Genomic DNA, 56491 nt, shown 5'->3' on the forward strand with positions numbered 1-56491 from the left:
GCCGTACGGTGGGCATCTTCATCCACCCGCCCCGCCTCGTACGGCGGGCGCCCCGTCACGGGCTCCGCGCCGCCCGGCTCTCCCCTGTTGGAGTCAGTCATGCGTGCCCTCCGCCGTCTCCTCGGCCGCCGTCACCGCCTCATCGCCACCGCCGTCGCCGCCCTGGCGATGGCGTGCGCCCTCATCGGGCTGAAGCCGGACACCGCGTCGGTGACCGTTCTCGCCGCGGCCAGGGACCTTCCGAGCGGGGCACTGGAGGCCGCCGACCTGAAGACGGTGGCCCTGCGGCCCGACACCGTCCCCGACGGCGCCGTGAAGCCCGGTACGGCGATCGCGGGGAGAGTCCTGGCCGGTCCCATGCGACGCGGAGAACCCCTGACGGACGCCCGCATCCTCGGCCCGAGCCTGCTGGCCGCCCACGGCCCGGGGACGGTCGCCACCCCTGTCCGCGTCGCCGACCCCGAGACCGCGCGCCTGCTGTCCCCCGGCGACGTCGTGGACGTCCTGGCCGCGTCCTCCACCTGGGAGGGTGCGGCTCCGGCCAGGACCGTGGCCGAAGACGTCACGGTCCTCACCACCCCGGAGGGCGAGGCGGACCGGGGGGCGCTCATCGTGCTGGCCACCACCTCGGACCAGGCCATCGAACTGGCCTCGGCCCAGGCCGGCGGCCGTCTGTCGATCACGATCAACCCGCACGGAAGGTAAGCGCTTCATTCCTCAGGGCGATAAGATCCCAGTCGCGTCGGACGCGTCGGCCCGCAGCGCCGTGAGGGCTGCTAGAGCAGAGAGCCCAGCTCCGGGTCATACTCCCAGTGCCAGGGCTCGAACGGGCTGACATAGGCCCACTTCGGGTGGAACCAGCCGAACTTCTTGCCGTTGGCCTCCAGCCAGTTGAACTGGGGCGACCGGAAACGCTCCACGCCCCCGCACAGGTCGACGGCGAGTCCCAGACCGTGGTTGCTACGGCCCGGAATGGCGGCGAAGCCGGGGCGCCGGTAGTAGACCGACTGCTGCTCGGCCAGGTTCCGGTAGCTGTCGGTCAGGCACATGGGCCTGCCGAACTGCCTCTTGTAGGCCTCGTTGAGGCTGATGAACGCCAGCGCCGCGTCCCCGCGCAGCTCGTTGCCCCGCTGCTGGAGCGGGCACAGATACGCCTTGGGGATCAGCCCGTTGGCGAACTCGTTCGCCGACAACGCCTTGGTCGGAGCGCAGCCCGCCGCGGGCTGTCCGCCCTTGTCGACCTTCACGCCCAGTTTCACCAGAGCCTGGGTCAGCGATTTCACGATCTTGTCCGAACGGGCCCTGAGCGTCTCGATCTCGGCGCCCATCTGCGCCTCCGACAGCAGGTTGCTCGCCCGCAGCTCCTGCGCCTCGGTGGCCAGTCGCTCGCGCTCGGCCTGCAGGCGCCCGCCCTCCTGAAGGATATGATCCCGCTCGGCCACGAGCTGGGAGACATCTGCCATGGCCCGCAAGGCCGACGCGTTGGACGTGCCGGACAGGAAGGGGGCCACGTCGCTGCCCGCGGACTGCTGATAGAGCTGCCCGACGATGTCCGACAGCGGCTGCCGTACCTGGGCGAAGGCCTTCTCCGCGGCCTGCAGCTCGCGCAGCTTGGCGGTGAGCTCCTTCTGCGACGCCTGGATCTTGGCCCGCCGCTGCTCCAGGGCCTTCGTCGCGCCTTCCAGGTCCTTGGACGCCTTCTCCGCCTCACGACGCAGCTCGGTGAGGTTCACGGGCTCACGAGGCAGCCCGCTGGAACTCGCGGACTCACGCCCCGCCCCGGCCAGGCTCGCGGACCCGATGGGCGCCCCGGCCGGATTCGCGGACTCGTGACGCGACCCGGCGAGACGCACGGACCCATTACGCAGGGCAGCAGGAGTCACGGACTCACTACGTAGCGTGGCAAGGCTCGCGGACTCATCGCGCAGCACGGGAAGACTCGCGGACCCATTACCCAGCTCCGCAGGGCTCGCGGACTCACGGGTGGCGACGGGCTGGACCTCCGCCGACGCCCGCTGCGTGGCAGCGGCCCCCGGCAAAAGGGAAGTCATGGTCGCGACAACGGCGATCAGACCCGCTGATCGACGAGGTGGCACGTTCGACCCCTCCGTTTGCGAACTCGTGACCTGGGTCAGGCACGCACGCTACTACAGCTCGCTGAGTGTCCGGGCCAGACTCCCCGCAGCCGATATGCGTCGAACACCCCATTTTGTGATCCCCGCCCTCATGCCTCTCGCCGGGCTTGCTCCTTACAGACCTCCCACAGCCAGGTCTCCCGCCACTCCCCCGGGCAACCGAACCCGGTCTCCGTCCGCGGCGCCGGCTGCGGCGACGCCCGCCTCACCGGAGGCGGCTCGGATCGCCGGGGCACCACCTTCACCACAACCTCGGGGACGTCCACGGGAGCGACATCGGCCGCCGAACGGCGCACATCCGCCATGGCCGGAGGCGCCCAGCCCCCATACGTCCGCTCGGAGCCGGAAGGACGCCCGGAGCCCGGAGAACGCTCGGAGCCGGGAGGCAAGGAGGGAGGAGGCAGCAACCTCGGCTCGAATACCGCGTCCCGGGCAGGCGCCATCGCCGCGGGCGCTCCAGTCCCCCTGCCCTCCAGAGATCCCAGCCCGGCGACAACCCCCCGGAGGCCCCCGTCATACCCGGTAAGCTCAGCCACGAGGAGACCGCCCGCCAGAAGCGCGGGCGCCAGCATCGCCCCGCACAGCACCAACGGCCGCAGCGCGCGATGCCCTCGGATCCGCTTCCGTCGCCGTTCGATCACGGAGCGTGAGACTAGCCACGCCAAACCCGTGATCCTCAGCCGCTTGCCACCCTTTTACCGCAGCTCAGCGAAGCGATAACCCGCCCGCCAGCCATCACCCACCCTCCGACCGCACACGCACTCGCCATTTTCGCTACTCTTACATGTAGCCCCTGCCTCCGTAGCTCAGGGGATAGAGCACCGCTCTCCTAAAGCGGGTGTCGCATGTTCGAATCATGCCGGGGGCACTCTCTTGACCTCGTGGTTTGCCGTCCGACCTGGGAGTTCTTCCCTGAAGCGGCATGCGCCTCTGTGCAGCCGTAGGCCACCTTGAGCGGCCCTGAGTCGTCGTTCACGGAATATGCGCGGGATGATCTTTGGAGCGTTTCGCCAGGCCAAGGCCCCATCCACGGCCCCCTTCGCCCTCACCTCGTGATGCAGAAACTCGGCGCCCATCACCTTCTGCGCCAGAACGGCTTTCCGAGCAGCGGCTGACCGAAGGACCTACCGGACGTCACCTGAAGGCCTCAATCTTGTTCCCCTTCCTTGATTAACCTTCTAGATTCCTTATCTTGAAAACATGACCACTTCCAAGCTCCCCAGGCTCATCCCCACCGGCACGTGCTGGTGTGGCTGTGGCGAAGAGACCGGCATCGGTTCTTTCTTCGCCCGCGGGCACGACAAGATCGCCGAGGCTGCACTTTTGGCCGCTGAGTACGGCGGCTCCGTGCCGCAACTACTGCACAAGCATGGCTACGGGCCAGGCCGACCCGTGACCAATGAGGCTGTCCAGAGCGGCGCCTGGTCCAGGTGCGGATACGGGGGCTGCAACTACGCCGGAACACCAGAGAGCCTCCGCAATCACCAGGGGAAAACCGGCCACCGATAATCCAAGTAGCCCATAGTCAGAAACACGAGAGGCCCCGGGTTCGCCGGGGCCTCTGCTGCAGCGCTGTCTGTCAGTCTTCGAGAGCTTTGGTGATCTGACCGTTGGCGCGATCTCGCTGTCCTTCGAGGCACTTCGCGTAGACGCGGAGAAGCACGTCCACCCCGTGGCCGGCACGCTGGGCTACCTCGGTCGGCGGGACACCCGCGTTGAGCCACAGAGAGACCGCCGCGTGCCTCAGGTCGTACGGCCGGGCCGCCAACGGGGAGACGACCTGTTCGGGAGTGAGGGCGAGCCGTCGAGCCCCCTGCCAGACGGCGGAGTACGCCGACGAGGAGAACGGGCGGCCCTTGCTCGTGCGGAAGATCCTGCCGTCCTTCGCCGCGCCGTAGGTCTCGATGTGCTCGCGAAGGGTCGCGACGAGGACCGGAGGGATGGGGATCTCCCGGGTGTCATCTGCGGCCCGGTGCTTGAGGCCGCGCTCGTCGTGGGTCTCCCCCGAGTTCGTCCACCGCTTGTTCGCCTGCGGACGGGCCTTCTCAAGCGTGATCAAGCCCCACCCCTCAGCGGGAAGGTCACAGTTCTGGCGGCGTAGCCCCGAAGCCTCCTCAGGACGAAGTGCCGCATAGTACATGCAGGCGAACATGGCCACCATGCGGGGACCACGCGTCCGACCCACCTGTCTCACAGCATCGAGCAGCGCTCGTACTTGGACCGGGTTGACCACCGTCCGAGGGTCGACGGTCCCAGCTGCTTTCGGCGGCTTTCACTTGACCGCGTGCAGCGGGTTGGCGGGCAGCTGCTTGAGCTCAACTGCGGATTCCATCATGTGGTGGAGCACCGCCCGCTTGCGCCGTACCGTGTTGGCCGCCGCCGGCTCCCCATCGAAGCGAAGGGCGATCGCGTCGAGAGCCGAACGGATGACGACCGGTTCCAGTAGATCGGTGAGCGGCAGGGACGCCGCTTCCAACCAGCCAAACACCGCCTTGTACTCCGGCCGCAGTTCCCCGCGCCTCTTATCCGGGAGGAAGGCGTAGTCACGCAGCACCGCGCGGAGTTCTTCGTCATCCGGCCTGCCGGGGAGATCCTTGGTCAGCGCGGGGATCAAGGACAGCAGGGCATACGTCATCGTCTCGCGGGTCCGAGCAGCCGAGTGCACCCAGCGAGCCGCCATGTACGACCGGGCAAAACCAAAGAAGGTCGGCCCAGTATCAGCGACAGGCTTGGCCATCGACGAGGGAAGACCGGTAGCCAGGTCGAAGGCTTCCCCTTTCCTGGTCGCCTGCCGTAGGTCAGAGACGAAATTCTCGGCGAGCGCCTTTGTCCGGAAAGTCTTGGACCGCTCCTTGGCGCAGACCTTCCAGCGGACGACATACGAAGGCGTTTTGCTGGAGGCGTTTCGACGGATGTCCCAGATCCGCACGTCATACGAGGTGTTCACGCCGCCTCCCGGAGGGTGTCCAGCCAGGCCGCGAAGTCGCTCCGCCAGACGCGGATCTCTCCGTTGGGCAGCTTGATGCACTTGGGCGCGTGGCCGAGTTCGCGCCAGCGGTAAAACGTCCGGCGCGAGAGCCCGCCCAGTTCGTCGAGCACCTGGGGAACGGTCAGCAGCTCGTCACGCCGACTCATCGGCATCACCTCCGAAGTCCGGAGGTGATGCAATAGGAATTCTGGTAAGAGCGCTTACCAGAAGCGCGTCACCGACTGAGAAACCCTTGCCCGCGTACTCCCAGTTGGCGATCACGAGGACGGTGTCCTCGGCGAAGAGGGGCAGCCGGCCGATGGTGATCTCTTCGGTGCGGGCGAAGTCGCGACGCTCGTCGCGGATAGAGCCCATGGTCGTGGAGTAGTGCCGGGAGCGGGTGGAGAAGTGGCCGCGGAAGCCGAGCATGTGGGCCCACTGGGAGAGGCGAAGGTCGGCCAGCTCGTCGAGTTCTCCCAGGCGCAGGCATTCGGCGATGAGGCGGCGGGGGTGGTCGCGGAGGTTGAAGGCTTGTAGGTCGTCGAGGGGGTTGATGCGCCGGTCCAGGGTGCCGACGCATTCGGCGGCCTTGGTGGCGTACTTGGCGATGTAGCCAGCCACGGCCTGGTCGGACAGCTCGCCGTCCATGGTGATCTCGCGGATGTCGAGCTGTGGTCCCCAGCGCAGGACGCGGGCGGGGTCGTCACCGGCGGCGGGGACGGTAGCGGTTACCGCTTTGACGGCGTGCTGTACGGCGTGCGTCAGCATCTCGGCCGTGGCCCATGCCGGGGGCGGCGAGGTGGGACCGTCGGGGCCGTCGAGGCGGATGACGGCGTGGAAGTGCACAACGCCGCGCTTTTGGTATTCGGCGACCTTGGCGAAGGAGATCGTCAGGTGCTGGCGGATCTCCCGCAGGGTCAAGCCCACGGTTTTGGCGACGCGGCGCCGGAGGGCGTCGGTGACGTACTTCCACAGCTGGGGAGCGAGCGCATTGAACAGCACGCTGCCGGTGTAGTCATAGCAGTCCGGGCACAGCGGCTCCCCGAGACAGGACTCGTCGGCGCCGTGCCGGGCGGTGCAGGACATGACCCGTCCGTGCGGGCAGGTCTCGGCATCGCGGCGGGCGTGGCACGGCAGGGTCTTGCCGTTCTTCTCCCGCCAGGTGTGGACGGCTCCGAAGGACGGCGCGGTGAGGGTGACGAACAGGCAGGGGTGGGCGGTGACCGAGGCGGGGACGCCCTTGCCACCGACCAGGCCCGCGCGGATGAGCTGGTAGGTGTCGGCGCGGTAGACCTCGGCACAGGCCGGGCAGCGCGACGCCCGTCGGGTCTTGCACGGTAGGCGAAGCACGCCGTCGGGTTCGGCGGTGGTGGTGTAGCTGTGCAGGAGCCGGCCGGTGGCGCGGTCGACGTGCAGGACGCGGCCCCGCATGTGGATCGGTTGGCGGCAGCCGCCGGTGGCGCGGAGCTGGGCGGCCCACCGGGAGTAGTGGGGATCGTTGAGGCGGGTGATCATGCCGGCGATCGCGTGCGGATTGGGGCGGGTTGTGGGCAAGATGGTCTCCTCCTTTCACTCGTACGGGTGAGGGGGGATGGCCCCCGACCTGGCAGGCGTCTTGGCGGATGTACGGCCAGGCCGGGGGCGCCGACGTCTCAGCAGAAGCCGAGGCCGTCGCAGTGTTCGCAGGTGTCGCCGTAGCTGCCGACTCCGGTGCCGCCGCAGTGGCAGCACCGCCACCGCTTGGGCGAGATCGTGACCGAGGTCACCTGCTCATCGGGCGGGTCAGAAACCATGGGGTGGTTCGCCGGCGGCGCCGTCCCGGGCTGCGGCGAGGATCGCCGTCACCTCGAAGTGGATCGGCCCGAAGCATCGGGCGGCGGTGTAGAGCCCGTGTGGCAACAGCCGGGGGTCGACCTTCGTGCCGAACAGCGCGGCGATCCGGTCGACCTCGGCGCGCAGGCCGGTGTCGGTGCTCTGCTCGGGGTAGTAGGTGATGATCGTCGGGTCGGTCGGGACGGGGACAGCGGGAGTGGTCTCCATGAAGGCGGCCAGATCCCGAAGGCCGTGGATGAAGGCGGTACGGCGCTCGGTGTCGGTGGACATGGGTGGTTCTCCTTTCACAGGGCGTCCGACGCGATGCGCAGGTGGCGCAGCAGGTCGGAGGCCAGTTGGTGGGACACGCCCAGACGGGCGCGCAGGGTGTCGCGGCTGATCGGCCTGCCCTGCGCGGTCTGGTATTCCTCGGCCACACGTCGGGCGTAGTCGAGGAGCTCTGAGGACGGCCCGTCCTGTTCAACGGGGACAGGCGTGGGAACCGGTTCGGCGGCGACCTCCGGGACGGAGGGCGGTGCTGGGGACGGCTTGGGGCGGGGAGCCGAGGCGCGGCGTTCCAGCATGGAGACCGCGACGAGGAAGGCGCCGGCCGGGGTCGCGGCGGTGATCCACCCCCACGGGGACGGATCAGCTTGGTTGAGGTTGGCGGCCAGGGACAGGACGATCCCGGCGACCAGGACGAGGGTCGGCCAGGAGATCCGGCCGTCCCGGAGGCGTCCGGTCTGCTTGTCACGCTGACGCTCGCGGGCGGCCATGACACAGGTCAGGTCGACGCATACGGCGACCGCCCAGGCCATCCAGCCGGACTGGCCGTGCTCGGTGGCGGTGTCGCGGATGTGGGTGAACGATCCGGCACCCGCGATAGCGGCCAGAACCAGGATCGGCCCAGAGTCGAGCAGCCTGCGGGCAAGGCGTCGCATCGTGTCCCCCTTTCAGCAGCTCAGGCGTTGAGCAGTTCGGTCAGGTCGGATTCGGTGACCTCGCAGGCGTGCACGCCTGCGGTGATCTCGGTCCAGGGCGGGGTGAGGTCGGCGTACATCCGGGCGGCGTGTTCCGCGGCCTGCTCGGAGACGTGGAAGGAGCGGGCCCGATACCACTGGCCGTCCTGAGAGGTGACGATCGCGACGCCGGGCGTCTCGGCGGCGATCGCGCGGGCGGAGACCAGGGCGGCCGGGTCGAGGTCGCCAAGGGTCATGGTCGCGGTCTCGGGATCGTTGACCCGATGGCAGATCCGCCCCGAACACTGGGCACGCAGCGCGGTGACCCCGGGTCCGAGGTCGGAGCCGATCCGCTGGCCGCAGCAGAACAGATAGATCCCGAACGCCCGCCCGAGCTGGGCCACCCGCAGGAGAGCGGTGGAGGTTTTAGCGATCTCGTCTTTCTCGGACTTGTCAGCCATCAGGTAGAGCTCGGCCAGCTCGTCGACCAGGACCACGACGGGAACCGGCTGCACCGCCGGGGGAAGCTGCCAGAGGTTGCGGGCGCCCGCCGTACGGCACAGGCTCATTCGATCGAGCATGAGCGCCACCAGGCCGTCGAGCAGGTCGACCGATTCAGCGCGGGTGGTGGCCAGCGCCGACAGGCGGCAGCCGTACGGGGTGAACTCCACCCCGCCCTTGAGGTCGAAGCCGACCAGCGCGACTGGTTGCGGAGCCAGCCCGACGAGCAGGGCGTTGGCGAGGTTGGACTTGCCGGACTGTGTGGCCCCGGCGTTGAGCCAGTGCGGGACGATTCGAAAGTCGATCACCCAGGGTTTGCCTGTCTCCAGACGGCCTACGGTGACCTTGAGCAGCTCGTCGGACGGCGGCAGCCTGTCGACCCGGACGAGTGGATCTCGGATGGTGGCGGCCAGGACGACCCGTCCGGGACGTGGGGACGAGACCCGGACGGCGTGCACGCTCCAGGAGTGCGCGAGGCGTTCAGCGGCTTGGCTGTAGTCGTCGGGGATCTGCCCCTCCAGCAGGTGGAGGGTGACGCGCCAGCCGTGCCGGGTCGGCAGGGGCAGCCACATCCAGGGTGTGGTGTCGACGGCGACCCGGCGGAAGCGTCGTCGTACCTTCACGGTGCCGGTGGAGATCAGCGCGCCGGGGGTGAGGGTGAAGGCCCAGCGCGCCCGTTTCTTGGTCAGGCCGCAGCCGAGGGCGACTTTGCGCCAGGAGGCTCGGACGCTGAGCGCGGTGAGCGGGTAGCCGGCCACCGGCCAGAAGGAGCGGTGATGGAAGCGCTGCCAGGTCCAGAGCACGACCAGCGTGCAGGCCAGGGTGAGAAGCAGCAGCCGCAGGGACTCAGGCATCCCCGCCTCCTCCTGGCTTTCCGGAGACGGGGACGATCGAGGCCGCCTTGTAGCTGATGCCCCAGCGGGAGGTGCCGTTCTGCGGGATCTCCCAGACGTAGCCGACCATGCCGGTCGGTACGACGTCCTGACCGGGCGCTATCGGTGGTTCTCCGGAGGTTCCGACCTTCACCAGTTCGATCCGGCCGAACTCGTCCTCGGCGAGCAGGACGGACTCGTAGACCTTGTTGCCGTCCTTGTCGGTCTTGATCTTGCCGGTGTCCTGGTCGACGACGCGGGGACGGGCGGCTTTGACGCAGGTGAAGCGGAGCCGGTGGGTGTCGACGGGGATCGGGATGGTGCGCATGAGTAGACCTCCTTGTTCGTCTCGGTCAACATAGTCAACCTAGTTAGCCTGGTTGTCAACGTTCTCGTAGTTGGCTTGGTCGCGTCTTTGTGCTGAACTAGGGAGCACGCGCGACGGAAGATGGGGCGGATGGTCAAGAACACCGGGCGGCCCGGCTACCTGCAGATCGCCGATGACCTGCGCGAGCAGATCCGGCGCGGTTCCCTCGCCCCTGGTGACCCGCTGCCCTCCACGACCCAGCTCGCGACGACGTATGACGCCTCGCTGAGCGTGGTGAAGCTGGCTGTTGGGGTCCTACGGGCCGAAGGGCTGGTCATCGGCCAGCAAGGCAAGGGCGTCTATGTCCGTGAGAACGCCGCCCCGGCCCCGCCAGCCTCCGATGAGCTCACCGAGATCCGCGCCACGCTGCAGGATCTGTCTGCGCGATTGGAACGGGTGGAATCCAGGCTCGCCGAGCGCGAGTAGCGCGCTCATCCCCGTACGTGGCAGCCGGTGACCCGCCGGGCCAGACCCGCCGCCCTGCTCGGCGGGATGTCGCCCAGGCGCATCCGCCGGTCCTCCTGGCGCATCCCGACCAGGACGAGCACGTAGCCGACGGCTACGGTCACACTGAGCACGAGGCCGATGATCAACGGGATCGCGGTCACGTCCAGATCACCCCCGCCTCGACGATGCCGCGCGGACGGTTGGCCGGACGCCGGGTCTGCCCGCTCCTCTTGCCGACCGTCCTGCGCTTGGCCGCCTGACGCCTCACCCACCGGTCCCGGGCCTGGCACTTGAGGCAGCGGAATCGCCCCCGCTCCAGGGCCGCGCCGCACTCGCAGATGGGGGTCTCGTCGATCGGCTTGATGTAATTGATCACTGTCGACTCTCCTCTCGGTCGCTGCCGGTGGTGCCTTGCGATACCGAGAGTGCGACAAAGAGTCAGGACGTGATCACTACAGGATGGGACATGTTCAGGACGTCCGGTCTACGATTGCCAGGTCCCCGGACGTCCCCTCTACGGGCAGGTGAGATGGCGAACGAGCGGCTACGGGTAGCCCTTCTCGAACACGGCACCACCGTCGACGCGCTGGCTGAAGCCGTCCGGGTCGATGCCAAGACCGTGGAGCGGTGGATCACCCAAGGTCGCATACCGTACCGAAAGCACAGATTCGCGGTCGCCAAACTCCTCGGCGTGGAAGAGGCCTACCTGTGGCCGGACGCGCTGACCCCCAAACAGGCCGCCGCCGTCTCCGGCAGCGAACTCGTCACCGTCTACCCGCACCGCTGGGCCGTACCCAAGGACACCTGGGGACGTCTGTTCTCTGCAGCCCAGGAGGAGATCGGCGTACTGGTCTACAGCGGCATCTTCATCGCCCAGGACACCGGCATCATGCGCACCTTCGCCGAGAAGGCCAAGGCCGGTGTGCGGGTCCGTATCCTGCTCGGCAACCCGGACGCGCTCGAAGTCGCCCAGCGCGGCGCGGACGAAGGCGTCGGCGACGGCATGGCCGCGCAGACCCGGATGGCCCTGATGCTCTACCGGCCGCTACAGCAGGTCGAGGGCATCGAGATCCGGTTGCACCACACCATCCTGTACAACTCCATCTACCGCGGAGACGACCAACTTCTCGTCAACACCCACATCTACGGCAAGTTCGCCGCCGACGCCCCGGTCATGCACCTGCGCAAGATAGTGGGCGGGGACATGGTCTCGACCTACACCGACAGCTTCGAAGCCGTCTGGGCCGGCGCCACCCCCGTAGAGTCCTGAGTCATGGCCCGCCGCATCGACTTCTACGACGACCCTGAGGCGCCCGCGCCCAACAGTCTCGTCCCCTCGGTGAACGTCGTGGTCACCAACGACGCCGGGGACATCCTCATGATCTGCCGCACGGACAACGGCAACTGGGCCGTTCCAGGTGGAGCCATCGACCTCGGCGAGTCCCTGCCGCAGGCGGCCATCCGGGAGACGCTGGAGGAGACCGGCATCACGTGTGAAATCACCGGCCTGGTCGGCACCTACACCGACCCCCGTCATGTGATCCTCTACACCTCAAACGGCGAGGCCCGCCAGGAGTTCTCCATCGTGCTCACCGGCCGAGCCATCGACGGAGAGCCGACGCCGAGCGACGAGTCCCGCGAAGTGCGATGGGTGCCCCGTGATGAGGTCGACTCGTTGCTGATGGACCGCTCGATGCGACTGCGGATCGGGCATTTCCTGGCCGAGGCCGCCGGGCCGCACATCGGCTAGCTAGGCCGGCGTCAGTTCCGCCATCTGCGACCAGCCCTCGCCAGGCACCTCCACGTTGATGATCTCCGGCGTCTTCGCGATCACCTCGGGCATCCACGCCATGGCGGTCTTGAAGTGCTCGGAGCCCACGTGAGCCTCGCCCGCCGCAGATGAGGCGAACGCCTCAAGCAGGACGAACTGGTTGGGCGTCTCGACACTCCTGGACCACTCGAAGAAGACGTTACCCGGCTCCTGCCGAGTGGCCCGGGTGAAGTCGTCAACGAGCGAGAGCCATTCCTCGCTCCGCTCGGGACGGACAGTGAACTTGACGGCAATGAAGATCATGAGTTGGTTTCTTTCGCTGTGCTGAAGGGTGCGTACTCTCCGCGTACGGGTGCCGCGCGGGACAGGCACGCGGCGCCATGACCACGATAAGCGAGAGCCCAGCTGGCCAGCCGTCAGGGCGTCCTGGGCCCGGCCTGCCGTCAGCGGCCGTCCCAGCCATCTGACAGAGCGCCGTCAGCCAGCGCGGCCTGCACCGCCCGCACGGCCGAGGTGATGCACGGAGTCGCGTTGGCGATCGACCGGCTGACCAGATGTTCGGGGCCGTAGCGGGAGTGGATCTCCGCGAGCCGTACGTCGACGTCCAGAGGGATCCCGTCCGGGCTGGTGGTCATATCGCAGTAGGTCAGCGCCTCCACCAACTCGGGCCGTTCCTGGTCGAACTCGGCGTTGAGTGCCTCCAGCAGGCCGCGCTCGGTCGCCTCATAGATTGCACACGAGTGATGCGCGACCAGCCGGACGAGTTTGTCGTCGGCCTGGTGGACGTCGCGTAGGTAGCGGGCGCCATCAAGCGGGTGGAAGCCGGTGTCGACCAGCTCGGGCGCATACCCGATGTCGTGCAGCCAGGCCGCGGCGGTCAGCAGGTCGGACTCCTCCCCGAGGATCGGCGCCAGCGATTCGGCGCGTGCGGCCACCCCTTGCGTGTGCGCCCACCGGCGCGGCAGTGGCTCGGCAAGGAGGTGGCGGGCCAGGTCACGCGCCCACTCAGCTTGTCCCATGCGGTTCACCATAGATGCCGGTCCCTGAAGTGAATCCAGAGTTGCGGACGAGACGTCTCAAGACGTCTCAGTCTGGCGCGAATCGAACAAATCGGCCCTTGCCGTGCGCTACCACGATCAGCCCCTCGTGTCTCAGCTCGTCGAGAGCTTGGCGGACCGTGTTACGCGAGGCTCCGTGGTGTCTGCGCAAGGCCATCTCGCTCGGCAGCCTGGCGCCGGCTACGAGGGCCCCGGTACGGATCTGCTCCCGCAGGTCATTCGCGATCACCTGATACCGGTAGGCCGGACCCGTCTCCTGGTCGGGGTCGTTGACCACGCGCCCCCTGCCGGGCAGCGCGGTGATCAGCCCCTCGCCCTCCAATAGCGCTAGGCCGCGCCGGACGGTACTGCGGGCTACGCGGAAGCGCTCGGCCAGGACTGGTTCTGAGGGCAGGGTGCTTCCTCGGGGATACTCGCCAGCGGTGATCTGGGCGCGGATGCGGTCGGCGAGCTGGCGGTAGACCAGCCCGCCGGTCAGCCATCGACTCGTGGCGGCTCTCATCGGATCAGCCGCGGTACGCGTCTGCGATCTTGCCCACGTTGACGCTGAGTACTCCCTGTTCGCCCTCGCGCCAGCCTTCGCGCGCGGCAGCGGCGATCCGCTCGGCGGCCTTCAGCAGATGCAGGGACGAGGTCCGCTCGTCGTGCTGATCACCCCAGTAGAACCAGTGGAACGCCATCTGCACGTACACGCGCCGGGTCCGGAAGTGACGGTCGACGACCTCCAGGCAGGGCTGCCCGCCGCCGTCCACGATCAGGACCGTGGTGGTCTCATGCGGCCGGAGTTCGATCTCCAGAGCGGTGAGAAGGTCTTGCTGGTAGGCGCGCTGTCGCTCCCGTGCAGTCGTCATGCGGTGAACTCCCGTCGGCGTGGAGGGCAAGGTCCGGATGCTGGACCCCGTGCCGACGAGCTTCGTCCGCGCGGTCTTTTCCTAACACCACAACTAGGGGACGTCTAGGGACGTTTTATGTTAGCGTCGCAGGCAGTGCCCCTGCCACGGAAGGCGCCCCCATGAACGAGAACCTTCGCCACGCCCTCATCCGAGCACGGATACAACCCCTCGACGTCGCCACCCATCTGGCCGTCGACCCCAAAACCGTGAGCCGCTGGCTGGGCGGTCGGGTCCCGCACCCCCGCCATCGCCTGGCCGTCGCCGACCTCCTCCACGTTGACGAGGACGACCTGTGGCCCGAAGCGATGCGCCAGCGCCGAGGTCTCTCCACCGAGATCAAAGCCGTCTATCCGCACCGCTGGGCCGTGCCGGCGGACACCTGGCGCACGTTCTTCGAGTCCGCGAACAAGGAGATCGGCATCCTCGTCTACAGCGGGCTGTTCCTCGCCGAGGACGCCGGGCTACTGCGCATCTTGGCCGAGCGAGCGCAGACCGGGGTGAGGGTGCGCATCCTGCTCGGCGATCCCGACAGCCCGCATGTGGCAGCCCGCGGAGTCGAAGAAGGCATCGGCGGCGACGTCATGGCCGCCCGAGTCCGCAACGCCCTCACCCTCTACCGACCGCTCCGAGGGGTTAAGGGAGTCGAGATCCGTTTGCACCGCACAGTGCTCTACAACTCCATCTACCGCGCGGACGACGAACTGCTGGTCAACCTCCACGCCTACGGCACCCGAGCACCCGAGGCCCCCGTCATCTACCTGACACACAGCCAAGCCGACAGCTCAGCGACGACCTACCTCGACAGCTTCGAACGCGTCTGGATGGGTGCCGAAGCCCCAGTTCAGAAGGCTTGACGAGTACGACCAGCAAGATCGAAAGAAACTTATATACTCGTCTTCAAGGGCAGCCCGCCTGCGGCGGCCTGCCGCGCGTCGGGCGGTCGCTGGCCGCGCTGCGGCTCTTCGGCCGGTCGCGACCAGCGCCGCCCACGCGCCTGACCTCACAGTGGGGACCTAGACTGGACCAGTCGAAGGTCATCACGGGCATCGATAGCGGCGGGAGCTTTACAGCCACTGGCGCGAGCTAGGAAGACGTTTCGCCCCGCAAGTCCCGGCCGGGCGTTGAGCGCAGGAAGAGGAACTGGCTTCGCATGAAGCCTTGGTACGCACTGCGCCTGAAGGTCTTGAGCGATCGTGGATGGCTGAGGCGGGACGATCTGTCGACGCCGTTCGAACTGTGACCCCCTATCGGCAGATGAAAACTGACCCCTGTCGTGTACTTGATTGTTACTGGTCGTTGCTGGGATTGGCCGCTGGCACGCGGCCGAGGTCACGGTTTTTGAGGCGGTAGCTGTCTCCCTTGAGGCTGATGACTTCGGCATGATGGACCAGGCGGTCGATCATCGCGGCGGCGACGACATCGTCGCCGAACACCTCTCCCCAGCGTCCGAAGGGTTTGTTGCTGGTGACGATCAGGCTGGCCCGCTCATAACGGCTGGAGACCAGCTGGAAGAACAAATTGGCCGCCTCGGGTTCGAAAGGGATGTAGCCGACCTCGTCCACGATCAGCACCGGGATCCGAGACAGCTTGATCAGCTCGGCCTGCAGCGTGCCGGCGGCATGAGCCTCGGCCAGCCGGGCCACCCATTGAGCGGCGGTGGCGAACGCGACCCGATGACCGGCCTGACAGGCCCGGATCCCCAAGCCGATGGACAGATGCGTCTTGCCGGTCCCGGGCGGGCCGAGGAAGACCACGTTGTCCTTGGCCATGACGAAGTCCAGCGTGCCCAGATGCGCGATGACCTCGCGTTTAAGGGAACGCTGGTGGTCGTAATCGAAGTCTTCCAACGCTTTGCGGGCCGGGAAGCGAGCGAACCGGATCCGGGCCTCACCACCGTGTGAGTCCCGGGCGGCGACCTCACGCTGCAGGCAAGCGGCCAGGAACTCCTCATGCGTCCATGACTCGGTCCTGGCCCGCTCGGCCAGCCGATCAATGGATGCCGCCAAAGACGGAGCTTTGAGCACCCGGGTCAGATAGGCCAGTTCGGCCGCGAGGTTGCGCCCGCTGGTCGCGGTGGTGTTCGCGGTGGTGTTCGTGGTGGTTGCGGCCATCACGCCACTCCCTCGATGCCGAGCAGCGCGTCGTAGTCACTCAGCCGGCGCTGCTCGACCTCAACCTCGGCTTTGGCCGGGGCAGTGGCGGTGCGCAGGCAGGTGCGGCGCATCGCGGCGGCCACCTGCGCGTGCAGCGCATCGGTGATGGTCTGGTGCGGCGCCCAGCACCGCCGGTGGCGGGCCACCACCTGCCCGCCGCAGGTCACCGTGACCTCCTCCAAATCGGCGATCACCTCCACCAGGCGGCCGATCACCGAGGGGTGGACCGAGTAGTCACACGAGGCGATGCGCACGTAGTGGTCGCGTGCCAGCCGGGTCGAGGTGCGCCAGCCGAGGAGTGGAGCGATGGGCGGCAACGCCACCATCGCCGCCAGATCGGCACGCAGCCGATCGAGCGGGCGGCACTGGATGCGCCGGTGATGGCGCTCGTTGGCCATGGGGAGCCAGTCGGCCAGCTGGGTGTTGAAGTCCTGCGGGCAGGAAAAGGTGCGGCCGGGCAGAAAGGAGGTCTCCAGATAGCCGTTGGCCCGCTCGACCAGACCCTTGGCCTCGGGATCGCCCGGCCGGCACTGCGTGATGCCCACTCCCAGTGCTCCGCGAAAGGCGTTGGCGTCCGCGGTGAGCTGCGCCTTGCCGCCCCGCCGCTGGCCGATCGCGGACTCGTTGTCCCACACCAGCGTCTTGGGCACCGCGCCGAGGTCCGACAGCAGCGACCAGTGCCCGGCGAACAGATCCCCCGCGGTGCGCGAGGGCAGCATCCACCGCGAGTATCCGCTGACCATGACCAGCACCGGCGGACTCGCCAGATGCCCGGCCCCCACCGGAACCTTCACCGGCGGGAACCACAGATCACATTGAGCCAGTTCGCCGGCTTGATAGGTAGTCCGCGACGCCGGGTCGACGGGCTTGAACTGCGGCCGCAGAACACGGATGCGGTCCTTGAGAACCGTGATCGACCGCTCCCAACCGATCCGCTCGGCGATCACCGTCGCGGGCATGGTGGGGAACTTTGCCAGCAGCGCCCGGATCTGCGGCTCGGCCGCGTCCACGATCGATCCCTTGCTCGGCCGCTGGTACTTCGGCGGCGCGTCGGCTGCCAGCGCCCGTTTGACGGTGTTCTTCGAGATGCCCAGATGCCGAGCGATCGCCTTGATCGGCATCGCCTCGGCTCGATACAACCGGCGGATCTCCGCCCAGTCCTCCACCTTGATCACCCTCCAGAGTGCCTGAAGGGGGTCACTATTCGGCCGTCGTCAGGGGGTCACCGTTCGCGCGTCGTTGACACGATCGCCGACTTCGGTACTCGCCGTACGTGGCCGGGGCAATCGGCTAATAAGGGATCCTGGGTAGGCAGCCCTTTCAAGGATTGTCACCTCTCGGCCCGGCGGGTGCATGGCCTGCGATCGGATCGCCGCTGAGGTCGGCATGGCCCCGGTCACCCGCGCCAGCGGCAAAGTCCACGCTGCCGGCTTCGGCACAGCGCCAACCGGGCCGCCTGCAAGGCCATGACCCACTTCGCCGACAACAGCCGGCACGCCAATCCCTGGGCCGAACAGGCCTACCAGCGAGCCCGAGACCGCGGCAAACGCCACCCGAACGCGGTGCGTATCCTCGGCCGAGGATGGCTACGCGTCATCCACGCCTGCTGGCGCACCGGCACCCCCTACGACCCCGCCGTCCACCACGCCAACACCGCACAGCATCCGCTGATTAGTCCTGCCGCGGCGCTTCCGGTCCTCGCTTCGCTGCGGTCCGGGTCACCTTGCCACCGGACACCCCACGTCCTCACGCACCGAGAACGTTTCATACTGCAGCCGTGACCAGCAACAACGCCGCAATTCCCGGCAAGGGGTCGACTCAGGGAACTGCAGCGGCGCTCCTACGTCGGGCCTTGCCATCGAGTGACGTGGCGGCTGGCCTCCGCGTGCGGAACAGGCGGGGTCTGGGTGCGAGGCTATACAAGAGATCGGGCTCGTCGTGCGCTCCAGACGGTTAGTGCGACATGGTGGCTCGTCAGGTGCGTACTGATGCGCGGACATAGTCGGGCAGAGCTGTCCACCAACAGCGGTTGCGTCCACGGAGCTGGTGTATGAGTTTCCCCAGCTAGATGATTGAGTCCAAGGGGTCTGGCCACATTTAGTGGTCATAGGCGATCAGGGATCGTTTGATCGGCTGGCCGGTCTTGTCGTTGTGCCAGATCGCGGCGGTTAGCGCGAGGACCCGGATCAGCACGCGAATGACGACGCCCGCTGGGGTGCGTGCACGATGTCGTTCCAGGTCGAGCTGTCCTTTAGGGGTTTGGTTGATCGATTCGATGGTCTGCCGTAACGGTTTGAACAGTGCTGCTCCGGCCCGTTCGGGCTCGCCCTTGCGGGCCGGCCGCAGCAGCCGCACCTCACGCTCGGTGAGAGCCCGTTCGAAGTCACGGCCGTAGTAGTTCTTGTCAGCGATGATCGTCTGACCTGGGTGGGCGGCCATCAACTCCGGAGCGGCGTCCAGCATCCCCAGCAACGTCTCGCACTCGTCGGCCTTGGCGCCGGTGAGCGCGAACGCCACCGGCAGCCCGCCCAGCGTGCACAACAGGTGCAGCCGCAACCCCCAGAAATAGCGGGAATGACTGGCGCAGTAGCCATAGGCCGCCCATCCGGCCAGGTCGCTGCGCTTGACCGTCTCGCGGGAGCGGCCGCACTCCACCGGGGTGGAATCGGCCACCCACACATCATCGCTCCACAACGAGGTGTCGGCGCCGAGCATCCTGATCACGCGGGTGACCAGGGCGGATGCCTTACGCAGCCGCTTGCCGTATCCGGACTGGCCCGGCAGGTAGGGAAACATGCCGGTCAGTTCAGCCTGGGCATAGCGCAGCCAGCGCCGCTCGGAGGTGAACCCGAGCAGGGCCGACATCACCGCGAGGGTGACCAGTTCGGCATCGCTCAGCTTCGGGGCCAGGCCGACCCTCGGCCGCCACGGGCCTAGATCCGGCGAAGCCTTCAGCAGATCGTCCACATGCACGTAGAGTGCGGTTGCGAGGGTGTCTATCTCGGTCGTCACAAACTGAGCGTGGACACCCTCGTGCTATCTCCGCGGCCATGTCTCTGTGCCGCTATCCCTTGGACTCAATCGTCTAGTCCGGGCCGCCGTAGATGGCCGTCGGGCCGGTTTGAAAAGGCCCATATCCGACTCTGAGCTGCGTCGCCTGTTTGCCGTATATCTACCCATGGTCCAGGTCGGAATGCCCGCCTCTACTGAGCAATACAACACCGGCTTGACTCAATAGGCTGCGGTACCAGTTGCTTCTCAAGTGGCTCTACTCACTCGAACCGTCATTACCACGAGTGGGCAGGATGGATGGGACGCGCTGGACCATGTGGTCTCCGCCGATGAAGGCACCGACCACGCGCCTCGGCCCATTCCCGTCGAACTTTGGCCAGAATTGCTTGACTTCATCACTCCACGAGATGCCCTAGACATCTGTTTCGCTGCCTATGATCGCCAGCACACCGACCACGCAATTACGGCATTTCGTAAGGCAATCACTTCTACGCAACCTGATCAAGCATCCATGGCGGCATGCGGTCTAGGCATCCTGCTCCAAGAACAGGGCGACACAGACGGCGCCCGCGCCGCCTACCAGCACGCCATCGACTCCGGCCACCCCGACCACGGTCCCACGGCAGCGTACAACCTGGGCCTCCTGCTCCAAGAACAGGGCGACGCAGACGGCGCCCGCGCCGCCTACCAGCACGCCATCGACTCCGGCCACCCCGACCACGGTCCCACGGCAGCGTACAACCTGGGCATCCTGCTCATGAAATGGGACGACACAGACGGCGCACAGGCCGCCTTCCAGCACGTCATCGACTCCAGCCAGCCCGACCACGCACCCAAAGCAGCGGTCCATCTGGGCCTCCTGCTCATGGAACAGGGCGACACAGACGGCGTACGCACCTCCTACCAGCGCGCCATCGACTCCAGCCAGCCCGAAGAAAGCCCCCTTGCGGCGGTCCACCTAGGTCTCCTGCTCTCGCAGCTAAACGACACAGACGGCGCACGCACCGCCTTCCAACTCGCTATCGACTCCGGCCACCCCGACCACGCACCCAAAGCAGCAGTCCACCTGGGCCTCCTGCTGGACGAGCAAGGCGACCCAGCTGGCGCACAGGCCGCATACCAGCACGCCATCGACTCCGGCCAACCCGACCACGCACCCGCAGCAGCATTCAGCCTGGGCGTCCTGCTCATGGAACAGGGCGACCCAGCTGGCGCACAGGCCGCCTTTCAGCACGCCATCGACTCCGATCGACCCGAAGAAAGCCCCATTGCGGCGTTCAGCCTGGGCGTCCTGCTTATGGAACAGGGCGACGCAGACAGCGCACTCGCCGCCTTCCAGCACGCCATCGACTCCGGCCACCCGGATTACGCCCCCGCGGCGGCATACCACCTGAATCTCCTGCTCCAAGAGCAGGAGAACATGGACGATACTCGGGAGACTTGCCCTCAAGTAGTGGCGACCGTTGACCCGAACTCGATGGAGGGTTTGGAAGGGGACATTGCATCGGGCCCTGCTTAGATGCGGCGCTACTGCTCCGATCTAAGGCCACCCGCGCCCGCTGCTGACGCCGTTCCTTCGCGTACATGCCGGCACGAGCCTCGTCGTGCTGGCCCTCGGCGACGTTGGAGGCAGCGAGCTGCTTGTACGGCTGCGGGTGAAAGTCCTCGCCGGGCAGCCAGCGCACGCTCACGGGCGAAACACCGTGGCTCCAGCACCGTGTATGTCAGCCCGCTGACGCGCAGGCTCTTACTCGCGATCAAACGCCTGAGGCGACACTCCGTCGAGGACCGCGGGCCGCCAACAAAGCACGAGTATGTCAGTCATGTGATCGTCAGTCATGTGATCGTCCGATTGTTACAGTAGCCATCCCGATCCTCGTGTAACCCAAGCCCCCAGAGAGGAGCCCCTAGTGACGGAACGTGTCCTGAAGTGGATAGGCATAATCCTCGTTGCAGCCACCGCTGTCAGCATGGCTATCTACTTCTACCAAATCGAACTGGATGAAGCCGACAAAACGGCCAGTGTGGTTGGGGTGTTCGTTGGTCTGGCTGGACTGGCTCTAGCGATCTATGGAACTGTCACGGAGCGCAATAAGCGAATCAATGCCGCACAACTGTCCGAGTCTACGCCCGCCAGCGAACCAGAGAAGACCCAGTTCGGCAGTATAAATAACAACATAATGGGGGGCTCATTTTTCGGCCCTGTCATTCAAGGTCGCGATATAGAAGTCTCGAACCATAAAGCCTCACAACAAGCACCACCATCATCATCGAACCCGCCACAAACGGACGAAACCCAAGATAGCGATAAAACATAACTCACCGCGGGCACATCGCTCGCATCCTCCGATTAGTCGCATGAACGTTAAACGGCCACAAGGTACAGCGGGACAGGAAATACCCACAATCCTAACGAAGTAGACATTCCACCGAAGCAGAGCAATCGGAGTACGCAATGGAAGCCGCCAACGGCACAACCGGTACTTTCGACGAAAACAGCACAAATAACCAGATCCGTGGCGGAATATATTTCGACACCGTAATCCAAGGAAGAGATATATCCGTCCACCTCCCTCTTCGGACAACTCCAGCACTGGAGGGCCTTCCTCGCCATTCTGAGACATTTGTAGGGAGGACACTTGAACTCGACGCTCTGCTGGGGTCAATTGCTCCAGATCACGGCATAGGCGTTTCGCTCGTTACAGGAATGCCTGGGATAGGAAAGACTGAGCTCGTTTTGCAAGCAGCGCAGCGCGCGATAAAGGATAAGGGCTGGTTCCGCGGGGGTGTCCTGTTCATAGATCTATTCGGCTACGACAACCACAGACGTCTATCCCCAGAACGCGCTCTAGCGGCATTCCTTGAAGCACTAGGCGTATCTGGAGAGCATATACCTGCGGACACCCAAGACCGAGCACGGTTGTATCGTTCCGCTCTTTCCGCTTTATCTGACCAGGGCAGGGATGTCCTAATCATCGCCGATAACGCTTCTAGTATTGAGCAGGTCCTATCCCTGTTGCCCTCGAGCGGTCGTGCAATAGTCACATCAAGACATACACTCGCCTTGGGCGCACGCGTCCACGAGTTGTCGGTCCTGGATGCTCCCGACGCCAAAAGGCTCATACATAGTGTACTAAAACAATCGCACGGAAGTCAGGATTCTCGGGTTGAGAAAGAGCCGGAGGCTGCGCAGCAGATAGTGGAACTGTGTGGGTACCTCCCACTTGCTCTCCAAATATCGGCAGCTCTTCTTGCCGATTTCACTCTACGCCCATTGGCATCCCTCGCTAAGGCTCTTGAAGCCACACATACCCGACTCAGCAAGCTCTCCCGCGAAGAGCGGGCTGTACGGGCCGCGTTCGATTTGTCCTACGAGCAGCTTACTTCTCAACATGCTAAGCTCTTTCGTCTCTTAACGATTAACAGCGGGCCAGATATCTCCACTAGAGCTACCGTCCATCTGTCGAAGAATTCCGAGGCAGAGATTCTTCTACAAGACCTAGCGCGCGCTCATCTTATTGAGGTCGGCCGCTCTTGGGGACGATGGCGAATGCATGATCTGATTCGAATCTATGCTGATGAGCGTGGAAACGCCATGAGTAACGAAGATCAGCGCCATCAAGCACAAGAAAGACTGCTTTTCTTCTATCTCGCCACTGCGGAGCAAGCGATAGCAGAGCTAGGACATGAAAGCTTCACTGCACCAGAGCATCGTTCAGACGAAGTGAAGTGGCTGCAAGAAGAATACAGCAATCTAGTAGCAACCGCCGTCATTCCACACGAGCTTAGCGCAGCGATGTCTCTTACACTGGGCCAGTTCTTTCACCTCTACCGTTATTTTGATGACTGGATCAGAGTCGCAGTCTCCGGTCTCGATTTCATTCGCCAACACAAAACCGCCCTAAGTGAAGGATGGGCGATGAACAATCTAGCTTTGGCATATCATCACAATCGAGATTTCAGTCGTGCGATCACTGTAAGCCAGGAAGCGGTCGAATTCTTTCGCAGTCGGCATGACCAACGTGGTGAAGCTGCTTCTCTCAACACCTACGGCATGGCTTGCCGTGAATCTGAACGCATAGCCGATGCCGTTGAGGCCAGCCGACAGACCTACGAACTTTTCCGTAAGCTTGATGATCATCAGCATCTGTCTGGAGCTCTTGGCAACTACGCTGCGGCGCTCGAGTTAGATATGCATGGGCTACAGGAAGCACTCGCCATGCATCGAGAGGCAGTAAGAATGGCGCAAGAGAGCGGAGATCCCCGCAACCTTGCGGCTCTTAAGAATCTCTATGGCACCGCTCTTCTCAAGGCCGGCCGTTTCCAAGAGGCAGAGATAGAGCATCGACATGCGCTGGACTTTTATTGTAGTACAGGCGATAAACACGGCGAGGCTGCCGCATGGGGTAGTCTGGGAAATGCGCTTCATGCCATGGGCCGCATAGATGAAGCAATCAATGCTTATCGCGAAGACGTAGACATATCTATCGAAGGCTCCGACATCCATGCTCTCGGCCAGGCTTGGTTGAACCTGGCAAGGGCCCTAGACCGCGCGGACAAATTGTCAGAAGCAACTGCCGCTTATCAGGACGCTATTCGATCCTTTACATCGACAGGAGATGATGAGAACAGGATAGCGGCGCTTGAGTCGCTAGGATTTATGCTTCTATGCGCGGATCGCGCCGGTGAGGCAATCGACTATTATTACAAGGCTGCAGAGCTCTGTCGAACAAGCAACAATGCCGACCTCCTCCTATCGATTCTCCACATACTCTGCATTGCACTTATCGATGAGAATCGTTTCAATGAGGCCAGGGAAGTCGACAACGAGGTGCGCAGAATCAGGAGTTTGTAATATATCGGCTAGAGCTCCCCACAAGGATGGTTCTTTCGGGCAGCCGCGGTGTTCGGCTTCGGTAGGGAGAGCTCGATCACCTATTGCCAGGCATCATTGGAGGCGGAGGGTATAAACATCCCTCGCAGCGGGGGATCTACCGCATAGGTTCGACGATGCAGGCAAGATCGACCCCTTGATAAGGCGGTGAGGTGCTCCAGCCAAGTCGCCTTCGAACCGTCTTACGGGGTGAGAGGCATCGATGACACGACAAGGGTGGCGCAGCAATAGGCAGTTGACAGCGATTGGCCGCACCGGCATGTCGGCGCCGGCCCGACAAGCTGTGATCGATTTGCAGTTGGTCCCAGGAACGTCCGTTCTCGATTACGGCTGTGGTCGGGGCGGAGAAATACGCGCTCTGCAAGGTCTAGATCTCGATGTCTCCGGGTGGGACCCGGTCTACTTCCCGGACGGGCGCTTGGAGCCAGCCGACATCGTGCTGCTTACCTACGTTGTGAACGTGATCGAAGACCGCGCCGAGCGACAACGCACCCTGAAGCGCGCATGGGAGCTGGCTAAGAAGGTGTTTGAGAGCTGATCATCGGCTTTAGTGGGTCCATTCGAGTGGGCGCGCTCCGGACCGTTGGACGGGATGACCCCGGGTGATACGCCGCAGCAGCGTGCTGATCGCCGCCCACCGCACCATCGCCTCGCTCGTCGGTGCCTGCCGCTCGTAGTCGCGCGCCAGCCGCCGGTGCATCATCAGCCACGCCAGCGCCCGCTCGACCACCCACCGCCTGGAATGCACCTGAAAACCGCGCTGGTCAGCGGGCTTGGCCACGATGTGCACGATGATGCCCAGCACCTCACGCGCCCAGACCACCAGCCGCCCGGAAAAGCCCTGATCGGCGAAGACGACCCGGCAGGCACCGGTCAGGTACAACCCCAGCAACAGGGTCGTGGCCCCGGCGCGGTCCTGCACACTGGCCGGACGGACCATCACCGCCAGCAGCAGGCCGAGCGTGTCGGTGACCACGAACCGCTTGCGGCCGCCTGTCTTCTTGTTCGCGTCGTAGCCGCGGCTGTCGGCCCCGACGGTGTCGGCGCCCTTGACGCTCTGGCTGTCCATCACCGCCGCCGACGGCTCGTCCTGGCGGCCGGCGCTGCGGCGGACCCGCCGCCGTAGGACGTCGACGATCCGCTGGGTCACGCCCTGCTCCTCCCAGCGGACGAAGTGCCAGTACACCGTCTGCCAGGGCGGGAAATCGGCCGGCAGCTGCCGCCAGGCGCAGCCGGTACGCACGACATACAAGATCGCATCCACCATCTCCCGGCGCGGATGTTTCTCCTTGCGGCCGTCCCAGTGCGGGACGGGAAGCAGCGGTTCGATCAGCGCCCACTGCTCATCGGTCAGATCAGAGGGGTAGAAAGGGGCGTCGTGTCATGCCTGTGCTCCTACCCCCTCACGGAGTGGCTTCACGATCACCTCTCAAACACGTTCTAAGACAGCGCTGGTGGTATCTGCGCGCCTTCGTTGGGAGCGCAACCAGATCAAGGGTGAGGAGCACGGCGACGGGATCCTCACCAGCCGCAACACGTTTCAGTATCTGTTTGCGGCGGGCGAGCTCCGCGACTACGTCCAGGACACGACCAACGTGCGATGCCTGTCGGCCGCACCGGGCATCGTGTATGCGTTCAAAAGCGACGACGCTCGCCTACGCTACATGGCCCGACGGGTAACATCCAGCTCGGAGTGGCTCTCCTCTGAGGATGCGACCTCAGCCATCGCTGCCGTCGTGGACTATCTGGAGCGGCGTGGGCGTATTCCTCGCCTAGAAGAGATGCCTCTTGCAATGGCAGGGCTTCTTGGCAGTCTGGGTCCAAGTGAGCTGCACCGCCTTGTGAACCAATCGGCGGACCCGACAAAGGTCGAGGCTGGAGTCAAGAGGACCACACTGGATACGTTGCTCTTCCTAGCCGTCGAGCTGTTCCACGGTCGCGGCCCCTCTAGCAGCCTGCCCTTGACGGTCCAGCTCGATGTACGTACTTTCTTTTCCTTCTACGCCGAAGCCTGTCAGCGCACCGACCGGCTGTTGCTCAAGCTGCGTGACGACGGATACGTACGGCGGGCCATGACGGGCTCGGTGGCTGGGAAATTTACCCCGACTGCGTTGTACGTCCATCGACGTGCGATCCACCGCATGCCTGTCGTACTCCGCCTATACGAGCGCTGCGCCAGCATCGCGGCCGTCCCGCCGACTTGACCATCGCGAAGCTCCGGCATCAAGGCCGGGGAGTCAGCTGGCTGGACTATCCCGACTTCGAAACCGATCAACATCCTCATTTGCTGTCGTCCTACACCGTTGACCTGAAAACACTGAAGTCTTCATTTCTGTCATACGCCAATTCAACCAACCGGCCGCTGCTTCACCGCAAGCACGAGTTCCTAGCATCTGACGACCCCGACGCGCCTAAATACAGGAGGCTGACTGACGCCGAGATCAAAGCAGGTCTTTATGAGCAACCACACTTGATCGGCACCGAAGATGGCTGGTGGGAGGCACTGAATCGATGCGGTCGGGTGCTACGCAGTCATCGATTGCTACATCTTAGATAGTGACAAGGATTTGAGATCGATGACCGCGTGAGCCGTTCACCCCTCATCGAGCGAGCGATGGGTCTGCTGTTGTCGGACGCCACCTTCCAAGAGCAGTCAGTCGTTCGATGTCTGGTGTCCACGAACGACTGACGGCAACGGCCCGCCTCGCGAAGAGCATCCGCGAGGTGGGCCTGAGCGATTGGGTACGGGCGCCAGTCCTATCAGAGGTGGCAGACGGAGCAGCCAGCCTCGTCATCATCGGAGTCGAGGGCGTCACTGAGGACTTCCAGGAGGGGCCGGTTGGGCTTGATGCGCTTGGCGGCGCGCTCCAACGCTGCTTGGTGCTTGGCCTCGATCTCGTCTTTGCGCGCTATCAGCTCCGGAAGGGACTCCCCCTGCGACCAGGTGTAGTTGCGGCCCTTCATGGCGGTGTGGCGGTATCGGACCTTCTCCTCGTACTCGACGGCCCGTTCGTACAGGTCGGGGTGCCGCTCCTTGAGGCCGACCCACTCGTGCTTGCGCTGGAAGAAGCAGAAGTAGCAGCCTGAGCGAGTGCGCCACTCGTAGTAGTCGGGAAGACCGATGCCAGCCTCGTCGAGGATCCGCATCACTCCGTCCTTGTCGATGCCGTCCTCGCGGAAGGGAAAGACGGCTTCAATATTCGGCTTGGTGCTGACGTAGCCGAGGCGGTTCTCGTCGGCGCGGATGGCGACGTAGGAGATGACCTTGTCATCACCGACCCAGTCTTCCAGAGGCTTGATCTTTAGGTTCTTGGTGCACCAGCGCATCTGGGGGCTGGGCAGAGTGCCCTGGTAGACCTCCATCCAGTGGTCGAAGTCGCGGTCGGCGTTCAGCCGCACGATCGACTTGCCCAAGGCGGCCTCAAGCCGATTGAGGTACTCGTAGGTCTCAGGCAGTTCGGCGCCGGTGTCGCAGAAGAAGTACTCCATCTCCGGGACTCGGTCGCGCATATAGACAGCGAGCGCGGAAGAGTCCTTGCCGCCCGAGATACCGAGCACGTGCCGGACCTTCTTGGTGTCGACTCCTTCGGTCATCCCTCTGCCTTCCTTTCACTCGCCGCTGTGGCGGCATCGGTCACGCGCTGGGCCAGGGCAGCTAGCAGAATGCGTGCGCCATCCGGGCCGAGCGCCTTCTCGGCCTGCTTCAGAACGTCGACGGCGAGGGTGTCGGCCTCGCCACGGACCTGCTCGGGCACGTAGACCAGGGTGCGCTGCTCTACGCCGGCGCTGTCGGTCAAGGTCAACAGCTGCGCGTCGAGCTTCTCTTCCCGGCCACGGATCTCACGCCCGGCATAGTGCAGGTGCCCGACGCGGTCGAGGGCTGCAGCCATCGTCCGGGCTTTCTGGGGGAAGACCTTGGCTTCGTGGTCGTCCCAGTCTCCGAGGGCGGAGTTGGTCAGGCGTACAACGATGGGCTCAAGCCAGTCGTCGTCTTCGAGGCTGTCACTGAGGACGAAGTCGACGAAGCCCCGCAGTTCTGGTGCCAGCACGGCGTCTGCGAAGCCTCGCAGACGGGCCGCGAGCTGGGTACGCAGCTGGGACAGTTCGGCCAGCAGACGGAACTCCTTGGCCAGTACTCGGACGACCTCGGCGCGCAGCCGATTGTCGATCGCGACGAGTTCGTCCGCAGCCGCGGTGAGGCGTTCGACGTAAGTGGTCGCCGCTTCCGTGTTGCCGCGCGTGCGTGCCGGGACCTCGGGGAGACCGAGAGCTTTCGGCAGTGCATGGAAGACCAGCTTGTCGGGGTCCACCGCCTTCGCGATGGTCGCGCGCACGGCGCGAGCATCGGCAGAGATGTTCTTGGTAGTGCGGGCGTACTTGTTGAGATCGGCCACCCGCATGATCAGGGCACTGGCGACCGCGAGCAGGTCTGGGTTGCGTAGAGCCTTGGAGCGTGGTGTTTCCACGCCGAGGGAGATCATCAGCTTCTTAATAATGCTGCCGCGCTGGCCGTCTCCGGCCGGCGTGTACTTCACCGAGAAGCGTCCCGGGCCCTTAACGAGGCGTTCGACCACGTCGATGGTCAGCCGGGGCAGGTAGGTGCCTTCCTCGAACAGGGCGACATCGTGCCGGTGGATGACGAGGGCTGGCACGAGGAACACCGGAATGACTCCGGCCTTGAGCCCGAAGGGCGGGCTCATCAGGGTCCGGATGACCTCCTCGATGCTCAGGCGCTCGGTGGCACCGGTGAGTACCTCGTTCAACGCGTTCCAGGCGGGCTGGGCGTGCTCGTGGCCTTCCCCAGGCGAGGAGAAGCCGTAGGGAAGCAGGCTTTCCTGATGGCTCTCGGCCTGGGCTACGCCGTTCTCGCGGTGCAGGCCGAGGTAGGCCAGCACGCCGCTGTACATGGCGCGCTCGGGCTTATAGCCGCCAGTGAAGCCAAGGTTCTTCTGCCCTGATGCAGAGAACATGGCCGTCAGCAGTATGCCGCGAGCCTGGGCGGCCTGGCTGGTCAGGACATGGCGGCCGAGCATCTCGTTGCGGATGTGGGGCGTGTGCGGGTACACCGATTCGCAGGCCAGGGAGACCAGTCCGCTGAGGCTCCGGGCCGTCAGGTTGGAGGCGGCTGGTTCTTCGCCAGGGGCGATGCCGCTATGCCACAGGCTCCACGACGCCTCGGAGGATGGCGGGTAGAAGGCATCCTGCATCAGCTCCCGCAGTTCCGCTTCGGCCTGCACAATCCGCTCGGTGACTTCCCGCCGGGCGACGTGGTCGAGGCCCTGGTCATTGCTGAGTTCCTTCAGCGCGACCAGGTAGGTCGCCGTCGTGAGCACCACGTCAGGGTGTGGCGTGGTGCTGACGAGCACTGGCAGGGGCGAGTCGACGTTCGGCCGGTCGGCATCGGTGCCGAGGTGGAAGACGACGAGACCGTCGGCAGGCTCCTTCAACTTGTCCGGGGCGGCAACTGTCTTGGTCTCCGGACCGCTGACCGCAGTGTAGAACACGCGCATCATGCCGGTGACCTGGCTATGGCGGCCAGCCACGAATGCTTGCGGGACGAGACTGGCGAGACGATCGATGACCGAGGCGTCATCGAAGTGGCTAATGATTTCCTTGAGCCGGCCGTCGATATCGACGTCCGTGCCCTGCCAGACCCGGTACTCGCCACTGAACTCACGGTGGACCACGAAACCCCGGCGGACAAGGTCGGCGAGTCGCTCTTCGAGCGCCGTGAAGGCATCGGGGTCAGCGACCTCAGTGGGATCGTGGAGAGCGAAGTGGATCATCGGCGCGGTGGCGCTGAGGACCCCATCGGAGTCGATCAGGTTGAGGACACCGATGGTCTTCAGAACGTCCTGATCGGGGTCCGGGAGGCCGTTGGCGTCCCGGATGCGCGAGTCGACCTCGATCCACCGGCTCGCGTTGGCGGAAGCGAGCAGGGTGGTTCGCCCAGAGTTGAGGAAGTAGTCGTACAGCTGCGGCAGTCGCACCGTGCTGGCACGGTCGGCCTTCTCGCTGCTGTGCCGGGCCAGCGAGTGGCGGACGGTATTCGGTTCCCCGCTGTTGAGGAAGCCTGAGATGCTGCGGTCGTGCTGGCCAATTTGGGCAGCGAGGATCGGTGCGGCGAGGGCCGTGATGGGGTGCAGCGGATAGAGGTCCGCGAAGTGTTCGGGTCCGAGTTCAGCCAGGACCCCTAGGCCATGGTCCGTCCAAATTTCCGCGGACGCTTGGGCCGACGCGGTAATCAGTGCCTGTCCTGCTGGGCTGACCGCCGAGTGGTCGAGGTAGCGCCGCAGCAGGTGTAGGGAGTCGCCGTAGTGAGGGACGAAGGTGATGTCCTCGAAGCGCCCTTGGATCTTGGCCCATTCACGGGTTTTGAGTTCGCTGGACCGTGAGGCGTAGTCCATGAACGACAGGTGTTGCAGGGTCATTAGGTAGACGGGCAGCCCATTGGGGCCGGCCGACTTCTCCGCGAGTTCCTGCAGCAAGAACAGGTCGTGCTGGGCATCAGCGAACTCGTTGTGGCCAGCGAGGTGTTCCAGCGTCTTGCCGAACTCGTCGATGACGAGGAGCAGGGGCTGCTGCCCGTCCGCCGTCAGTGCGGCAACCGCGTCGAGGATGTCCTTGGCGCTGGCAGTGTCCGGGTCCGCGCACGCCGCGAGGGCCGCGGCGATGGCTTTCGAGATGCGCTTGCCCCAGCGTCGCTCCGCCGCGGTGTGGAGGGCCCGGGCGAGCGTGGCGACCAGGGGTTCACGGCGTGCGGTGGCTACGCCACCGAGGAACCCGTCAGGGGCGATGGCGTCGCGTGCTGCGGCCAGGCGCTGAGCGAGGGCGGGGCTAGACTCGTCGAGGATGCGCTCGGCCTCGCTGCGCCGCTGGGCGTCCCGCCCGAGCAAGGCATCGATGAAGTTGGACAGAGTGGACTTACCGGATCCGTATGGCCCGGTGAACGACCAGGCGCGGGTCCGGCGTTGGTCGGCAAGTGCGCTCGCGATGCGTTCCAGAACGTCGACCGCCCGGGCGCCGACGTAGGGGTCGTGTAGGGCGTCCGTGACGTCCCGCTCGAGGTTCGTCGAGCGCATCTGAGAGCCGACGAGTTCGAGGCCAGCGGGGAACTGCGGGGCGGAGGTCGTGGGGCTGCCGGGGGTCCGCGTGGGGGTTGCGGTGGTCACGCGGTCTCCTCAAAGAGTGGCTCGGCGGTGTCGGCGATATTGGCGGTGTTGGCGGTGAGTTCCTTCTGCTCGGCCTCGGCGAGCCTGGGGAACTTGGCGGCCCATTCTTCGCGGGTAGGGAAACTGGGGCAGCGGGTGACGAAGTCGTACTGCTCGTCGAGCACTTCCCAAGCCAGTGCGAAGGGGTCGGCCGCGAACGCGAGGCTGCGCTGTCCCACGGCCTCGGTCAGGTTGAGTTGCGGGTGGTCCGCGGCGACCTTCTGCAGCGCCATGACGATCTCGTTTTCTCCGACGCGGAAGGCTCGCCCCGGGGAACCCGGCTCGTTGGCCAGGCGGGCAACGGAGATCGAGTTGGCTTGACGGGAAAACTTGGCGGCGTAGTCGAGGCAGGCATAGGCCAGGACCCGGGCGGGTAGCGTGGTGCGGTGCCCGCTAGTGAACTGCCACTCCGGCTTGCCACGCGTGCCGACAAAGGTAAGGAGGTCAAGGTCGCGGAAGGGGCAAGCGAGCAGGTCCTCATAGCTGCCGGGGGAGCCGGCCTTCTCCGGAGCGCTGCGCGCGTACATCTTGGTCAAGCAGTCGATATCACGGACGATCGAGGCTTCGACCGGGCCCTCCTTGTAGGAGAAGTTCACATGCCGGGTGACGACCTGCGTCATGTCCGCCACCGTGAATCGGGAGAACGGCGCGAGGTGGAAGGACGTGTACCAGGTCGGCGCCCAGCATTTGGCCCCGGGACGGGAAGAGACCAGCCACCAGTGCAGCAACCACAGGCTGCCATTTTCCTCCAGATAGGGGTCGGCGCCGTCATCGTCGAGCAGCCAACGGGCCTCCCACGTGGGGAAGGAGTGCTTGGAGCGCGCCCCGCTCGTCGGGTAGTGCTCGCGGGTCAGCTTGAAGGCCCGCGACCAGTAGCGCATGGCGTTGACCATGTTCTTGCCCACACCGAACAGCACCGGGGCGTCATCCGCGAGGAACGCGCTCGGATCATCTTTGACCTGCGTATACGCCTTGTGCAGCCAGCCGAAGCGGGGCGCGAAGGTCTCATGTCGCGCGAAGGAAAAATGGGCGGCTTCCCCAAGCCGGCTGTCTGACATCCGGAACCTCTCCATGTTCGATGCGATTGCTCTAACGAGGTGTTAAACGGGGTAACAGTCAGCGAGGGCCATCGGCTTCGGCCAGCGAGGAACGAACCTGAGTCACGGCCCGTACGACGGCTTGCGCCGCGTGCTCAATCTCGGCGTCCGTGGTGGCGTAGCCCAGCGAGAAGCGGATCGTGCTGTCTGCAGCCTCCCGGGACAGTCCCATCGCCAGGAGCACGTGACTCGGCGTCGGGGCACCGGATGCACACGCGCTGCCCTCCGAAGCGGCGACGTCGGGCATGGCCGCCAGCACGGCATCCGCTGGCACCCCCGGGAAGGTGATACTCGTTACACCGGGGAGTCGCTGATCCCGCCGGCCATTGAGACGGCAGTCAGGCAGAGCAAGGGTCAGCAGGCGTTCGAGGCGGTCGCGCAGTGCGGCGACACGCTCGGCTTCCTCACCAAGGTTGCGTCGGGCGGCATCGGCTGCAGCACCCAGACCGATGATCCCCGCCACGTTCAAAGTGCCTGCGCGCCAGCCACGCTCTTGCCCACCACCCACCAGGAGCGGCCGGTGCGGCAGTGGCGTCCCACGCCGCACATACAGCGCGCCGACACCCTGCGGGCCACCGAACTTGTGGGCCGACAGCGACAGCAGGTCGACATCGAGTTCAGCAACGTCTACAGGCAGGCGACCGACGATTTGGGTGGCGTCCGTGTGAATGAGGGCGCCGGCCTCACGGACCGCCTTGGCCACGACTCGAAGGTCGGTTAGGACACCGGTCTCGTTGTTCGCTCCCATCAGGGAGACGACCCCCCCGCTTCGTGTCACGAAGACCTGCTCCAAGGCGTTGAGATCCACCAGGCCGTCGGAGCCGACCTGTAGCAGCACAAGATCCTCTGGTCGCTCGGCGGTCACCATCCGGGCTGTCTCCAGAACAGCAGGATGCTCTGCCGGGCTCGTCACTAGCGAATTTCCAGGTGTGTAGGCAGAGCGGAGGGCCAGGTTGTTCGCCTCGGTAGCCCCGGACGTGAAGATGATCTCGCCCGGTGAGCAGTTAAGCAGGCCGGCTAGCTGTCGACGAGCAAGGTCGACCCGATGCGCGGCTTGCCGTCCCGGTTGGTGCATGCTTGAGGCGTTTCCGACCGACTGCATGGCTTCAATGACGGCTGCAGCAGCCTCAGGCCGGATCGGTGCGGTGGCATTGTAGTCAAGGTAGGACATACCCGCCCCATGAGACCCGTTCATCATCTGCCACCCGTCACTTGTGTCGCACATCAATGTACTGCTGGTGGAAAGCTCGTCCCGCATCCGGGTTTCCACCAGGAGCAAGCCGATCTTAGCCATGCGGCAAGATCTACTGCTTGAAATCACTCAGACGCGTGACATCACAGGCCGCCTACTGAACGAATGTTCTACACCTGGGTGCGGTGCGCGCAGCTTGCCTGCAGCAAGATCAGCCCAAGGGGTCGGGGATTCTGGTCAGAGAGCGACAAATCCCGCCCCTGGCTGAGGTTTTCGCCTAATAGCGCCCCTGTTGTCAGCGCCCCTGATTAGGGTGGTTCGCACGCTGCGACGTTGCGGTGCCGGCACTTTGGGGCGGTGCTTGGCGTGCTCGAACTGGGGGTGGAAGTTCATGACGACTGCGCCGACCGAGGCGCGTGCAGGCTGGTGTCCGCTACGCAACGGGCAGGTGAGTCCGTGACGGCTTGGTCACCGGGGATGTCGTTCAAGGCACTCCTCGCTGGTGCGCCGGTGTCATACATCCGGGCACATCTCGGCGAGCAGCTGTGTGCCCTGCTCGATCTGATCGAGGGGGGCACAGCGCCAGACGACCGGCTGCGGGCCGTTGCCCCGATCGCTATCGACGCCGAGCGCCTGGTCGCTGACGAGGCCGAACGCTCCACTCTCATAGAGATGGTTCCGAGCCCCAAGCAGGCCGAGCTGGCGCAGCGGCTTGGCTCGGTAGGCGATGGGCAGGCACCGCTGGGCTATCTGCGGAGCCTGAAGTGGACGGCGGACGAGCGGCGCGAGCTGCTTGAGTTCTTCGGCTTCACGATCGACCGGGTGCCGTCCCTCCCGCCGGCGTTCAAACAGGAGGCGGCGCCCGAGTATGCCTTGTTCCCGCATCAGCGTCATGCGGCGGCCCAGGTCAAGGAACTGCTGTACGACGGCTCGCGGCGGACAGTGCTCCATCTGCCCACTGGCGTTGGCAAGACCCGAACAGGCATGAGCCTGATCTGCGATCATCTACGGCAGCACGAACCGACCGTGGTGGTGTGGCTGGCGCACGGGCAGGAGCTGCTGGAGCAGGCCGCCTCAGAGTTTGAACGCGCCTGGGCCAAGGTCGGTGACCGTCCGCTCCCCCTTCTTCGTGTATGGGGCAACGCCCCTGCAGAGCTCACGGAGGTGACCGATGGGCTGGTCGTTCTCGGCCTGGAGAAGGCCGTCTCGACTGTCAAGTCGGATTCGCAGTTCCTGGCCACCCTTGCGGCACGCAGCACCCTGACCATCTTCGATGAGGCTCATCAGATCATCGCTCCCACTTTCCAGAGGGTGGTCGACGAACTGACGATCCGCCATGACACTAGCCTCCTGGGGTTGACGGCCACGCCGGGACGGACCTGGGCGGATATATCCAAGGACGAGGAGCTTTCCGACTACTTCTCCCGACAAAAGGTGATGTTGGAGATCGAGGGCTACACCAACCCGGTGACAGCCCTGATTGAGCAGGGATACCTGGCCAAGCCGCTGATGAGGACAGTGGCCTCTGAGCCGGGTATGCACCTGTCGGCTCAGGATCAACAGCTCCTTGCGCGGTCGTTCGACATCCCGGCCGTGATGATGGCCGAGCTCGCGCGGGACGAGCAGTGGAACCTCAAGATCGTCCAGACCATCATGGAGCTGCTCAAGCAGCACCGCCGGATTCTGGTGTTCGCCGCCTCTGTCGACCACTGCCGGCTGATCGCGGCCGTCCTGTCCGCGGCTGGCATCGATGCTGAGTTCGTGACCGGCGAGTCCTCCCCTCGGCACCGCAGCCAGGTGATCTCTCGGTTTAAGGGGGCCGGTCGGCGCCCCATGGTTCTGTGTAACTTCGGGGTCCTGACGACCGGCTTCGACGCCCCGGCCGCTAGCGCTGCAGTGATCGCCCGCCCGACCAAGTCCCTGGTGCTCTACAGCCAGATGGTCGGCCGCGTCATCCGCGGCCCAAAGGCTGGCGGCACCGCCACCTGCGAGATCATCACCGTCGTGAACCCGGAGCTTCCCGGGTTCGGCGATGTGGCAGAGGCATTCACCAACTGGGAAGACGTATGGGAGACATCGTGACCAGCGACGGCAGCAACTACCGGATCGTCAGTCCCTCTCTGACCGTCAAAGCCATGCGGGACAGCGGCTACAAAAACACTGCCTACGCCCTCGCCGAACTGATCGACAACAGCATCGACGCCAAGGCCACCCTCGTGGAGGTCTTTGCCTGCGAGAACCCCGTGAAAGTCGGCGCTCGGACCAACCACCGCGTGGAGACCATCGCCGTCCTCGACAACGGCCACGGCATGGAGCCGCCGCAGCTGCGGCGCGCCCTGAAGTACGGTGACGGGCAGGGCGTCGACCCCGCCCGCATCGGCCGTTTCGGCATGGGCCTGCCCAACTCCAGCATGTCCCAGTGCACCCGGCTCGACGTCTGGTCCTGGACCAACGGCGCGGGCAACGCCATGCACACATACCTCGATCTCAAAGAGATTGAGGCAGGGCTGATCGACGATGTCCCCGAACCCACATACGACCCGCTGCCCGACTACTGGCGGGACCTGAGCGAGGGGCTCGGTGACACCGGCACGCTCGTCGTCTGGACGAAGCTGGACAAGGTCAACTGGTACGGAGCCGCCGCCACCCTGAAAAACACCGCCGAGCTGATCGGCCGCGTCTACCGGCACTACCTACACGACGGACGCGTCGACATCCGAATGGCGCCCGTCCGCGAGGGCAAGGTCGTCGACGGCGAATACCACGCCGTCCCCAACGACCCCCTCTACTTGATGGCGCCCACTTCCACCCCGGCGCCGTTCTCAGACAGGCCGATGTTCATGCCTTTCTCCATGGGCAGCGAGTCCGAGCCCGGCGTGACACGCTTCCCTGTGTTCCATGAGGGCAAGAAGCACAACATCACGGTCCGGGCCTCCATCGCTCGCCCAGAGGCACGGCGCGCCAATGTCGAAGGGCAGCCGTGGCCCGACGGCATCAGCCGCACGACCGACCCTGGAACTCTTCCGTGGGGCAAGCACGCCAGGCGCAACGTCGGCATCTCGCTCGTACGCCAGAGCAGGGAACTCGATCTCGACGCATCCTGGGCCATTGGGTACGACCCGACGGAACGGTGGTGGGGCATCGAGGTGGAGTTCCCGCCGGAACTCGACACTATCTTCGGCGTAACGAATAACAAGCAGGGCGCCACTGTCTTCTCCTCCCTCGCTCACTTCGACTGGAAGGCCCACGCCGAGGCCGGCGAGTCTTTCAAGGGGTTCAAGGAGCGCCTTGCCGAGTTCAGCGATCCGGGTCTTCCTCTCATCGACCTCGTGCTCTACCTAGAGGAGAAGCTCCTGCCTGCCATCCGGCGGCAGCTGAAGCAGCAGACGGTCGGTACACGTAAGAGCAATAAGCGGCACGACGATGACGTCGCTTCTAGGGCCACCGACGCCGTCAAGCGCCGAAGCGAGGAGGGTTACACCGGCAAGACGGACGAGCTGGAGGAAGGGGCGACCACCGAGACCAAGCGGCAAGAACAGGTCGAGGCCCTCACCCAGCGGCACCACCTTGACGAGGACACTGCGCAGTCCATGGTCGAGGAGGCCCTTGAGAAGGATCTTCGCGCGCGGTGGATCTCCGGCTTCCAGGACACCTCCGCCTTCTTCAGCATCGACCTCATGGCTGGCATGCTGCAGGTGATCTTCAACGAGAAGCACCCCCTGCACGCTCAGCTGTTGGCCGTCCTTGAAGACGTCCCGGAAGACGCGGACGTGGACGACCTGCGCGACCGGCTCAACCGTGTCGCGGAGACCTTCAAGCTGCTGCTCTTCTCCTGGGCGCGTATGGAGGACGAGACCTACCCCGACCGCGACCGCGAACGCATCGCGGACGCCCGCCGCGAGTGGGGACGGTACGCCCGTGACTTTGTGGACGGGAAGGCCAGCGACGCGTGACCGAGCCCGCCCACATCTGGCGGCAGATCGAAGAACTGATGACGGGCGCCCACGGACGCGTAACCCTTGTGGCGCCCTTCATCAAGCGAGAAGTTCTGGCAGCTACACTCTCCGCCGTTCCCGCCTCTGTCGAGAGCATCGAGTGCATCACGCGGTGGGTTCCCGAGGAGGTAGCGGCAGGGGTGTCGGATCCGGAGATCATTGAGCTCGCAGAGGACGACAAGCGGCTGCGCATCGCCCTGTGCCCGAGTTTGCACGCCAAGCTCTACCTCACAGGCGAGCGCTGTCTAATCGGGTCGGCCAACCTGACAGGGAAGGCCACCGGGCGGGTCACGAATCCGAACATTGAGATCCTTGTCGAGGTGTCCGCGACACATCCGGAAGTCGGCCGGGTACTCGCCGAGATCGAGGCATGCGCGATTGAGGCGGCGCCCCACATGGCCGCCCTGGTGAGAAGACAAGCGGAGCTGCTGAAGGAACACCGCCCGGCTGCCTCCGACCAGCTGCGAGAGGAAGCCCAGCAGGGCTGGTACCCGGTTACACGACGCCCGGAGGCCGTCTACCCGTACTACTGCGGAAGGGCTCGATTCGGGCGATCCGTAGAAGCAGCCATCCTGCGGGACCTCGCGTTCCTAGGCGTACCGGCAGGCTTGACCGAGGCGGAGTTCTCAGACTGGGTCGAAAGCCGCCTGCGGGAGATTCCTGCCCTCCGGGCGCTGGTGGAGGGTGATCGCCTGACCAACGTGGACCTGCAGCATGCGCTGCAGGAACAGGCAGGCTTAACCGATGAGCAGGCCAAAAGAGCGACCGAGACCATTGCCGCGTGGCTTCGGCACTTCGGCCGCTTCTACACCGATGTAGGAACGTGGGAGCTCAGGCACGGGCGGGAGCTGTCGTAACCGCCCCCTGAAGTGACGCCGGCATCGGTACTGAGGTCGACCACGACCCGAAACCTGATTGATGTTGAGCCGCTGTCGGCCACCCGGCCTGACCCGCTGGTGTGCCTAGGATCTGTACGGACAGCCAGGTGTGGCGGCAGCGCCCCGCCTGGCGGTCTTAGGGCAGGAGCGCAGATGTTGGGAAGGTCCTCATGGCTCAAGTGCGGGTCCCGTACCTGCTCGGGCACGCTGAGATCGCTTCCCTTTTCCGAGTTGAGCGCCAAACGTCACAGAAGTGGCGCACAGAAGGCACACTTCCCGAGCCCGACCTAGTCGCTTCCGGCAACCCGTACTGGCTGCTAACGACGGTGCTGCACATCAGCGGCGTCGGAGACCGTCGAATTGATGAGGGGCAGCTCGGAGCGTATAAGGCCAGCAGCCCTCACGGCTATGCCCTACAGGATGACGAACAACTGCCTGCCATCCTCGGCATTCAGGAGGTAGGCCGTGTCCTCGGTCGAGATGCCCAGGCGGTTTCCCGGTGGCGCAACCGGCGACGTATCGCCGAGGCGGACCTCGTCCTCTCCGGTTCTCCACTCTGGCTCTTGGAAACGATCCTTGCGGACGCGCAACGCAGGCAGCGGCCCGTCGTCACCGCCGAGATCGCCATGCTGCGTGCGGGACAGCGCGCCCCACAGAAGCCTCGCGGCCGCAGGTCCAGCAATCCCCCCGTGGTGCGCCCGCCGCAAGAGGTGCTGCCCGCAGCACGAACGTTCACGAGCGCTGACCAGGCCGCCGCCGTGGAGTTCCTCGCATCGGTACTGGCCCAGGGCTACTCCGTCGTGATCAAGCCTCAGCCCTGAGTCAACTGTCCGCCCACGGTTACGACCCACGCCGCCAACACCACCTGCGGCTGGTTCCACTGTTCGTCGACGACAATGGGAGAAACACTTGATAAGCTGGCTTGCAGTCAATAATCTCTCTCACATGTCGATTCTGCAGCGCGCCCACGGAGCCCATAGCGCCGACTCAGCCGACTCCGACCCCCAGGCCGCTTCCGGCCAGCCGAGCCACACTGCCGTGAAGGTCGTCTCCTTCGGAGGTGGCGTGCAATCAACAGCACTGCTCGTGCTGGCGGCCCGTAGAGAGATCGACTTTCGGACCTTCCTCTTCGCCAACGTGGGCGACGACAGCGAGCACCCGGCGACGCTCGCCTACGTTCGTGAGATCGCAATCCCGTACGCGGCCCGAGCGGGGCTCGAAGTCCAGGAGCTTAGGCGGCGCCGACGTGACGGAACCACCGAGACGCTCATGCAGCGCATGAACCGGCCGGCCACGCGATCGATCCCCATCCCAGTGCGCATGGCGAACGGGGCTCCGGGCCGACGTAACTGCACAACAGACTTCAAAATCAAGGTGATCGGGCGGTGGCTCCGAGAGCATGGAGCCACCGCAGAGCATCCGGGTGCGGTGGGAATCGGTATATCGCTCGACGAGATCCACCGCGCCAACCGGCGCCGACGAGAGCCTCACGAGCTCATCGAGTACCCTCTCCTCGATCTTGGGCTGCGCAGGAGTGACTGCGAGCACATCATTATGGAGGCCGGCCTGCCGGTGCCGCCGAAAAGCTCCTGCTTCTTCTGCCCCTTTCGCACCGTCGACGCGTGGCGGCACCAGCGCAGGCACGAACCCGAGCTGTTCGCCCTGTCGGTGCAGCTTGAGGAGACGATCAACGAACGCCGGGCTGCACTCGGGCGGGATTCCGTGTATCTCACGAGGTACGGTCGCCCGCTCGCGCAGGCAATCCCTGAAGACGGCTTGGCAGACAGCACCGTCGACGAGGGGGATGGTTCCTGCGACTCCGGCTGGTGCATGACCTGAATCAACCGGACAGGGACAGACGGGGCTGAAGCCTAGCTTCCGCCCCGTGCCCGTTTTTTGCTTCTGCCAGATGCGGAACAGAGCCGACCGCCAGATTGGAGCACCCGGTCAGAGCTCGGGCGGTTCGCCAGCCTCAAGGTGGAGAACCGCGAGGTACTCGCTATAGAGCATCTCTTCATCCACCCACCGGCTGCCGCCAGCGCCATCGGGGACCCACCTGCCATCGAAGAGATACTTGTCCTCGTCGAGAACCGCGACGCTCCCTTCGGCCAGCGCTACCGCCAGCAGCAGCTGGATCCCTAGCATTACAGCCGTGGACGCCCCCCTGGCGGCGCAAATTTCCTCGTGGCTGGCTGCGTGGATCTTCGCGTCCGCGTCGTCGGTCGGCTCGGGGACCCCCGCGAGACCGTGCACCACCTGACGGTGCACGGCGATCGCCTGGGCGACACCGGACGCGACGGTCACAGCGGTACCGTCGGCCCGATCCCGTGCGTGAGCCGTGAGGTGCTCAGCGACTTCGCGTGCGTGCAGTGGCCAGATGTCGGTGCGGTGAGATAGCTGGTGCGCCGCCCTTTCGATGGCGATAGCGGGCTGAGAGACGTCTGGGTGCAGCACCCTGACGAGCCCTTCGAGCGCCGCCCGGACATAGCCGAGCCGTACTAGGTGCAGCTGCCACTCCTCCACCATCTCCGACCAGACGGCGTCGAAGTCGCTGCCGACGGCACACATGCCCCCGTCGTCGTACGACATGTCGAAGGTCACTGTGCGCAGCCCCTGGGCAAGCCGGAGCCGCTTGTAAGCGCTCTCCCAACCTGCCTGTTCGGTAGCCCCACCGCGTACGACAGAGGCCTACACCCAATCGGCGAGTTCACGGACGTGTTCCTCGGGCGCAGCCAGCGCGAGTGCTACCAGCGTGCGGTACGAGGGCAGGCAGACGCCCCCCGTGTGAGTGGTGGTCATAGGGGGAGCGTCTCATGTCCTACTGACAACACCGACCGAGCTGGCGGGCACGTTGGTGTAACGGATCGGCGTGGCCGAGCCGGGCGACCGCAACGTGGATACGGATGACCTCCGGATTAGCGTCGTCGTGTAGACGCGCCGGAGGTCACGGAAAGTGGGTGTGCAGGAGAGGTTTGGGGGGTTTTGTTCTTTCATCCACACGTTGTGTTGACCGGACACAGTGGAGATGAGAGAACCGAACAGGGTCTGGGTGGATTGGTCCGCCCTAACCAGTCGTGGACAAGTATTATCGACGGTGCTCGATGGCGTCCTCCTGGAGGACGGTGGCGATGACGCCTGCATGGTGTGTCGCATCTAACCTGACCAGCCTGTTGGATTCGGAGGACGGCCCCCCATGCCCACCCAGGCCAGAGAGATATTTGAGGCGCAGAGCAAGAGCCTCCGCGAGTTGCTGTCGGACAATGGCCTCGGCCTGTACCTGCCGCCGTATCAGCGGCCGTATGGGTGGGGTAAGGACAAGGTCGAGAAGCTGCTCGACGACACCCTTCACGGTCTGAAAAATCTCGGTGAGGCTCCCGACAGCTTCACCTTCCTGGGCACCGTGATTACCATCCACGACGTCAATCACGTTACGGTGCAGCCGATTGTGAAACCGGAAGTGCCCTCCAAGGTACTCACCGTGATCGACGGGCAACAACGTCTATCGAGCCTGCTCCTTCTACTCGTAAGCCTTCATAATCTGACCCGCCAGCACTCATGGAAGGTCTTCAAGGGCAAGACACCCGATTCCACGGACACTGCGCGTGCATCGCTTTACTCAGAAACTGTCGGCATCCTGCAGACCCTCAGCACTGCTTTCTATGAGCGAAAGAATTTCGGCGACGCGCCGATCTACCCTCGACTGATCCGCGCCTTCGTCGACCAGTGGTCTAAGGATGCAAAGCTCAAACAGTATGAATCTCCAATTGCGAACCTGATCTACACCTACTCAGTCGAGGCAGACGCGGAGCCCCCGACCGTGAAGCCGACGGACTTCAGGCCGCTGGCGCGTCCCGGTGCAGGTGAAGGCGAGGGCGATCTAATTAGGCGGTTCGGCGAGATCCGTGCCGCACTGACCAAGCTCGCTCAGCGCACAACGATTGAGGAGCTTGAGGATTTGCCGCCACTCTCGACCTTGGCCAATCAGATCGAGTTTCAGCGCGCGCTGTTCAACCATGAACTCGACCCCAAGCTGTGCAGATGGCTTCGCGAGCTGGAGGACGAGCCCGAGGCTGTCTTGATGCGGCTCGTGATGTTCGCTGCGTACGTCCTAAACCGCATTGCGCTAACTGTGGTGCAAGGCAAGGACGAGGACTATGCCTTTACCATCTTCGAGTCGCTGAACACGACCGGTGAGCCCTTGACCGCCTTCGAAACGTTCTTGCCGCGCGTTGTGATGGCGGAAAAGGTTCAGGACTACCGAGGCTCTGACGCGCACGAGCGCATGAAGGCTGTCCAGAGCTACCTCGATCGATTTGGCGTGGGGGAGAAGCTGCAGAATGCAACCCGTGAGCTGCTGGTGACGTTTGCCCTCGCGGAGACGGCCAAGAAGCTCTCGAAGCGGCTCTCCGACCAACGCGTCTACATGAAGGACACCTTCGACAACCATAAGGATTCCGTCGATGCTCGCGCTGCGTACTTACGCCACCTGAGCGACACGGCGACCTTCGTTGGTACAACGTGGGAGCCAGCGAAGGAAGCTCCTCGTCAGCTCGTCGGACTCCCCGCCTCCGCCATGACGGACACGGTCAAGCTCTGTCTAGCCTTCCTAAACGACCTCAACCACACAATCGCCATTGCACCCTTGTTGCGGTTCTACTCCGAGGCCGTCCATGCAGAAGAGGGCGAGGAGCGGGACAAACGAATCGCGGAGTTTGAAAAAGCTATCAAGGCGACCACCGCCTTCACGGTTTTCTGGCGAGCGACTCGAAGTGGCACCGGGAACATCGACAGCCAATATCGATCCGTCATGGCGGGTGACTCGTTAACTGGCATGGGACCTCTTGCGCGGGCGGTGTCGAACTCAGAGCAGCCTAAGCCAACCGTGGACGCCGAAGCCCTGAAGGAGGAGCTCGCGGCGCGCTTGTCCAATACGGACAAGAAGTACGGCGGTATCCCGAACCTTGCATCGTTTCTAGCGGCGGCGAAATCTTTGCCTCTCTACAAGAACAGCCGACCACTGACGCGCTTCCTTCTGCTGGCGGCCTACCACGACACCATTGAAGACCCCGATAATCCTGGCCTTATAAAGCAGGGAAAGGCGGGCGTGGCTCCGTGCTTCACATCAGACGGCTGGTCCGATGAAACACACTTCACGATCGAGCACATCGCTCCTCAGCAAGCGACTGGCGGATGGGATCAGGACTTTTACAGCGAGAAGGGGATCGCTGACAAGATCGTTCACAAGATCGGCAACTTGGTCCTTGCGCCAGGGGCCGCCAACACGTCGCTGAGTTCGCGACCGTGGACTGAAAAGAAGGTGTTGTACGCAGCACTTGGTGCTACGACCACCGAGGAGGCCAAAACCATTCTCAACGATTCGGGCTTGGCGTTCGCGCAGTCGACCGAGGAACTGGCCCAAATGTCTCGTTACCTGCCGCACCTGCGAGCACTCGGGCAGCGCGACGCGGAGTGGGACCCGGCTTTCATGGATCGGCGAGCTGAAGTTCTCCTTCGACTCGCCTACGCACGACTGAAGGGCTGGCTCGGCATCGCGTGGTCGGAATCGACAACTGATCCGGTGGCCCACCATGTCGATGACGAGGTTGAACCTGACGAAGATGACGAGTCCGCGGAGAACCTCGTCTGATTCGGCTTGGGATCGCATGGCGATCCACGCGTCAGCGGCCCGTATCTATTGGCCAAGCACGGCGGCAGGCCATCAATGAGAGGCCTACCTTTCCTATGGATCAGATGATCAGGGTTCTCGCCCGGGGCGGAGACTGCCTGGCCGACATCGCGCTCCTGCGGGCCCGGCCCGAGCGGTTCAGCCCTGTGGCCCCAGACCCGACCGTCTCCCGCCTGATCGCCCGACTGGCCGCCGACGCGGCGCGAGCGTTGAAGGCAATCCGCGCCGCCCGCGCCAGCGCACGAGCACGCGCCTGGACGCTGGCCGATCACAACGCGCCCGGCGCCAACGGCGAACTGATCCCCCTCGACCTCGACGCCACCATCGTCGTCGTCGCCCACTCCGATAAGGACCAGGCCACACCGACCTGGAAGAAGACCTTCGGCTTCCACCCGATGACGGTCTTCGCCCACCACGAAGCCGCCGGTTCCGGCGAATCTCTGGCCATTACGCTCAGGCCGGGCGACGCCGGCTCCAACACCGCCGCCGACCACATCGACACCACCCGGCTCGCCCTGGCCCAACTGCCCAAACAGCGTCGCTGCCAGGTCCTCATCCGTACCGACTCCGGCGGCGACACCCACGATTTCCTGTCCTGGCTGACCTGGCCGGGCAGGTGGCTGAACTACTCCATCGAGTTTACCCTCACTGACGACATCCAGACTGCGATCTTGCGGTTACCGAAGACCGCGGCTCCGGCGCGCTGACCGGCAACACCTACGACCTGAGCGCCGCCCGCATTTGGGGCATCCTGCCCGAACTGAACAAGGCCGGGATCATCTTCTTGGCCGCCAAGGCGTATAACGGAGTCGAGGGCCCGGCCGTTACCCCGTACAAGGGCAAGAAGCAGTCCGAGTCCCAGAAACAGGCCAATTGCTCCCACGACAGGCCCCATGGACACGGCGAACGCGCGCCCAACTGAAGAGCTGGAAGATCGTTCGGGAGCTGCGCTGTAGCCCCTCCACGGCTGGCCACCCTGTGCAAGGCCATCGCCGTCCTTCAGCACCACAGCGTCGCTGAGGTCCCCCGAAGATGACAAGGGTTCAGTCTAATGATCTGCTACTTGTCGAAGATGGTTCTCAAATGATTCGATAATCAGTGCGGCAGAATGTTGGACTACAGACAGTTGTACCGTTGGGTTAGATCTGACCTTACTTATAACCACCATAGGCGGCTTTTGGCGCGCAAGTATATTTCTGAGTGCTCGCTGAACAAGGTACTCAACTGCTTCTCTATGACTAGTCTCAACAGATAAGAACTCAGGCAAATTTCCCATATCGGCCCAGAACACAACTAGATCGTCCAGCACACTCCAAGCAAACTCATCATACTCCTGGAGTCTTCGCCTAAAAGAGGACCTCTCAAGAGCTCGCCCTAAATGGTCACCCCATCGGCCTAGAATTCCGTTGCGTCCGATGGTCATTCCTATGTAAGCGGCTTTTACTTTCTTTGAGTAGCCGCAGTAAATGTAAGCACGGGCCCGACATAAACCAGGGTCGCCAACGGCAGCGGCACCCCAATCCCCTGCATCCTCAATTTCCATAGTGGTGGCTTAAACTAGCCGCTCCTCCAACGCGTCCGCTGTCGCCTTATAGATGGCAGCCGAGGTCATTTCGCGGTAGCGAGTAAAGACCTCCTCCAAAATTTCGTCTGTAACATCTTGGATGTTCCTGACGGAGCGACTCTCTCCCACAGCCAGACTGAGGAAGAGTGCATGAAGAAGAAGAGTAACGTCCGCGTCGTTTCCGAATTTCTCCTCAAACATTCGCATAAATCGATGGGATCGATTTATGCGAACCACGGTTCCAAGAGTGGCGTCATGAGCACGTTGCCAGAGTGCATTGTCGTCGAGATGATCGACGAGTGTGACCCTTCTCCCATCTCTTCGCGCCTGCTCCCGCTCTTCTTCCTGCAAGGGATGCCGTGTTGCCTCTTTTTTCTCGCGTACTTTACGTTCAGTTTCTGCCTGAGCGTCATCAGGATCAGAGGGTAGAAGATCCGGAAAATCAACCTCGCTGAGGGCCTCAGCGGCCTTGCTTACCGGATCGGTGTGTATCTTTGCTCGAAGCAGTTTTGCAGCGTTTCGCCAGGCGGCTCTGCTCATACGTCGAGCTTCGTACACAGATTCGGATAGGACACTCTCCGCCTCTTCGCTCAGCAGTATCTCTGATTTTTTAACATCGATATTGAAGGCGTCGTCCGCCGTATCGCTGATAAGAATTCGACCGCGGAATGCGAAATAGTCTTGATCAGTTGGAATGATGCCGCCGAATCGCTCACCCCATCGAATCAATCGCTTATTCCGATACACGAAGAAACCGTAGTGTTCCCCGCCAATCATATACTTCTTGCGCATCTCTGCCGGATTTTCGAATGCTGGGGGGTGGACCAGCTGGGTCGCCTCAAATTGTGCTTCAACACCATTCTCAGCATCTAGAACGATAGATGTGGGACGCTCCAGCCAACGAACATCCCGACCATCCCATTTTGTCTCGTCCATGTTGCCGCTAATCTCAGCCTCACTCACGAAGAGTGGATCAAACGACGACATGCCCTCACCATCCAGTTGAATGCATAGATCGCGTTCTATCAGGTAGTAGTAATACGCGACTCCAATACGTATACTTAAATCACTTCTGGTCTTCTTGATGCTTGGATGATTCTGCTTGTGCATTTTCTCGACGATAATAACTGTGCCATGCTCAGTATCCGAGAGATGCCTGCTAATCAGCTCCAGATCGTTCTCGTCGACCTGAAGCCATTGGCATTCAAAGCTCCTCTTTGCTTCCACATGTTCAAGATCGAGAGCAGCCTTGATCCATTCACTTCCCCAAGTTTTAGTGATTACCTCAAGTCGATCTCCTTGTGACAACCCGGCGCTCTTTAGGCCTAAACCGAACTTCCCAAGGCTCCCTGCCTCGTACTCTCGCACCACGCCAAGACCTAGAGCGTCTATTAATTGACCGGAAGACATTCCTCGCCCGTTGTCAGCGATGATGTATCTGGCGGCACTATTGCGTCGGCTTTCCGCGACATCGGGCTCGCGTTGCAGTTCGATGGAGATCAGACCAGCATCAGCTGCTACCGCATTATCTATGATGTCGCATATCGCGCTGGCTGGCGTATATCCGATACGCGCTATAGCGCGAAGGACCCGTCCTGGATTTATTTCCAGGGCAGCGAATTCTTCGTTAATAATACCTGAGGCATCTGATGTCGTCATTCCCGCCTTCTTCCCCTCCGGCTAAGAGCTGTGCCGCCCGCCACGGCAATACGTTAGCTAACTACCTGCGACAAGACCATACGTTCTTTCTTCTACAAGCCAGGACTTTTGATAACTTTCAGGGCGTTTCTCACCATTTGAGTGGAACTGACCAGCTCCTCCCTCATTGGTAGGCTCTACCGCGGCTCATGTAAGTTTAGTAATCCATGGCCTGTTTAGAGTGCCCCGGACTACGCCCCACAATGAATCCTTAACAGTTCTCGGCGATAGACCACATGCTCGTTGTTGATCACATGTCGGGGCGCCAGCAGGAGATTGCTTCTGACTTGGTCAGCAACTTCATCGAATACCAGCAGATCGTCTGCTTGCCTTCTCATGAACTATGGGCCGAGTCCGCTTGGCAGCGAGTAAACGCGGGGGCCGGTCCTGATGGGCGCGGGGACATGCGCGGGATGATCTTTCAAATGGTGCGAATCCCGCGATGTATCTGCGCAGGTCAGAGTGCGTCGACGAGCCGTACAGGCACCACTCTCCTAAAGCGGGTGTCGCATGTTCGAATCATGCCGGGGGCACTCTCTTGACCAGCGATCATGCCTTTGGCCCGAGCATGTCGTTCCGATCGCCATCCGGCTCTGTGTAGCCGTGTGCCAGCGTAGGCAGTCGTATGTCAGCGGCTGTGGGATATGCGTGGGACGGTTCTTCAGGCGTTTTCGCAGGCCGTACCTCATCGGAGTGAGCCAGGGCTGGGCGATCCCACAGGGCCCGATCGCGGCCGGGGTGCGGCCAGGTAGAGCGAAGCCGGCCTCGCCTAGGATCGGGCGTCGTGCAACGACTGGCGCTCTTCGACCTGGACAACACGCTTATAGACCTCGACGGCGCGTTTCGGATCTGGGCCGAGGAGTTCGCCGAGACGCGCGCCCTGGGGCGCGAGGCCGCTGGCTGGTTGATCGCTCTCAATCGTGAGGATCTCCCCCATCGTGAGGCGTTCTTCGCCAGGGTGCGCGAGCGCTTCGCCCTTCCTGATCCGGTCGAGGAACTGTGGACCGGCTACCGCAGGCGCATGCCGTACCTCGTCCACTGCCGCCTGGAAGTGCTAACAGGACTATCCGATCTACGTGCTGCGGGATGGCTCGTGGGGATCGTCACCAACGGGACGGCGGACAACCAGCTCGGCAAGATCCAGCGAACAGGTCTGGTCGACGCCGTAGACGCCTACGCGCTCTCGGGCATCGAAGGTATCCGTAAGCCCGACACGGGCCTGTTCGAGATCGCCGCCAGGCGATGCGGCGTAAATCTCGCCGACGGGGGCTGGATGGTCGGAGACCACCCTGTCGCGGACATCGGCGGAGGACACGCAGCCGGTCTGCGCACGGTCTGGATCGACCGCAGAGCCTGGCCCGGCCATGAGCACTCCCCGGATTACGTGGTCACCGACGTGATCCAGGCCATAGACATTTTGCGCGACGCCAACGAATGACTTCCTGGACAGGCCCCGAACGCTCTGTGGGATGTAGACAGTTTGGTCCTGATGCGTTCGGTCCCGGCTCATACATGATCTTGACCTACTTGGACAGCTTCGAATGCGTCCTCAGACGCGCCAGGGCATGTGCTGGAGAGTCCAGGTGTTGCCGTCCGGGTCGGCGAAGCGAGCGTAGTAGACACCGCCCAGGTCCTCGACCGGACCCACGTCCGCACCGCGCTCGAGGAGTGCCTCACGGGCCTCCTCGATGTCACTCACTACCAGGTGCAGGCCGCGCAACGTGCCGACCGGCATGTCGAGGGACGGGATGCCCTCGGTCAGGGTGATCGAGCAGGCCGAGCCCGGCGGGGTGAGCTGAACGATTCGAACCCCGTCCGAGGGCCGCACGTCGACGTCCACGTGGAAGCCGAGGCGGTCGGCGTAGAAAGCCTTGGCCCGGTCGATGTCCGTGACGGGCACCGGGACGAGTTCGAGGAGAAGCACGCCGGGACGGACGGGCGGTCCAGTGAGGTTGGCCGGGATATCGGCGATGTCGGCCGGGATTTCGGTCTGCGTGGGCTGGGTGTCGGTCATCGCAGCTCGCCTTTCAAGGTCATCTTGTTGAGCGTCTCGGTGAGACGGTCGTACGCCTCGCCCGCGCCGCGTTTCATAGGGGTACGGAGCACGCTGTCGCGGACCTCCCGCGAGGGGTAGCGCACCGTGGTGGTCATCGCGGTCCGGCCGTCCCGCTCGTCGAAGACGGTAGTGACGAGGGCCTCACCTGCGTCCCAGCCGTCATGGGCCTCGCTCTGGACCAGCCGGCCGGGCGCGTCGACCTCGTGGAACACCCCGCCGTGGCCCAACTCGGCACCGCCCGGCCCGCGCGACACGAAGCGCCAGACACCGCCCGGACGCAGGTCGATCTCACAGACGACGAGGTGCCAGCCGCGCGCGCCGTGCCACCGCCGGAGCAACTCGGGCCGGGTGAACGCGTCGAAGACGAGCCGGCGGGGTGCGGCGAACGTCCTGGTGAGTACGAGGTCGGTGTCGGACACTGCCCGTACCGTCAGGCCTTCGGTCTGCTCCTGCCGCGACATCATGGGCTTTCCTGTCCGACGGCGTTCGGTCCACCGGAATCGAGTTCGCCGAGCAGGTCGTCCAGCCTCTGATAGCTCTCCTCCCAGTAGGAGCGGTAGTTCGCCAGCCAATCCATGGCGTCCTTGAGCGGACCGGCCTCCAGACGGCGGGGCCTGCGCTGCGCGTCGCGTCCACGAGAGATCAGTCCGGCCCGCTCCAGCACCCGCAGGTGCTTGGAGATGCCCGGTTGGCTCATCGCAAACGGCGCGGCCAATTCGGTCACCGTGGCCTCGCCCTCCATCAGCCGGGCCAGGATCGCTCGCCTGGTCGGGTCGGCCAGCGCGGCGAACGTTGCGTCGAGAACGTCGGCAGCCATATTGATTACCCTTCGGTTTTATAACTAGATGGTTTTGTACCGTGCTGGGTTCGGCCCCGCCAAGGACTTCGGTTCAGTGCCCACACCGGTACGGTCCTGCCCAATGACCCGCCGGATCGACTTCTACGACGCCCCCGCCGCTCCCGCACCCCAACAGCCTGGTCCCATCGGTGAACGTCGTGGTCGCCAACGACGCCGGGGTCATTCTGATGATCCGCCGCAGCGACAACGACAACTGGGCCGTCCCCGGCGGCGCGATCGATCTCGGCGAGCCCCTACCGCAGGCGGCCATTCGAGAGACTCTGGAAGAGACCGGGATCACCTGCGAGATCACCGGCCTGGTCGGCACCCGCGCCGACCCCAGGCACGTGATCCTCTACACCTCCAACGGCGAGGGCCGCCAGGAGTTCTCCATCGTGCTCACCGGTCGCGCCGTCGAGGGCGAGCCAACACCAGGTGACGAATCCCGCGTAGTCCGCTGGGCGCCACGCGAGGAGGTCGAGACGCCGGCGGTGGACCGGTCAATGCGGCTGCGGATCGGCCGCTTCCTGGCCGGCAGGGCTGTGCCGCACATCGGCTGGTACTGCCGCCGGATCTTTGTGGTCATCGACGCCCCAGGATGTTGACCACGCGGCCATTCGGGTCGCGGACGAAGAACCGGCGGGCTTCCCACTGCTCGTCCTGCAAGTTGTAGCCGTCACTGCCGCCGGTCTTCTTCTTTGTGCTTTTCGGGAACCCGGGTGGCGCTGTGGACAGTCCCTGTGTGTGGACATGTCAATACGTGCCCGGATACGTGACGGGGATACAGAGGCGTTCGAGCAGCTCTTTGATGAGTTCGCCCGATCGGTGTACGGCCATGCCTTCCGGCTGACGGGCAACTGGTCGACCGCTGAGGACGTGACGTCCCTGACCTTCCTGGAGGCCTGGCGGCTGCGGCACCGCATCGACGCCAACGACGGCTCCCTGCGGCCGTGGTTGCTGGGCATCGCCACCAACGTCGCGCGCAATACCCGGCGGGCCGCCCGCCGATACGACGACGCCCTGACCCGGATGCCCAGAAGCGAGAAGGTCCCGGACCTCGCCGACGAGGTGGTGGGGCGCATCGACGACGCCGAACGGCTGGCTGCGATCCGGCGGGTCTACGGCAGGCTGCGCCGCCAGGAGCAGGAGGTGTTCGCGTTGGTCGTCGGGGCGGGCCTCGGCTACGCCGAGGCGGCCGAGGCGCTCGGCATCTCGGTGGGCACGGTCCGGTCCCGGCTGTCCCGGGCGCGAAGGAAACTGGAGAAGTTCGCGGCTGAAAGGGAACCGCCTCGGCCGTCACGACAGGTAAGAGGTGACCGCGCTACCGCGGTCCGGTTCACAAGGGAGGAGTACCGATGAACGCAGGCGAGCGAGAAGAGCTGGCCCGGTTGCTGCCGTTTCAGGTGGAGCCCGAACTCCCGCGGGACCGGCACCGACACCTCAAGGAGTTCGTGATGACCGAGATTCACCGGGACGCTCGACCCGCCAGGTCGAAGTGGCGGCTGCTACGCCCTGCTGTCTTGGCCCCGGTGCTGGCCGCCGCCGCTGCCGTGGCGATCGCCGCCCCGCTGGCCCTCGGCGGCGGTGAGGCCTATGCCATCTCCAAGAAGGACGACGGCACCATCCACATCACCATCAACAAGGCCAAGAACCCCGAGGAGCTGCAGGCGGACCTGCAGGGCATGGGGCTCAACGCGGTAGTGGACTACATCCCCACGGGCAAGAGGTGCAGCCCGCAGCCCCGCAGCCAGAGCTTCCTGTCCAAGGAGGAGGCTCCCCTCGTCGTCTGGCCGAGCCAGGAGGAAGGCTTCACGATCGACCCCAAGGTCGTCAAGGACGGCCAGACCGCGGTGCTGGAGTTCAGCGTCTCCGAGAAGCCGGACCTGCAGGTCGCCGGCATCTGGGCGGGCGTCTCCACCGGCCCCGTGGCCGACTGCGAACTGGTCGACAGCACCGAGGCCCCGCTCGGCCCGCCCAGGAACAACTGACCGACCCCCTCCTCAAGGTGCGGCAGGCCGCCAGGTCATCCCACGGGGGCGCCTGCCGCACCTTGAGGAAGCCCTCAACGAAGAAGGCCCCGGTCTGTGCCGGGGCCGAGACGAGCATCTGTGCCGATCATCCGTCGAGAGCGCTGCTGATCTTCCCGTTCATCCGTTCCTGCTTCCCTTCATGCACTTGGCGTACACCCGGTGGAGGGCCTCCACGCTCTGCCCGGCTCGCTTGGCCGCCTCGGTGGCCGGTACGCCCGCGTTGAGCCAGGTCGCATCGTGTCCCTCCTTTCAGCAGGTCAGGCGTTGAGCAGCTCGTCCAGGTCGAAGGTGTTCATCTCGGTCGCGTGGACGCTCGCCGTAATCTCCGCCCAGGACGGGGCGAGGTGGAATCCCCGCTCGCCGAGCGTGATTAGCGCGTTCACCCTCGGACGTGGCAGCCGGTGACCCGCCGGGCCAGGCTCGCCGCCCTGCTCGGAGGGACGTCGGCCAGACGCATCCGCCGGTCCTCCTGGCGCATCCCGACCAGGACGAGCATGTAGCCGACGGCTACGGCGACGCTGAGCACGAGGGCGATGATCAGGGGGATCGCGGTCACGTCCAGATCACCTCCGCCTCGGCGATGCCGTACGGGCGGTTGGCCGGACGTCGGGTCTGCCCACTTCTCGTGGTCGTTCTGCGCTTGGCCGTCTGACGCCACACCCAGCGGTCCCGCGTCCGGCACTCGCGGCAGAGGAACCACCCCCGCTCCAGGGGCGCGCCGCACTCGCACTCGGGCGTCTCGTCGATCGATCCGAAGTAGTTGATCATTGTCGTCTCTCCTCTCGTCGCGGTCGGGGGTGCCTTGCGGTACCGAGAATGCGTTGGCGAGGCGGGACGAGATCACTACAGGACGGGACATGTTCAGGACGTCCGGTCTACGATTGCCACGTCCCTGAACGTCCCCTCTGGGCAGGTGGAATGGCGAACGAGCGACTGCGCGCGGCCCTTCTCGAACGCGGGGCATCGGTGGCCGGACTGGCCGGGGCGATTGCGGTCGACCCGAAAACGGTGGAGCGGTGGATCACCAAGGACCGCACGCCGTACCGAAAGCACCGTTACGCAGTGGCTTCGTTCCTGGAAATGGACGAGAGCTACCTGTGGCCCGAGGCGCTGACGCCTCAGCAGGTGGCCGCCGCGTCCGAGAGCGAGATCGTCACCGTCTACCCGCATCGCTGGGCCGTCCCCAGGGACACCTGGGGACGTCTGTTCACACAAGCCGAACGAGAGATCGGTGTGCTGGTCTACAGCGGCATCTTCATCGCCCAGGACACCGGCATCATGCGGACGTTCACGGAGAAGGCCAAGGCAGGTATACCGGTGCGCATCCTGCTCGGTGACCCGGACGCGCTTGAGGTCGCCCAGGGTGGGGCTGACGGAGGCGTCGGTGAGGGCATGGCCGCGCAGGCCCGGATGGCTCTGACGCTCTACCGGCCGCTACAGCAGGTCGAGGGCATCGAGATCCGGCTACACCACACGGTCCTGTACAACTCCATCTACCGCGGAGACGATCAGCTTCTCGTCAACACCCATATCTACGGCAAGTTCGCCACCGATGCTCCGGTCATGCACCTGCGTAAGGTGCTGGGTGGGGACATGGTCTCGACCTACATGGAGAGTTTCGAAAACGTCTGGGCCGGCGCCACTCCCGTACAGTCCTGAATGGACCACTCGATGTGACTGCGGATCGGGCGTTTCCTGGCCGAGGCCGCCGGGCCGTACATCGGCTGGCCAGTGCCGCATCAAGCAACGTTTGCCCTGTTGACGACGGCGTGTAGAGGTCGGTCGTCGGCGTGGCGGTTTCGCCAGATGATGTGGCGGCGGACATGCTGCCTGTTCTTTGTGGTCGGCGTGGTCAGCGTGGTCGGTGCCGTCGAGGGTGAAGGAGCGCAGGGCAGTGAACTGGGCTTCGATCCGGTTGAGCCAGGAGGAGTTCGTCGAAGTGTAGGCGATCTCGACGTTGTTCGCTGCGGCCCAGATGCCGACGCGCCGGCATTTCTCCGTGGTCAGGTGCGGGGAGAAGTTGTCGCAGACGGTCGCGATCCGCACTGTTGGCGGGTGGAGAGTGCGGAGGTAGCGGCAGAACTCCAGGAACCGGGTGCGCCGCTTGACCGGCTTGATGTGTCCGTAGAGCTTGTCCTTGGCCAGGTCGAGGGCTGCGAACAGATGCCGCACTCCGCCGTAGCGGTTGTAGGTCGCCCGCCGGCGTCGACGCGGTTCGCGGGCAGGGTCCTTCTGCTTGTGCCGCGCTCGGCCCACTGCCGGCCCGGGTGGGACATCAGATCGAGCGGGCCGAACTCATCCATGCAGAAGACGACGTCGGGCTCACCCTCCTCGGGTGTGACCTCACCATCGGCGATCGCGTAGAGGTGTTCCACGCGGGCCTTCTTGGCTGCGTAGTCCGGATCGCAGGAGGTCTTCCAGGTCTTCAGGCGTTGAAACGAGACGCCTTCCTCGTGGAGCAGGATGCGCGGGCCCTCGTGGCCGATGTCGTCGACTACTCCCTCAGCGACCAGGAGCTCCGCCAGCTTGGTCAGGCTCCAGGTCGAGAACGGCAGGTCATGCTCGGTCGGCTTCGGCTTGGCGATCTTCTTGATCTCGCGCCGCCGCCAAATCACCACCGACCCGGTGCCCCTGCGGATGATCCGCAGAGCCGTTCTCCCTCAGCATCATCAATCTCACGCAAACGCACCGGTGCGGCCATGCCCGCATACTCGCTGGTTTCCCGGACGGCGTTCTAGCAGTATGCCCACAAGATACTGAACAGAGCACTCTTATCTGCCTGAAGCGTCACCGAAGGAACACATGGACACCGGCTTCGACAACACCGCCTGGCGCTACGGACCGCTGGCAACCCTGTTCTACGAACTCGACAAGCCGATCGGCACCTCGTTCGGAGACGTCGAGTTCTACGCCGACCGCCTGCGGAACGTGTCCGGCCCCATCTTGGAACCCGCCGTAGGCACCGGCCGAATCCTGATCCCCCTGCTCGAACAGGGACTGACCGTACGCGGCTACGACACCTCGGTCTCCATGCTGGAACAGTGCCGCGTCAACTGTGCCCAGCGAGGTGTGAAGGCCGATGTCTTCGAGGGTGACATGACCACGCACCACGACCCCGGCGCCTTCGAAGCGATCGTGATCCCCACCGGGTCCTTCGCCCTGCTTCCCGACCGGGAAAGCGCGCAGACCGCACTCACCGTCATGCACGAAAACCTGGCTCCAGCAGGCCGGCTGATCGTCGACATCGAACCGCCGTCCGCAGGCACAGCCCCCGACAACGGACCGGTCCCCCACCAGTGGAGTGGCAGCGGTCTCGTCACCCTCACCACCTGGCGCACGCACGTGGACCCGGTGGCCCAGCGCACCACCCGCTGGCTCCGTTACGAAGCCTGGAAGGACGGCACCCTGACACGCACCGAGCTCCAGATTTTCTCCCTGCTGTGGTTCGGGCTGGCCGAGTTCACAGCCATGCTGCACCAGGCGGGCTTCGCAAATGTCAGCGTCCACGGCGGCTACCGAGCAGGTACCGCACCAACAGCCGCAGACGACGTGTGGACCTTCGAGGCCACTCGTACATAGCGCGCCGCCCTCACCGGCAAGCCGCCCGGACGAACGTTGCTTGATGCGGCCCTGGCTAGGCCGGTGTCAGCTCTGCCATCTGCGACCAGCCGTCACCGGGCACCTCGACGTTGATGATCTCCGGCGTCTCCGCGATCACCTCGGGCATCCATGCCATGGCGGTCTTGAAGTGCTCGGAGCCCACGTGGGCCTCGCCCGCCGCGGATGAGGCGAACGCCTCAAGCAGGACGAACTGGTTGGGCGTCTCGACACTCCTGGACCATTCGAAGAAGACGTTACCCGGCTCCTGCCGAGTGGCCTGAGTGAAGTCGTCAACGAGCGAGAGCCACTCCTCGCTGCGTTCGGGACGGACGGTGAACTTGACGGTGATGAAGATCATGAGTTGGTTTCTTTCGCTGTGCTGAAGGTGCGTGTTCTCCGCGTGCGGGTGCCGCGGGACAGGCACGCGGCGTCATGACCACGATAAGCGAGAGTCCAGCTGGCTGGCCGTCAGGGCGTCCTGGGCCCGACCTGCCGTCAGCGGCCGTCCCGGCTATCTGGCAGAGCACTGTCAGCCAGCGCGGCCCGCACAGCTGGGTGATGGACGGAGTCGCGTTGGCGATCGAACGGCTGACCAGATGTTCGGGACCGTAGCGGGAGTGGATCTCCGCCAGCCGTGCGTCGACGTCCAGAGGGAGCCCGTCCGGGCTGGTGGTCATGTCGCAGTAGGTCAGCGCCTCCACCAGTTCGGGCCGTTCCTGGTCGAACTCGGCGTTGAGCACCTCCAGCAGGCCGCGCTCGGTCGCCTCATAGACCGCACACGAATGATGCGCGACCAGCCGGACC

General features: G+C 64.4%; 57 protein-coding genes, 1 tRNA gene and 1 pseudogene (1 of these 59 cut by a window edge). 24 read left to right on the forward strand and 35 right to left on the reverse strand.

From position 1 onward, the window contains the following. Positions 1-99: 99 nt before the first annotated feature. Positions 100-705 carry an RcpC/CpaB family pilus assembly protein gene (locus CA984_RS05080; RefSeq protein ID WP_242675740.1) on the forward strand — a complete coding sequence of 202 codons (606 nt, stop codon included), beginning with the start codon at positions 100-102 and terminating at the stop codon, positions 703-705. Positions 706-776: 71 nt separating this feature from the next. On the opposite strand, the gene CA984_RS05085 is transcribed toward CA984_RS05080, so the two are convergent. Beyond that, entirely contained in the window at positions 777-1733 is a 957-nt protein-coding gene (locus CA984_RS05085) for a D-alanyl-D-alanine carboxypeptidase family protein (RefSeq protein ID WP_242675741.1), read from the reverse strand. Positions 1734-2930: 1197 nt separating this feature from the next. Here CA984_RS05085 and CA984_RS05090 point away from each other — a divergent pair. After that, positions 2931-3003: transfer RNA gene (locus CA984_RS05090), tRNA-Arg, on the forward strand. Between the two features lie 711 nt (positions 3004-3714). On the opposite strand, the gene CA984_RS47690 is transcribed toward CA984_RS05090, so the two are convergent. The 9 genes from CA984_RS47690 to CA984_RS05130 all read right to left on the reverse strand — a co-directional run bounded on the left by CA984_RS47690 (position 3715) and on the right by CA984_RS05130 (position 9575). Next, on the reverse strand, positions 3715-4368 hold the full coding sequence (locus CA984_RS47690; RefSeq protein WP_278248984.1) for a tyrosine-type recombinase/integrase: 654 nt from the start codon (positions 4366-4368) through the stop codon (positions 3715-3717). 39 nt (positions 4369-4407) lie between these two features. Continuing rightward, on the reverse strand, positions 4408-5082 hold the full coding sequence (locus CA984_RS47695) for a hypothetical protein (protein WP_242675743.1): 675 nt from the start codon (positions 5080-5082) through the stop codon (positions 4408-4410). Then, positions 5079-5270 (reverse strand): helix-turn-helix transcriptional regulator, encoded by a 192-nt coding sequence (locus CA984_RS05105; protein WP_086568687.1) that lies wholly within the window; start codon positions 5268-5270, stop codon positions 5079-5081. Before CA984_RS05105 ends, CA984_RS47695 begins: the two co-directional genes overlap by 4 nt. After that, positions 5257-6657, reverse strand: coding sequence for a replication initiator (locus CA984_RS05110; RefSeq protein WP_086568689.1), 1401 nt, complete (start codon positions 6655-6657; stop codon positions 5257-5259). Before CA984_RS05110 ends, CA984_RS05105 begins: the two co-directional genes overlap by 14 nt. Positions 6658-6755: 98 nt before the next feature. Continuing rightward, on the reverse strand, positions 6756-6896 hold the full coding sequence (locus tag CA984_RS45895; RefSeq protein WP_165781108.1) for a hypothetical protein: 141 nt from the start codon (positions 6894-6896) through the stop codon (positions 6756-6758). Further along, positions 6886-7206, reverse strand: a complete 321-nt coding sequence (locus CA984_RS05115; protein WP_086568692.1) for a hypothetical protein — start codon at positions 7204-7206, stop codon at positions 6886-6888. The genes CA984_RS45895 and CA984_RS05115 overlap by 11 nt, the downstream gene beginning before the upstream one ends. Positions 7207-7220: 14 nt before the next feature. Then, positions 7221-7856 carry a DUF2637 domain-containing protein gene (locus tag CA984_RS05120; RefSeq protein ID WP_086568694.1) on the reverse strand — a complete coding sequence of 212 codons (636 nt, stop codon included), beginning with the start codon at positions 7854-7856 and terminating at the stop codon, positions 7221-7223. A 20-nt stretch (positions 7857-7876) separates the two neighbouring features. Further along, positions 7877-9229 carry an FtsK/SpoIIIE domain-containing protein gene (locus CA984_RS05125; RefSeq protein WP_086568697.1) on the reverse strand — a complete coding sequence of 451 codons (1353 nt, stop codon included), beginning with the start codon at positions 9227-9229 and terminating at the stop codon, positions 7877-7879. Beyond that, positions 9222-9575, reverse strand: a complete 354-nt coding sequence (locus CA984_RS05130; RefSeq protein WP_086568699.1) for an SCO3933 family regulatory protein — start codon at positions 9573-9575, stop codon at positions 9222-9224. The genes CA984_RS05125 and CA984_RS05130 overlap by 8 nt, the downstream gene beginning before the upstream one ends. 129 nt (positions 9576-9704) lie before the next feature. Here CA984_RS05130 and CA984_RS05135 point away from each other — a divergent pair, with 129 nt between their 5' ends. Continuing rightward, on the forward strand, positions 9705-10040 hold the full coding sequence (locus tag CA984_RS05135; RefSeq protein WP_086568701.1) for a GntR family transcriptional regulator: 336 nt from the start codon (positions 9705-9707) through the stop codon (positions 10038-10040). A 5-nt stretch (positions 10041-10045) separates the two neighbouring features. Here CA984_RS05135 and CA984_RS45900 read toward each other — a convergent pair whose 3' ends face one another. Both CA984_RS45900 and CA984_RS05140 read right to left on the reverse strand, forming a co-directional pair. Then, positions 10046-10222: a hypothetical protein gene (locus CA984_RS45900; protein WP_012895064.1), complete on the reverse strand. Its 177-nt coding sequence runs from the start codon at positions 10220-10222 to the stop codon at positions 10046-10048. Beyond that, on the reverse strand, positions 10219-10437 hold the full coding sequence (locus tag CA984_RS05140) for a hypothetical protein (protein WP_086568704.1): 219 nt from the start codon (positions 10435-10437) through the stop codon (positions 10219-10221). The genes CA984_RS45900 and CA984_RS05140 overlap by 4 nt, the downstream gene beginning before the upstream one ends. A 153-nt stretch (positions 10438-10590) precedes the next feature. On the opposite strand from CA984_RS05140, the gene CA984_RS05145 reads away from it, so the two are divergent. Together CA984_RS05145 and CA984_RS05150 are read left to right on the forward strand one after the other, a co-directional pair. Next, positions 10591-11331, forward strand: coding sequence for an XRE family transcriptional regulator (locus tag CA984_RS05145; RefSeq protein WP_086568706.1), 741 nt, complete (start codon positions 10591-10593; stop codon positions 11329-11331). 3 nt (positions 11332-11334) lie between these two features. After that, a complete protein-coding gene (locus tag CA984_RS05150) occupies positions 11335-11811 on the forward strand; it encodes an NUDIX hydrolase (RefSeq protein WP_086568708.1) in 477 nt (158 codons plus the stop codon). Here the strand turns inward: CA984_RS05150 and CA984_RS05155 are convergent, their stop codons facing one another. The 4 genes from CA984_RS05155 to CA984_RS05170 form a co-directional block, all read right to left on the reverse strand. Next, complete coding sequence (locus CA984_RS05155; RefSeq protein ID WP_086568711.1) at positions 11812-12135, reverse strand: putative quinol monooxygenase; 324 nt, start codon at positions 12133-12135, stop codon at positions 11812-11814. Between the two features lie 140 nt (positions 12136-12275). Continuing rightward, the gene (locus CA984_RS05160; protein WP_242675744.1) at positions 12276-12851 is read right to left on the reverse strand and encodes an HD domain-containing protein; all 576 of its coding nucleotides are present in this window, start codon (positions 12849-12851) and stop codon (positions 12276-12278) included. 67 nt (positions 12852-12918) lie between these two features. Continuing rightward, positions 12919-13392, reverse strand: a complete 474-nt coding sequence (locus tag CA984_RS05165; RefSeq protein WP_086568716.1) for a GntR family transcriptional regulator — start codon at positions 13390-13392, stop codon at positions 12919-12921. A gap of 4 nt (positions 13393-13396) precedes the next feature. After that, entirely contained in the window at positions 13397-13741 is a 345-nt protein-coding gene (locus CA984_RS05170) for a hypothetical protein (protein WP_086568721.1), read from the reverse strand. A 161-nt stretch (positions 13742-13902) separates the two neighbouring features. Here CA984_RS05170 and CA984_RS05175 point away from each other — a divergent pair, with 161 nt between their 5' ends. Beyond that, the gene (locus CA984_RS05175; protein WP_086568724.1) at positions 13903-14637 is read left to right on the forward strand and encodes a helix-turn-helix domain-containing protein; all 735 of its coding nucleotides are present in this window, start codon (positions 13903-13905) and stop codon (positions 14635-14637) included. Between the two features lie 432 nt (positions 14638-15069). Here CA984_RS05175 and istB read toward each other — a convergent pair whose 3' ends face one another. The 3 genes from istB to CA984_RS05190 form a co-directional block, all read right to left on the reverse strand. Continuing rightward, positions 15070-15894, reverse strand: a complete 825-nt coding sequence (gene istB, locus CA984_RS05180) for an IS21-like element helper ATPase IstB (protein ID WP_086568727.1) — start codon at positions 15892-15894, stop codon at positions 15070-15072. Next, positions 15894-17111 carry an IS21 family transposase gene (gene istA / locus CA984_RS05185; RefSeq protein ID WP_086568729.1) on the reverse strand — a complete coding sequence of 406 codons (1218 nt, stop codon included), beginning with the start codon at positions 17109-17111 and terminating at the stop codon, positions 15894-15896. The genes istB and istA overlap by 1 nt, the downstream gene beginning before the upstream one ends. Positions 17112-18033: 922 nt before the next feature. Then, a complete protein-coding gene (locus CA984_RS05190) occupies positions 18034-18948 on the reverse strand; it encodes an IS982 family transposase (RefSeq protein ID WP_086568732.1) in 915 nt (304 codons plus the stop codon). Between the two features lie 250 nt (positions 18949-19198). Here CA984_RS05190 and CA984_RS05195 point away from each other — a divergent pair, with 250 nt between their 5' ends. From CA984_RS05195 to CA984_RS44435, 4 genes are all read left to right on the forward strand, one after another. Next, on the forward strand, positions 19199-20467 hold the full coding sequence (locus tag CA984_RS05195; protein WP_108724530.1) for a tetratricopeptide repeat protein: 1269 nt from the start codon (positions 19199-19201) through the stop codon (positions 20465-20467). 391 nt (positions 20468-20858) lie between these two features. Then, a complete protein-coding gene (locus CA984_RS45310; protein WP_133061554.1) occupies positions 20859-21266 on the forward strand; it encodes a hypothetical protein in 408 nt (135 codons plus the stop codon). A gap of 1232 nt (positions 21267-22498) precedes the next feature. Further along, complete coding sequence (locus tag CA984_RS47700) at positions 22499-23803, forward strand: tetratricopeptide repeat protein (protein ID WP_242675745.1); 1305 nt, start codon at positions 22499-22501, stop codon at positions 23801-23803. 274 nt (positions 23804-24077) lie between these two features. Then, on the forward strand, positions 24078-24380 hold the full coding sequence (locus CA984_RS44435; RefSeq protein ID WP_207620737.1) for a class I SAM-dependent methyltransferase: 303 nt from the start codon (positions 24078-24080) through the stop codon (positions 24378-24380). A gap of 9 nt (positions 24381-24389) precedes the next feature. Here CA984_RS44435 and CA984_RS05215 read toward each other — a convergent pair whose 3' ends face one another. Next, complete coding sequence (locus CA984_RS05215) at positions 24390-25196, reverse strand: IS5 family transposase (protein WP_086568739.1); 807 nt, start codon at positions 25194-25196, stop codon at positions 24390-24392. Between the two features lie 100 nt (positions 25197-25296). Here CA984_RS05215 and CA984_RS05220 point away from each other — a divergent pair, with 100 nt between their 5' ends. Next, positions 25297-26046, forward strand: a complete 750-nt coding sequence (locus CA984_RS05220) for a DNA phosphorothioation-associated putative methyltransferase (RefSeq protein ID WP_207620738.1) — start codon at positions 25297-25299, stop codon at positions 26044-26046. A gap of 556 nt (positions 26047-26602) precedes the next feature. Here CA984_RS05220 and CA984_RS05225 read toward each other — a convergent pair. The 4 genes from CA984_RS05225 to CA984_RS05240 are packed head-to-tail and all read right to left on the reverse strand — an operon-like array spanning position 26603 to position 33444. Beyond that, positions 26603-27436, reverse strand: a complete 834-nt coding sequence (locus CA984_RS05225) for a phosphoadenosine phosphosulfate reductase family protein (RefSeq protein ID WP_086568742.1) — start codon at positions 27434-27436, stop codon at positions 26603-26605. Continuing rightward, positions 27433-31014 carry a hypothetical protein gene (locus tag CA984_RS05230; RefSeq protein ID WP_086568744.1) on the reverse strand — a complete coding sequence of 1194 codons (3582 nt, stop codon included), beginning with the start codon at positions 31012-31014 and terminating at the stop codon, positions 27433-27435. Before CA984_RS05230 ends, CA984_RS05225 begins: the two co-directional genes overlap by 4 nt. After that, the gene (locus CA984_RS05235) at positions 31011-32111 is read right to left on the reverse strand and encodes a DUF4007 family protein (RefSeq protein WP_086568805.1); all 1101 of its coding nucleotides are present in this window, start codon (positions 32109-32111) and stop codon (positions 31011-31013) included. The genes CA984_RS05230 and CA984_RS05235 overlap by 4 nt, the downstream gene beginning before the upstream one ends. 58 nt (positions 32112-32169) lie before the next feature. Next, complete coding sequence (locus tag CA984_RS05240; RefSeq protein WP_242675746.1) at positions 32170-33444, reverse strand: cysteine desulfurase family protein; 1275 nt, start codon at positions 33442-33444, stop codon at positions 32170-32172. Positions 33445-33699: 255 nt separating this feature from the next. Here CA984_RS05240 and CA984_RS05245 point away from each other — a divergent pair, with 255 nt between their 5' ends. The 5 genes from CA984_RS05245 (at position 33700) to CA984_RS05265 (ending at position 40054) form a co-directional block, all read left to right on the forward strand. After that, on the forward strand, positions 33700-35424 hold the full coding sequence (locus CA984_RS05245; RefSeq protein ID WP_242675747.1) for a DEAD/DEAH box helicase: 1725 nt from the start codon (positions 33700-33702) through the stop codon (positions 35422-35424). Then, on the forward strand, positions 35409-37295 hold the full coding sequence (locus CA984_RS05250; RefSeq protein WP_086568748.1) for an ATP-binding protein: 1887 nt from the start codon (positions 35409-35411) through the stop codon (positions 37293-37295). The genes CA984_RS05245 and CA984_RS05250 overlap by 16 nt, the downstream gene beginning before the upstream one ends. Next, positions 37292-38194 carry a phospholipase D family protein gene (locus CA984_RS05255; protein WP_086568751.1) on the forward strand — a complete coding sequence of 301 codons (903 nt, stop codon included), beginning with the start codon at positions 37292-37294 and terminating at the stop codon, positions 38192-38194. The genes CA984_RS05250 and CA984_RS05255 overlap by 4 nt, the downstream gene beginning before the upstream one ends. A gap of 347 nt (positions 38195-38541) precedes the next feature. Next, entirely contained in the window at positions 38542-39036 is a 495-nt protein-coding gene (locus CA984_RS05260; protein WP_207620739.1) for a hypothetical protein, read from the forward strand. 124 nt (positions 39037-39160) lie between these two features. Then, positions 39161-40054, forward strand: a complete 894-nt coding sequence (locus tag CA984_RS05265; RefSeq protein WP_207620740.1) for an adenine nucleotide alpha hydrolase family protein — start codon at positions 39161-39163, stop codon at positions 40052-40054. 108 nt (positions 40055-40162) lie between these two features. On the opposite strand, the gene CA984_RS05270 is transcribed toward CA984_RS05265, so the two are convergent. Beyond that, entirely contained in the window at positions 40163-40804 is a 642-nt protein-coding gene (locus CA984_RS05270) for a hypothetical protein (protein ID WP_207620741.1), read from the reverse strand. 604 nt (positions 40805-41408) lie between these two features. On the opposite strand from CA984_RS05270, the gene CA984_RS05275 reads away from it, so the two are divergent. Beyond that, entirely contained in the window at positions 41409-43862 is a 2454-nt protein-coding gene (locus CA984_RS05275; RefSeq protein ID WP_086568755.1) for a DUF262 domain-containing protein, read from the forward strand. 95 nt (positions 43863-43957) lie between these two features. Beyond that, positions 43958-44608, forward strand: coding sequence for a transposase (locus CA984_RS05280; protein ID WP_086568758.1), 651 nt, complete (start codon positions 43958-43960; stop codon positions 44606-44608). Positions 44609-45453: 845 nt separating this feature from the next. Here CA984_RS05280 and CA984_RS05285 read toward each other — a convergent pair. Next, positions 45454-47124, reverse strand: a complete 1671-nt coding sequence (locus CA984_RS05285; protein ID WP_086568760.1) for an ATP-binding protein — start codon at positions 47122-47124, stop codon at positions 45454-45456. An 823-nt stretch (positions 47125-47947) separates the two neighbouring features. Between CA984_RS05285 and CA984_RS05290 the strand changes: the two genes are divergently transcribed. Further along, entirely contained in the window at positions 47948-48601 is a 654-nt protein-coding gene (locus CA984_RS05290) for an HAD family hydrolase (protein ID WP_086568762.1), read from the forward strand. A 111-nt stretch (positions 48602-48712) separates the two neighbouring features. On the opposite strand, the gene CA984_RS05295 is transcribed toward CA984_RS05290, so the two are convergent. The 3 genes from CA984_RS05295 to CA984_RS05305 are packed head-to-tail and all read right to left on the reverse strand — an operon-like array spanning position 48713 to position 50036. Further along, positions 48713-49177: a VOC family protein gene (locus CA984_RS05295; protein WP_086568764.1), complete on the reverse strand. Its 465-nt coding sequence runs from the start codon at positions 49175-49177 to the stop codon at positions 48713-48715. Continuing rightward, positions 49174-49683 (reverse strand): SRPBCC family protein, encoded by a 510-nt coding sequence (locus CA984_RS05300; protein WP_242675748.1) that lies wholly within the window; start codon positions 49681-49683, stop codon positions 49174-49176. Before CA984_RS05300 ends, CA984_RS05295 begins: the two co-directional genes overlap by 4 nt. Continuing rightward, positions 49680-50036: an ArsR/SmtB family transcription factor gene (locus CA984_RS05305; protein WP_086568766.1), complete on the reverse strand. Its 357-nt coding sequence runs from the start codon at positions 50034-50036 to the stop codon at positions 49680-49682. The genes CA984_RS05300 and CA984_RS05305 overlap by 4 nt, the downstream gene beginning before the upstream one ends. A 103-nt stretch (positions 50037-50139) precedes the next feature. Between CA984_RS05305 and CA984_RS05310 the strand changes: the two are divergent. The 3 genes and pseudogenes from CA984_RS05310 (at position 50140) to CA984_RS05325 (ending at position 52045) form a co-directional block, all read left to right on the forward strand. Continuing rightward, a pseudogene (locus CA984_RS05310) lies at positions 50140-50662 on the forward strand (NUDIX hydrolase). A 145-nt stretch (positions 50663-50807) separates the two neighbouring features. Beyond that, positions 50808-51416 carry an RNA polymerase sigma factor gene (locus CA984_RS05320; protein WP_086568813.1) on the forward strand — a complete coding sequence of 203 codons (609 nt, stop codon included), beginning with the start codon at positions 50808-50810 and terminating at the stop codon, positions 51414-51416. Then, positions 51413-52045 carry a hypothetical protein gene (locus CA984_RS05325; protein ID WP_086568769.1) on the forward strand — a complete coding sequence of 211 codons (633 nt, stop codon included), beginning with the start codon at positions 51413-51415 and terminating at the stop codon, positions 52043-52045. Before CA984_RS05320 ends, CA984_RS05325 begins: the two co-directional genes overlap by 4 nt. 299 nt (positions 52046-52344) lie before the next feature. On the opposite strand, the gene CA984_RS48570 is transcribed toward CA984_RS05325, so the two are convergent. From CA984_RS48570 to CA984_RS05330, 3 genes are read right to left on the reverse strand one after another with little or no spacing between them, the layout of a single operon-like run. Continuing rightward, positions 52345-52470 (reverse strand): hypothetical protein, encoded by a 126-nt coding sequence (locus CA984_RS48570; RefSeq protein WP_278248985.1) that lies wholly within the window; start codon positions 52468-52470, stop codon positions 52345-52347. After that, a complete protein-coding gene (locus CA984_RS45905; RefSeq protein WP_165781109.1) occupies positions 52467-52643 on the reverse strand; it encodes a hypothetical protein in 177 nt (58 codons plus the stop codon). The genes CA984_RS48570 and CA984_RS45905 overlap by 4 nt, the downstream gene beginning before the upstream one ends. Beyond that, positions 52640-52855, reverse strand: coding sequence for a hypothetical protein (locus tag CA984_RS05330; RefSeq protein ID WP_086568771.1), 216 nt, complete (start codon positions 52853-52855; stop codon positions 52640-52642). The genes CA984_RS45905 and CA984_RS05330 overlap by 4 nt, the downstream gene beginning before the upstream one ends. Positions 52856-53005: 150 nt before the next feature. On the opposite strand from CA984_RS05330, the gene CA984_RS05335 reads away from it, so the two are divergent. Then, positions 53006-53746 carry a helix-turn-helix domain-containing protein gene (locus CA984_RS05335; RefSeq protein ID WP_086568774.1) on the forward strand — a complete coding sequence of 247 codons (741 nt, stop codon included), beginning with the start codon at positions 53006-53008 and terminating at the stop codon, positions 53744-53746. A 344-nt stretch (positions 53747-54090) separates the two neighbouring features. Here the strand turns inward: CA984_RS05335 and CA984_RS49000 are convergent, their stop codons facing one another. Next, positions 54091-54705: a hypothetical protein gene (locus CA984_RS49000; protein ID WP_341351699.1), complete on the reverse strand. Its 615-nt coding sequence runs from the start codon at positions 54703-54705 to the stop codon at positions 54091-54093. 184 nt (positions 54706-54889) lie between these two features. Here CA984_RS49000 and CA984_RS05345 point away from each other — a divergent pair, with 184 nt between their 5' ends. Further along, a complete protein-coding gene (locus CA984_RS05345; RefSeq protein WP_086568775.1) occupies positions 54890-55666 on the forward strand; it encodes a class I SAM-dependent methyltransferase in 777 nt (258 codons plus the stop codon). A 55-nt stretch (positions 55667-55721) separates the two neighbouring features. Here the strand turns inward: CA984_RS05345 and CA984_RS05350 are convergent, their stop codons facing one another. Then, entirely contained in the window at positions 55722-56045 is a 324-nt protein-coding gene (locus tag CA984_RS05350) for a putative quinol monooxygenase (protein ID WP_086568778.1), read from the reverse strand. Continuing rightward, a protein-coding gene (locus tag CA984_RS05355; protein WP_207620742.1) for an HD domain-containing protein crosses the window boundary here: on the reverse strand, positions 55978-56491 show its 3' portion. 233 nt of this gene lie beyond the right edge of the window; 514 of the gene's 747 nt are visible here — the last part of the coding sequence; its start codon lies off the right edge, out of view — the gene reads right to left on this strand; the stop codon is at positions 55978-55980. The genes CA984_RS05350 and CA984_RS05355 overlap by 68 nt, the downstream gene beginning before the upstream one ends.

The sequence above is a fragment of the Streptosporangium minutum genome (assembly GCF_002149035.1).
Taxonomy (GTDB): domain Bacteria; phylum Actinomycetota; class Actinomycetes; order Streptosporangiales; family Streptosporangiaceae; genus Streptosporangium; species Streptosporangium minutum.

Coding starts and splice junctions, on each gene's coding strand:
- CA984_RS05080 (WP_242675740.1), top strand. CDS start 100: ATGCGTGCCCTCCGCCGTCTCCTCGGCCGCCGTCACCGCCTCATCGCC.
- CA984_RS05105 (WP_086568687.1), bottom strand. CDS start 5,270: ATGAGTCGGCGTGACGAGCTGCTGACCGTTCCCCAGGTGCTCGACGAA.
- CA984_RS45895 (WP_165781108.1), bottom strand. CDS start 6,896: ATGGTTTCTGACCCGCCCGATGAGCAGGTGACCTCGGTCACGATCTCG.
- CA984_RS05115 (WP_086568692.1), bottom strand. CDS start 7,206: ATGTCCACCGACACCGAGCGCCGTACCGCCTTCATCCACGGCCTTCGG.
- CA984_RS05120 (WP_086568694.1), bottom strand. CDS start 7,856: ATGCGACGCCTTGCCCGCAGGCTGCTCGACTCTGGGCCGATCCTGGTT.
- CA984_RS05125 (WP_086568697.1), bottom strand. CDS start 9,229: ATGCCTGAGTCCCTGCGGCTGCTGCTTCTCACCCTGGCCTGCACGCTG.
- CA984_RS05130 (WP_086568699.1), bottom strand. CDS start 9,575: ATGCGCACCATCCCGATCCCCGTCGACACCCACCGGCTCCGCTTCACC.
- CA984_RS05135 (WP_086568701.1), top strand. CDS start 9,705: ATGGTCAAGAACACCGGGCGGCCCGGCTACCTGCAGATCGCCGATGAC.
- CA984_RS05145 (WP_086568706.1), top strand. CDS start 10,591: ATGGCGAACGAGCGGCTACGGGTAGCCCTTCTCGAACACGGCACCACC.
- CA984_RS05150 (WP_086568708.1), top strand. CDS start 11,335: ATGGCCCGCCGCATCGACTTCTACGACGACCCTGAGGCGCCCGCGCCC.
- CA984_RS05155 (WP_086568711.1), bottom strand. CDS start 12,135: ATGATCTTCATTGCCGTCAAGTTCACTGTCCGTCCCGAGCGGAGCGAG.
- CA984_RS05160 (WP_242675744.1), bottom strand. CDS start 12,851: ATGGGACAAGCTGAGTGGGCGCGTGACCTGGCCCGCCACCTCCTTGCC.
- CA984_RS05165 (WP_086568716.1), bottom strand. CDS start 13,392: ATGAGAGCCGCCACGAGTCGATGGCTGACCGGCGGGCTGGTCTACCGC.
- CA984_RS05170 (WP_086568721.1), bottom strand. CDS start 13,741: ATGACGACTGCACGGGAGCGACAGCGCGCCTACCAGCAAGACCTTCTC.
- CA984_RS05175 (WP_086568724.1), top strand. CDS start 13,903: ATGAACGAGAACCTTCGCCACGCCCTCATCCGAGCACGGATACAACCC.
- istB (WP_086568727.1), bottom strand. CDS start 15,894: ATGGCCGCAACCACCACGAACACCACCGCGAACACCACCGCGACCAGC.
- CA984_RS47700 (WP_242675745.1), top strand. CDS start 22,499: ATGCATGATCTGATTCGAATCTATGCTGATGAGCGTGGAAACGCCATG.
- CA984_RS05225 (WP_086568742.1), bottom strand. CDS start 27,436: ATGACCGAAGGAGTCGACACCAAGAAGGTCCGGCACGTGCTCGGTATC.
- CA984_RS05235 (WP_086568805.1), bottom strand. CDS start 32,111: ATGTCAGACAGCCGGCTTGGGGAAGCCGCCCATTTTTCCTTCGCGCGA.
- CA984_RS05240 (WP_242675746.1), bottom strand. CDS start 33,444: ATGGCTAAGATCGGCTTGCTCCTGGTGGAAACCCGGATGCGGGACGAG.
- CA984_RS05250 (WP_086568748.1), top strand. CDS start 35,409: ATGGGAGACATCGTGACCAGCGACGGCAGCAACTACCGGATCGTCAGT.
- CA984_RS05265 (WP_207620740.1), top strand. CDS start 39,161: ATGTCGATTCTGCAGCGCGCCCACGGAGCCCATAGCGCCGACTCAGCC.
- CA984_RS05270 (WP_207620741.1), bottom strand. CDS start 40,804: ATGTCGTACGACGACGGGGGCATGTGTGCCGTCGGCAGCGACTTCGAC.
- CA984_RS05275 (WP_086568755.1), top strand. CDS start 41,409: ATGCCCACCCAGGCCAGAGAGATATTTGAGGCGCAGAGCAAGAGCCTC.
- CA984_RS05280 (WP_086568758.1), top strand. CDS start 43,958: ATGGATCAGATGATCAGGGTTCTCGCCCGGGGCGGAGACTGCCTGGCC.
- CA984_RS05285 (WP_086568760.1), bottom strand. CDS start 47,124: ATGACGACATCAGATGCCTCAGGTATTATTAACGAAGAATTCGCTGCC.
- CA984_RS05295 (WP_086568764.1), bottom strand. CDS start 49,177: ATGACCGACACCCAGCCCACGCAGACCGAAATCCCGGCCGACATCGCC.
- CA984_RS05300 (WP_242675748.1), bottom strand. CDS start 49,683: ATGATGTCGCGGCAGGAGCAGACCGAAGGCCTGACGGTACGGGCAGTG.
- CA984_RS05305 (WP_086568766.1), bottom strand. CDS start 50,036: ATGGCTGCCGACGTTCTCGACGCAACGTTCGCCGCGCTGGCCGACCCG.
- CA984_RS05320 (WP_086568813.1), top strand. CDS start 50,808: ATGTCAATACGTGCCCGGATACGTGACGGGGATACAGAGGCGTTCGAG.
- CA984_RS05325 (WP_086568769.1), top strand. CDS start 51,413: ATGAACGCAGGCGAGCGAGAAGAGCTGGCCCGGTTGCTGCCGTTTCAG.
- CA984_RS05330 (WP_086568771.1), bottom strand. CDS start 52,855: ATGATCAACTACTTCGGATCGATCGACGAGACGCCCGAGTGCGAGTGC.
- CA984_RS05335 (WP_086568774.1), top strand. CDS start 53,006: ATGGCGAACGAGCGACTGCGCGCGGCCCTTCTCGAACGCGGGGCATCG.
- CA984_RS05345 (WP_086568775.1), top strand. CDS start 54,890: ATGGACACCGGCTTCGACAACACCGCCTGGCGCTACGGACCGCTGGCA.
- CA984_RS05350 (WP_086568778.1), bottom strand. CDS start 56,045: ATGATCTTCATCACCGTCAAGTTCACCGTCCGTCCCGAACGCAGCGAG.